At 57.1% G+C, this 57511-nt stretch carries 50 protein-coding genes (2 of these 50 only partly in view); 22 read left to right on the top strand and 28 right to left on the bottom strand.

Annotated elements, in window-relative coordinates:
- A protein-coding gene (locus ACSIPU_RS19350) for a DUF2955 domain-containing protein (protein WP_004098265.1) crosses the window boundary here: on the top strand, positions 1-982 show its 3' portion. Its footprint begins 83 nt before the window's first position; the window shows 982 of its 1065 coding nt (coding positions 84-1065); its start codon lies beyond the left edge, outside the window; its stop codon occupies positions 980-982.
- 2 nt (positions 983-984) lie between these two features.
- Here ACSIPU_RS19350 and ACSIPU_RS19345 read toward each other — a convergent pair whose 3' ends face one another.
- Positions 985-1899: a LysR substrate-binding domain-containing protein gene (locus tag ACSIPU_RS19345; RefSeq protein ID WP_004108616.1), complete on the bottom strand. Its 915-nt coding sequence runs from the start codon at positions 1897-1899 to the stop codon at positions 985-987.
- 310 nt (positions 1900-2209) lie between these two features.
- Between ACSIPU_RS19345 and ACSIPU_RS19340 the strand changes: the two genes are divergently transcribed.
- The 3 genes from ACSIPU_RS19340 to ACSIPU_RS19330 are packed head-to-tail and all read left to right on the top strand — an operon-like array spanning position 2210 to position 4477.
- The gene (locus tag ACSIPU_RS19340) at positions 2210-2893 is read left to right on the top strand and encodes a nucleoside recognition domain-containing protein (protein ID WP_004108614.1); all 684 of its coding nucleotides are present in this window, start codon (positions 2210-2212) and stop codon (positions 2891-2893) included.
- Positions 2886-3353 carry a YjiG family protein gene (locus ACSIPU_RS19335; protein WP_004108612.1) on the top strand — a complete coding sequence of 156 codons (468 nt, stop codon included), beginning with the start codon at positions 2886-2888 and terminating at the stop codon, positions 3351-3353. The genes ACSIPU_RS19340 and ACSIPU_RS19335 overlap by 8 nt, the downstream gene beginning before the upstream one ends.
- A 20-nt stretch (positions 3354-3373) precedes the next feature.
- Complete coding sequence (locus ACSIPU_RS19330) at positions 3374-4477, top strand: M20 peptidase aminoacylase family protein (RefSeq protein ID WP_004108610.1); 1104 nt, start codon at positions 3374-3376, stop codon at positions 4475-4477.
- 104 nt (positions 4478-4581) lie between these two features.
- Here the strand turns inward: ACSIPU_RS19330 and ACSIPU_RS19325 are convergent, their stop codons facing one another.
- The 4 genes from ACSIPU_RS19325 to ACSIPU_RS19310 form a co-directional block, all read right to left on the bottom strand.
- Positions 4582-4836, bottom strand: a complete 255-nt coding sequence (locus ACSIPU_RS19325; protein WP_004108608.1) for a DUF3343 domain-containing protein — start codon at positions 4834-4836, stop codon at positions 4582-4584.
- Positions 4833-5600 (bottom strand): putative 2-hydroxyacyl-CoA dehydratase activator YjiL, encoded by a 768-nt coding sequence (yjiL, locus tag ACSIPU_RS19320; RefSeq protein ID WP_004110300.1) that lies wholly within the window; start codon positions 5598-5600, stop codon positions 4833-4835. Before yjiL ends, ACSIPU_RS19325 begins: the two co-directional genes overlap by 4 nt.
- Before the next feature lie 8 nt (positions 5601-5608).
- The gene (locus ACSIPU_RS19315) at positions 5609-6760 is read right to left on the bottom strand and encodes a double-cubane-cluster-containing anaerobic reductase (protein ID WP_196558142.1); all 1152 of its coding nucleotides are present in this window, start codon (positions 6758-6760) and stop codon (positions 5609-5611) included.
- A gap of 82 nt (positions 6761-6842) precedes the next feature.
- A complete protein-coding gene (locus ACSIPU_RS19310; RefSeq protein ID WP_004108602.1) occupies positions 6843-7082 on the bottom strand; it encodes a DUF2164 domain-containing protein in 240 nt (79 codons plus the stop codon).
- A 372-nt stretch (positions 7083-7454) separates the two neighbouring features.
- Between ACSIPU_RS19310 and ACSIPU_RS19305 the strand changes: the two genes are divergently transcribed.
- Together ACSIPU_RS19305 and ACSIPU_RS19300 are read left to right on the top strand one after the other, a co-directional pair.
- Positions 7455-8666, top strand: a complete 1212-nt coding sequence (locus ACSIPU_RS19305; protein WP_032728853.1) for a phosphoadenosine phosphosulfate reductase — start codon at positions 7455-7457, stop codon at positions 8664-8666.
- Positions 8666-9292 carry an IbrB-like domain-containing protein gene (locus ACSIPU_RS19300; protein ID WP_004108598.1) on the top strand — a complete coding sequence of 209 codons (627 nt, stop codon included), beginning with the start codon at positions 8666-8668 and terminating at the stop codon, positions 9290-9292. Before ACSIPU_RS19305 ends, ACSIPU_RS19300 begins: the two co-directional genes overlap by 1 nt.
- 9 nt (positions 9293-9301) lie before the next feature.
- On the opposite strand, the gene mdtM is transcribed toward ACSIPU_RS19300, so the two are convergent.
- Together mdtM and ACSIPU_RS19290 are read right to left on the bottom strand one after the other, a co-directional pair.
- Positions 9302-10546: a multidrug efflux MFS transporter MdtM gene (mdtM, locus tag ACSIPU_RS19295; protein ID WP_004108596.1), complete on the bottom strand. Its 1245-nt coding sequence runs from the start codon at positions 10544-10546 to the stop codon at positions 9302-9304.
- Positions 10547-10760: 214 nt separating this feature from the next.
- Complete coding sequence (locus tag ACSIPU_RS19290) at positions 10761-12050, bottom strand: DUF445 domain-containing protein (RefSeq protein ID WP_004108595.1); 1290 nt, start codon at positions 12048-12050, stop codon at positions 10761-10763.
- Between the two features lie 299 nt (positions 12051-12349).
- Here ACSIPU_RS19290 and ACSIPU_RS19285 point away from each other — a divergent pair, with 299 nt between their 5' ends.
- Positions 12350-12784: an RICIN domain-containing protein gene (locus ACSIPU_RS19285; RefSeq protein ID WP_196558143.1), complete on the top strand. Its 435-nt coding sequence runs from the start codon at positions 12350-12352 to the stop codon at positions 12782-12784.
- 89 nt (positions 12785-12873) lie between these two features.
- On the opposite strand, the gene ACSIPU_RS19280 is transcribed toward ACSIPU_RS19285, so the two are convergent.
- Positions 12874-13515: a LysE family translocator gene (locus ACSIPU_RS19280; RefSeq protein ID WP_049095818.1), complete on the bottom strand. Its 642-nt coding sequence runs from the start codon at positions 13513-13515 to the stop codon at positions 12874-12876.
- Positions 13516-13561: 46 nt separating this feature from the next.
- Positions 13562-14377 (bottom strand): AraC family transcriptional regulator, encoded by an 816-nt coding sequence (locus ACSIPU_RS19275; protein ID WP_004108585.1) that lies wholly within the window; start codon positions 14375-14377, stop codon positions 13562-13564.
- Between the two features lie 207 nt (positions 14378-14584).
- On the opposite strand from ACSIPU_RS19275, the gene ACSIPU_RS19270 reads away from it, so the two are divergent.
- On the top strand, positions 14585-15523 hold the full coding sequence (locus tag ACSIPU_RS19270) for an Rpn family recombination-promoting nuclease/putative transposase (RefSeq protein WP_004108583.1): 939 nt from the start codon (positions 14585-14587) through the stop codon (positions 15521-15523).
- A 179-nt stretch (positions 15524-15702) separates the two neighbouring features.
- Complete coding sequence (locus ACSIPU_RS19265) at positions 15703-17073, top strand: NAD-dependent succinate-semialdehyde dehydrogenase (RefSeq protein WP_196558144.1); 1371 nt, start codon at positions 15703-15705, stop codon at positions 17071-17073.
- A gap of 170 nt (positions 17074-17243) precedes the next feature.
- Here ACSIPU_RS19265 and yjiA read toward each other — a convergent pair whose 3' ends face one another.
- The 3 genes from yjiA to btsT all read right to left on the bottom strand — a co-directional run bounded on the left by yjiA (position 17244) and on the right by btsT (position 20675).
- Positions 17244-18200 carry a GTPase gene (yjiA, locus tag ACSIPU_RS19260; protein WP_004108579.1) on the bottom strand — a complete coding sequence of 319 codons (957 nt, stop codon included), beginning with the start codon at positions 18198-18200 and terminating at the stop codon, positions 17244-17246.
- 11 nt (positions 18201-18211) lie between these two features.
- Positions 18212-18415: a YbdD/YjiX family protein gene (locus ACSIPU_RS19255; protein WP_004108577.1), complete on the bottom strand. Its 204-nt coding sequence runs from the start codon at positions 18413-18415 to the stop codon at positions 18212-18214.
- Between the two features lie 109 nt (positions 18416-18524).
- Positions 18525-20675 (bottom strand): pyruvate/proton symporter BtsT, encoded by a 2151-nt coding sequence (gene btsT, locus ACSIPU_RS19250; RefSeq protein WP_004108575.1) that lies wholly within the window; start codon positions 20673-20675, stop codon positions 18525-18527.
- 502 nt (positions 20676-21177) lie between these two features.
- On the opposite strand from btsT, the gene ACSIPU_RS19245 reads away from it, so the two are divergent.
- The 4 genes from ACSIPU_RS19245 to ACSIPU_RS19230 all read left to right on the top strand — a co-directional run bounded on the left by ACSIPU_RS19245 (position 21178) and on the right by ACSIPU_RS19230 (position 32399).
- Complete coding sequence (locus ACSIPU_RS19245) at positions 21178-22860, top strand: ShlB/FhaC/HecB family hemolysin secretion/activation protein (RefSeq protein ID WP_194308200.1); 1683 nt, start codon at positions 21178-21180, stop codon at positions 22858-22860.
- 88 nt (positions 22861-22948) lie between these two features.
- Entirely contained in the window at positions 22949-30934 is a 7986-nt protein-coding gene (locus ACSIPU_RS19240; protein WP_196551483.1) for a two-partner secretion domain-containing protein, read from the top strand.
- Between the two features lie 4 nt (positions 30935-30938).
- Positions 30939-31313, top strand: a complete 375-nt coding sequence (locus ACSIPU_RS19235; protein ID WP_004108566.1) for a CDI toxin immunity protein — start codon at positions 30939-30941, stop codon at positions 31311-31313.
- Positions 31314-32084: 771 nt separating this feature from the next.
- Complete coding sequence (locus ACSIPU_RS19230; RefSeq protein WP_224258571.1) at positions 32085-32399, top strand: hypothetical protein; 315 nt, start codon at positions 32085-32087, stop codon at positions 32397-32399.
- Positions 32400-32451: 52 nt separating this feature from the next.
- On the opposite strand, the gene ACSIPU_RS19225 is transcribed toward ACSIPU_RS19230, so the two are convergent.
- The 11 genes from ACSIPU_RS19225 to ACSIPU_RS19175 form a co-directional block, all read right to left on the bottom strand.
- Entirely contained in the window at positions 32452-32964 is a 513-nt protein-coding gene (locus ACSIPU_RS19225) for a 4-hydroxyphenylacetate 3-monooxygenase reductase subunit (protein WP_004110317.1), read from the bottom strand.
- A 19-nt stretch (positions 32965-32983) separates the two neighbouring features.
- A complete protein-coding gene (gene hpaB / locus ACSIPU_RS19220) occupies positions 32984-34546 on the bottom strand; it encodes a 4-hydroxyphenylacetate 3-monooxygenase, oxygenase component (protein WP_196558145.1) in 1563 nt (520 codons plus the stop codon).
- 362 nt (positions 34547-34908) lie between these two features.
- Positions 34909-35799: a 4-hydroxyphenylacetate catabolism regulatory protein HpaA gene (gene hpaA / locus ACSIPU_RS19215; RefSeq protein ID WP_004108556.1), complete on the bottom strand. Its 891-nt coding sequence runs from the start codon at positions 35797-35799 to the stop codon at positions 34909-34911.
- 9 nt (positions 35800-35808) lie between these two features.
- Positions 35809-37185, bottom strand: a complete 1377-nt coding sequence (gene hpaX / locus ACSIPU_RS19210) for a 4-hydroxyphenylacetate permease (RefSeq protein WP_004108554.1) — start codon at positions 37183-37185, stop codon at positions 35809-35811.
- 69 nt (positions 37186-37254) lie between these two features.
- Positions 37255-38046, bottom strand: coding sequence for a 4-hydroxy-2-oxoheptanedioate aldolase (hpaI, locus tag ACSIPU_RS19205; protein WP_016809283.1), 792 nt, complete (start codon positions 38044-38046; stop codon positions 37255-37257).
- Positions 38047-38056: 10 nt separating this feature from the next.
- A complete protein-coding gene (hpaH, locus tag ACSIPU_RS19200; protein WP_004108551.1) occupies positions 38057-38860 on the bottom strand; it encodes a 2-oxo-hept-4-ene-1,7-dioate hydratase in 804 nt (267 codons plus the stop codon).
- A 127-nt stretch (positions 38861-38987) separates the two neighbouring features.
- The gene (locus ACSIPU_RS19195; protein ID WP_004108550.1) at positions 38988-39368 is read right to left on the bottom strand and encodes a 5-carboxymethyl-2-hydroxymuconate Delta-isomerase; all 381 of its coding nucleotides are present in this window, start codon (positions 39366-39368) and stop codon (positions 38988-38990) included.
- Between the two features lie 12 nt (positions 39369-39380).
- On the bottom strand, positions 39381-40238 hold the full coding sequence (gene hpaD / locus ACSIPU_RS19190; protein WP_004108548.1) for a 3,4-dihydroxyphenylacetate 2,3-dioxygenase: 858 nt from the start codon (positions 40236-40238) through the stop codon (positions 39381-39383).
- 1 nt (position 40239) lies between these two features.
- Positions 40240-41706, bottom strand: coding sequence for a 5-carboxymethyl-2-hydroxymuconate semialdehyde dehydrogenase (hpaE, locus tag ACSIPU_RS19185; RefSeq protein WP_004108546.1), 1467 nt, complete (start codon positions 41704-41706; stop codon positions 40240-40242).
- The gene (locus tag ACSIPU_RS19180; protein ID WP_004108544.1) at positions 41703-42467 is read right to left on the bottom strand and encodes a fumarylacetoacetate hydrolase family protein; all 765 of its coding nucleotides are present in this window, start codon (positions 42465-42467) and stop codon (positions 41703-41705) included. The genes hpaE and ACSIPU_RS19180 overlap by 4 nt, the downstream gene beginning before the upstream one ends.
- Positions 42464-43096: a fumarylacetoacetate hydrolase family protein gene (locus ACSIPU_RS19175; protein WP_004108542.1), complete on the bottom strand. Its 633-nt coding sequence runs from the start codon at positions 43094-43096 to the stop codon at positions 42464-42466. Before ACSIPU_RS19175 ends, ACSIPU_RS19180 begins: the two co-directional genes overlap by 4 nt.
- Before the next feature lie 285 nt (positions 43097-43381).
- Between ACSIPU_RS19175 and hpaR the strand changes: the two genes are divergently transcribed.
- Positions 43382-43813 (top strand): homoprotocatechuate degradation operon regulator HpaR, encoded by a 432-nt coding sequence (gene hpaR, locus ACSIPU_RS19170; RefSeq protein ID WP_004108539.1) that lies wholly within the window; start codon positions 43382-43384, stop codon positions 43811-43813.
- Between the two features lie 118 nt (positions 43814-43931).
- Here hpaR and ACSIPU_RS19165 read toward each other — a convergent pair whose 3' ends face one another.
- Positions 43932-45146 (bottom strand): amino acid deaminase, encoded by a 1215-nt coding sequence (locus ACSIPU_RS19165; protein WP_196558146.1) that lies wholly within the window; start codon positions 45144-45146, stop codon positions 43932-43934.
- Positions 45147-45347: 201 nt separating this feature from the next.
- Between ACSIPU_RS19165 and ACSIPU_RS19160 the strand changes: the two genes are divergently transcribed.
- From ACSIPU_RS19160 to ACSIPU_RS19140, 5 genes are all read left to right on the top strand, one after another.
- Positions 45348-46787, top strand: a complete 1440-nt coding sequence (locus tag ACSIPU_RS19160; protein ID WP_004108536.1) for an N-acyl-D-amino-acid deacylase family protein — start codon at positions 45348-45350, stop codon at positions 46785-46787.
- Positions 46788-46797: 10 nt separating this feature from the next.
- Positions 46798-47190 (top strand): RidA family protein, encoded by a 393-nt coding sequence (locus ACSIPU_RS19155; protein ID WP_004108533.1) that lies wholly within the window; start codon positions 46798-46800, stop codon positions 47188-47190.
- 103 nt (positions 47191-47293) lie between these two features.
- Positions 47294-48778: a sodium:solute symporter family protein gene (locus ACSIPU_RS19150; RefSeq protein WP_004108532.1), complete on the top strand. Its 1485-nt coding sequence runs from the start codon at positions 47294-47296 to the stop codon at positions 48776-48778.
- The gene (locus tag ACSIPU_RS19145) at positions 48775-49647 is read left to right on the top strand and encodes a 2-dehydro-3-deoxygalactonokinase (RefSeq protein WP_004108530.1); all 873 of its coding nucleotides are present in this window, start codon (positions 48775-48777) and stop codon (positions 49645-49647) included. The genes ACSIPU_RS19150 and ACSIPU_RS19145 overlap by 4 nt, the downstream gene beginning before the upstream one ends.
- On the top strand, positions 49634-50236 hold the full coding sequence (locus ACSIPU_RS19140; RefSeq protein WP_004108528.1) for a 2-dehydro-3-deoxy-6-phosphogalactonate aldolase: 603 nt from the start codon (positions 49634-49636) through the stop codon (positions 50234-50236). The genes ACSIPU_RS19145 and ACSIPU_RS19140 overlap by 14 nt, the downstream gene beginning before the upstream one ends.
- Here ACSIPU_RS19140 and ACSIPU_RS19135 read toward each other — a convergent pair.
- Both ACSIPU_RS19135 and ACSIPU_RS19130 read right to left on the bottom strand, forming a co-directional pair.
- Positions 50233-51096 carry a MurR/RpiR family transcriptional regulator gene (locus tag ACSIPU_RS19135; protein WP_026055990.1) on the bottom strand — a complete coding sequence of 288 codons (864 nt, stop codon included), beginning with the start codon at positions 51094-51096 and terminating at the stop codon, positions 50233-50235. The two genes, ACSIPU_RS19140 and ACSIPU_RS19135, sit on opposite strands and share 4 nt — an antisense overlap.
- 70 nt (positions 51097-51166) lie before the next feature.
- Positions 51167-51700 carry a GNAT family N-acetyltransferase gene (locus ACSIPU_RS19130; RefSeq protein ID WP_004108524.1) on the bottom strand — a complete coding sequence of 178 codons (534 nt, stop codon included), beginning with the start codon at positions 51698-51700 and terminating at the stop codon, positions 51167-51169.
- 32 nt (positions 51701-51732) lie between these two features.
- Here ACSIPU_RS19130 and ACSIPU_RS19125 point away from each other — a divergent pair, with 32 nt between their 5' ends.
- Positions 51733-52569, top strand: a complete 837-nt coding sequence (locus tag ACSIPU_RS19125) for a GNAT family N-acetyltransferase (protein WP_004108522.1) — start codon at positions 51733-51735, stop codon at positions 52567-52569.
- A 3-nt stretch (positions 52570-52572) separates the two neighbouring features.
- Here the strand turns inward: ACSIPU_RS19125 and ACSIPU_RS19120 are convergent, their stop codons facing one another.
- Both ACSIPU_RS19120 and ACSIPU_RS19115 read right to left on the bottom strand, forming a co-directional pair.
- Entirely contained in the window at positions 52573-53934 is a 1362-nt protein-coding gene (locus ACSIPU_RS19120; RefSeq protein WP_049095281.1) for an MFS transporter, read from the bottom strand.
- 178 nt (positions 53935-54112) lie between these two features.
- Positions 54113-55027, bottom strand: a complete 915-nt coding sequence (locus ACSIPU_RS19115; RefSeq protein ID WP_004108518.1) for a GntR family transcriptional regulator — start codon at positions 55025-55027, stop codon at positions 54113-54115.
- A 139-nt stretch (positions 55028-55166) separates the two neighbouring features.
- Between ACSIPU_RS19115 and ACSIPU_RS19110 the strand changes: the two genes are divergently transcribed.
- Positions 55167-56189, top strand: coding sequence for a zinc-binding alcohol dehydrogenase family protein (locus ACSIPU_RS19110; protein ID WP_004110354.1), 1023 nt, complete (start codon positions 55167-55169; stop codon positions 56187-56189).
- A gap of 11 nt (positions 56190-56200) precedes the next feature.
- A protein-coding gene (locus ACSIPU_RS19105; protein ID WP_196551482.1) for a tagaturonate reductase crosses the window boundary here: on the top strand, positions 56201-57511 show its 5' portion. Its footprint extends 135 nt past the window's final position; only the first 1311 of its 1446 coding nucleotides appear in the window; its start codon is at positions 56201-56203; its stop codon lies off the right edge, out of view.

Below are 57511 nucleotides of genomic sequence, written 5' to 3'. Positions count from 1 at the left end.
TATCGCCGTGGCCGGTACTATCGCGCTGAGCATATCAACTTTCTATGACGTGCAGTACGGCGTCTTCTTCGTGGTTTATCCGCTGATGCTGCTGTCGCTGGTGCCGGTGTTTAACCGCCACGTGGCGCGGCAGTTTGTGTTCAGTGCGGCGGTGAACTGCGTCGAAATGGTGTTAATCGTCGGCTATTTATCGCAGTGGCCGGTCATCATGACGCTGGTGGTGTTTGGCCTGTACGTGATGCGCTTTCGCTTTATGAGCCAGGGGCCGCTGTTTCTGCTGGGGTCGATGGGCGTGGTGTGTCAAAGCACGATGCTCAACTTTATGAGCTATCCCACCAGCAACTGGCACACGCTGATGTTCTCCAATATGGAGGCCTGCGTGATGGCGGTGGCGCTCAGCGCGCTGCTGAACTACTTCATCCCGGACGTTGAACCGCGCAAGCCGCCGCCGCGCATTGAAAAAGATGCCGCGCGTATCCGCCACGAATCGCTGCTTTCCGGCAGCGTGGCGACGATGATCTTTGTGATTTTTCAGGTCTGCGATCTGAGCGACTCGCTGTCGGCGCTGATGGCGGGCATCTTAATTCTGTTCCCGATGCACTATCGCGGCGCGGTGATCAGCTCGATCTGGCGCGTGGTGGGGGTGGTGCTGGCCTGCCTTTATATCCTGGTGGTGCAGCTGATTATCTACGACTTCAGCAACCATATGGTGCTGATGATGCCGTTGATTGGGCTGGGGCTGGCGTTTAGCGCCCGGCTGCACGTGATGGAGAAGGTGGGGGCAGGCGTTGGCTTCGCCAGCATCACCACTATTGGCATCATGTTCGGCCAGAACCTGCATCCGGACCAGGACCTGGTGTTCAGCGATCTGTACCGCATTACCTCCGTGACCGTGGCGCTGATCGTTACGCTGACCATGGTCTTTCTTATGCATCGGCTGCTGAACTGCTTTGCGCCAACCCGGTTCGTGGTGACCGAATAAGCTCAGGCCGCCAGCGCCCGCTGCGCATCGCGAAAAGCGTTATGCAACAGCCGCCACATATGATGCGCCGCCGGGGAAAAGCGGCGATCGGAGTTGCGTAGCAGATGGCACTGGGCGCTGCTGGCAATAGGATGGTCGATAGGAACCGCCCGCAGAATACCGTGGGCGATCGCCTCCCGGGCGGCGTATGCGGTCATAAAAGAGACGCCTAATCCCGCCTGGCTCAGGCTCATGGCGGTCGAAAAGAGGTTGCAGCGATAGGCCGGGTGAAACTGCCGTCCTGCAGTTTTAAACATGGCGTTCATATGGCGCTGCAGGCCAAAGCTGTCGGTGAGCGCGATCAGGCGATAGTGTGTGAGCTCATCGATAGTGACGGCGGGCAGGGCAGCGATGGGATGCTCAGGAGAGACCACCGCGCAGATGGGGCCCCACTGAAAGCTGTGGCGTTTAAGCTCAGGGTTGCCGATGGGGCCGAAGGCGACCGCCATATCCGCTTCGCCGCTGGCGATATCGTTGAGCATCTCCTGCATGCTGCCGACAATAATATCCACGAACACGTTAGGCCAGGACTGAGAAAAGGTGCTCATCACTGATTCAATAAAGGTGGTGACCAGCCCGCCGCCAATCCTCACCGAGATAGTCCCGCCGCGCATATGGCGTAAATCCTTCAGGTGACTTTCCAGCTTTTCCCGGCGCTGACGGCTTTCGTAGTAGTCCTCCGCCAGCAGACGCCCTGCTTCGGTGAGCACCACGTTTCGTCCCTGCCGCTCCAGCAGAGGTAGCTCCAGCGCCCGTTCCAGCTGCGCTATCTGGCGGCTGATGACTGACGGATTAATCCCCAGCATATCGGCGGCCCGGCGAATGCCTCCCTGAATCCCGACTTCATACAGATAGCTCATAGGCCTCTCATGCAACATCGTTTCTCACTCCTTTGTTGACCTCAGGTCAACAATAACACCCTTTCACAGGTATTTATCATCCCGACGAGTTATAGATAATCGTAATTCGGACAAAAACTGGCAGGGAGGAAAAATCTCATCGCTTATTCCCGGCTTGCTATTAAGTTTGCAAGGCTCAGGAAGTCGAAGAATAAGAAATCGTGATGGTACTGACTGAGGGAATATGGAAAAGCTTATCAGCCGAAATAATAAATTTGAATAACAATAAATTGACATAATTTCAAATTGCAAACAATCGCACTAACATTTCATTATGTGAGGACAGGGTATGAGTGAAAATAAAACGTTGGAATGTTCCTCCGACGAAACGACAAATGAGTGGAAAGTCGGGCCCGGGGCCTGGATTTCACTGGTCATCGTATTATTAGTTTTCTCCGGGCTGCTGTTTAAAGTGGAGGGGATGGCCTGGCTGGGGGCATTTGACTTTACCACTCTCGGCGGTGCGTTCGGCACCATGAAAACGCCGGAAACCAACACCTTTATCGGCAGCGGCGGCATCAGCGCCAAGGCCGGTTTTCTGTTTGCGCTATCGCTGGTGCCCACGGTGATGCTGGCGCTGGGGCTGCTGGAGATATTTACCCATTACGGCGCGATTCGCGCCGCGCACAAACTGCTGACGCCGCTGCTGCGCCCGCTGCTCGGGATCCCGGGTTATACCGGACTGGCGCTGATTACCGATTTACAGAGTACCGATGCTGGTGCTGCGCTAACCAAAGAGCTGTATGACAGCAAGAAAATAAACCGTAAGGATCTGGTCATTATGGGGGCCTGGCAATATTCCGGCGCCGGTCTGATAAATAACTATTTCTCGATTGGTTCAGCGCTTTTCGCTTCGTTAACCATTCCTATCATTATTCCGCTGCTATTAATGTTTGTGCTGAAATTCGTCGGCGCGGCAATCACCCGTCTGGTACTGAATACTGCTTATAAAGGCGATTTTGAAAATGAATAATTCGGCAAAAGTCTCCAGTAACCCGTTCGATATTTTCGTTATCGGCGCGCGTAAAGGATTTAATATCGCCATCAACAATCTGATGCCGAATGTATTAATGGCTTACGTGATCGCCGAGATGCTGAATTTGCTCGGCGTGATGCAGATAATCGGCCACGTCTGCGCGCCGCTGATGGGCCTGTTCGGCCTGCCGGGCGAAGCGATTACCGTGCTGCTGACCTCCTGGCTTTCCGCCTCGGCGGGAACCGGCGTGGCGGTGAGCCTGTTGAGCAAAGGCACCCTCAACGTGGCGGATATCACGATTCTGATCCCGGCGATTTTCCTTATGGGGTCGCAGCTTCAGTACATGGGGCGCCTGCTCGGCGTGGCGGATGTCCCGAAAAAATATTGGCCGCTGCTGATGGCGGTGAGCATTATCAATGCCGTCATCGCCATGCTGGTCATGCGCGTGATTGCATAATAGAAGGCAAGGAGTCAAACGTGTCGCGAACTTTAGAGCATTTCAATTATCTGCACCAAATTCCTGAACTGGGCTTTGAGGAGTACAAAACGTCGGCATACATCGGCGATGCATTAGAAGCCGCGGGGTTTCAGGTGCAGCGCAACGTCGGCGGTACCACCGGCATTGTTGCGCTGCTGGATAGCGGTAAGCCGGGGCCGGTCGTGGCGCTGCGGGCGGATATGGATGCGCTGGGCCATATGATTGATGGCCGCCTGGAGGCTCGCCATACCTGTGGCCATGACGGGCACTCTTCGGTGGTGTTGACCGCCGCGGAAGAGATCCTCGCCGAGGGGCTGGTAAAACGCGGGAAGCTGAAAATACTCTTTCAGCCTGCCGAAGAGCTGGGTACAGGGGCGATCGCGCTGACGGAAGCGGGCGTGCTGGACGACGTGGAGATGCTGTTCGGCTTCCACCTCAGGCCGCTGGAGGAGTGTCCGAAGGGCAAGGCGGCGCCGGCGATGTACTACTCCGCCTCGGCGACGGTGATGGCCGACTTTCACGGCAAAGCCGCACATGCCGCCCGGCCTCATCTGGGCGTTAACGCGCTGGATGCCGCGTCGCACGCGGTGCAAGCGGTAAACGGCATTCATCTGGCGCCTTCGCTGACCTGGAGCGCAAAAGCGACTCGCTTCCTGTGCGATGCGGGGGTAACCAATTCGGTGCCGGCGAAAGCGCACGTGTGCTGGGATTTGCGCAGCGCGGAAAATGACGGTATGGCGATGCTGAAAGAGCGGGTGGTACGGGCGATAGAGAGTAGCGCGGCCGCTTACGGCGCCACCGTCGATATCCAGATCGTCAAGGAGATGCCTGCCGCGATTATCGATGAACAGGCCACGGCTATCGTCAGCCAGGCGATTCGGGAAACGTTTGGCGAAGCCGGCTTAACGGCAGCGAAGAGTACGCCGGGCAGCGAGGACTTTTTCCACTACCTGCGCCTGCGTCCACAGGTGAAGGGCGGGTTCTGGGGGCTGGGCTGCGACCTGCTGCCGGGGCTGCATCATCCCGAGATGCACTTCGATCGCGCCGCGCTGGCGGATGGCGTGCGGGTGTTTAAATCCTGCATTCGCCAGCTGCTGGGATGAGAGGATAAATCCCGACCTTGCGCTCGTTTCACGCCGGGCGGTACCCGGCATACAAACGGTGATTGCGCTCGCTGTACGCCGCCGGGCGATGATTCACGCCCTGGTTACGCCTGCTGCGGAAACTGAGCCAGCAGCTGATAATCATCCCCGGCCACGCGAAACAGAGCTTCCGTCTGGCCGGGGAGAATCCACCTCTGCTCTTCGCCCGGCTCACAGCTCAGATAGATGCAAAGCCCGCAGCCGCCGCGCAGCTGGCGCGGAATATCCTTCACCCGGAAGGTCATGCCCGCCGCCTGCAGGGCTTTACGCATTCGCACCACCCCCACCGTTGAGTGAAATAAAAACAGATATTCCGTCACCGGCGGCTCCTCTGACGTAAACCGATCAGCGCCGCGCCGATCGCCCCGGCAAACTGTGCGTCGGGATGCGTCTGTACCTCCATACCCACGTGCCCCTCCAGCCTCCGCGCGAAGGCCGCGCAGTGGCTGACGCCGCCGGTAAACAGTAGCGGGCCCTGCGCCGACAGACGGCCGATAAAATTGGCGCTGCGTCGGGCCATGGCGTTGATCACCCCGGCGAGGATCGCCTCCGGCGGCACCCCGGCCGAACGCAGGCTAATGACCTCCGATTCGGCAAATACCGTACACATGCTGGTAATCGCATGGGGCTCAATACCATCGGTGATGCTGTCGAGCTGCTCGACGCTGGCCCCCAGCGTACGCGAAATCACCTCCAGGAAGCGCCCGGTGCCCGCCGCGCATTTATCATTCATCAGGAAATCAGTCAGATTACCCGCCTCGTCCAGCTGGATAACCTTACTGTCCTGGCCGCCGATATCGATGACCGTGCGAGTCTGCGGGGCCAGCAGGCGTGCGCCGAGTCCGTGGCACGAGATCTCGGTGACCTGCTTATCGGCGAAATCCACCAGTTGGCGTCCGTAGCCGGTTAAGGTTAAAAAGGGGGGCTCGCTTAGCCCAGCGCGGAGCGTTTCCCACGCCTCAACGATGGCGTCGGCGGGGCGAAACGGCGTCGGGCAGAGAAAGCGGCGCTGAATCACGCCGTCGTCGAGCAGGATGCCTTTGGTGGCGGTCGATCCGGAATCAATCCCTACGGTAACTGTCACGCGCGCTCCTAAAGCATCTCAATGAAGGCCGCCACGCGGGTGCTGAGCTGACCGATATCCGCCGTCGAATAGTCGGTCTCAATGGCGATGTAGGGGATGTTGTGCTGCTGGCGCACGTGGCGTTTTATCGCCAGCGATTCCACCGCATAGGTATGGCAGGCCTGCAAAATAACATCCACCACGCCGTCTGCCTGATACTCGTCCACCATCTGGCTGAGCAGATCCAGGCGCTGGTCGTTCGGCGAGATGCAGGAGCAGCCGATAGCGAGATACTTATCGGTCAGGGCGTCGTAAACGTCGCCAGTCTCCTCCACGCAGCGCTCGGTGGCTTTCGCGCCGGTGCAGTTTTCAAAACCGACCACCCAGCCGCCGTTGTCTTCAATGGCCTTCACCACTTTTTCCGCCGCCCCGCCGATCGGGCAGCCGGTGATCAGAATACGCGGCCGCGCCTCCAGCCCTTTCCCCTCTTGCCACTGCAGACGCACCCGATCGGCCATGCCGTTGAGTTCATCGATTAGCGCCGCTTTATCGAAGCGAAAGGTCGCACCGTAGACCACTTTTAAAATATCGCTACCGCTGAGCGCGGGCGGATTGAACTGGCCGACGCGATAAAAGTTCGCCAGCGCCCGCCTTTCGCGGTTCTTGAGGATAATCGCGTCGCGCAGGGAGGCTTCGGTGATCGGCGTACCAAAGCGATCTTCCACCGCCTTTTGCAGGCGCAGGATTTCCGCTTTCCACAGCGCTCGCGAGGCATCATCGCTGGCGCTGTTCGGCAGCTGCATCACATGTACGGCTTTGAATTCAGCCATGTATTCATACATTTTCTTTTTGCCATCGCAGGTGGTTTCGCCCACCACGAGGTCGGAAAAGTAGAAGTAGGGGCATTTGTCGGTCTTGCCAAAACCGTAGCTGCTTTTTATCAGCGGACAGAGGTTGCGCGGCAGATCCTTTTCGGCCTCTTCAATCGTCTCGTCGGAGGTGGAACACAGCGACACCACCACCGCGCCCGCGGCCAACGGGATCTCCTGCGGCATAAAGGTGCAGTAGGTGCCAACCAGAGGAATATTTTGCTCTTTAAGCTCCATGACCGTGAGGAAACCCTGCTGGCGGGCTGAAGAGAAGTGGTCAAAAATGGCGGGTAGATCGGTGATAAGCGACATGGTTTTCCTTCCCCGTACACGGGAGATGATGAAAGAGGTCGCATTATAGCCACATTTTGTATGGGTATTTATTGATCTTCCGCTAATAGACTTTTTTCAGATCCATCTCTTCCTGAATTCGATCGCTCCATGCAAGGTGGGTGGCGATGGCCGCATCAATCCCGGCGTTATAAAACATTGGACCCAGCTCTTTCGCGATAAAGTCGACAAAAAATTCCGCGTCAAATTGCTCCAGTTCCAGTTCAAAATTCTCCTGGCAGTATTTATACAGCTTTTCGCGTAGCAGATCGCGTTGCGGCGGGCTGAGATCTATATCGCTCATAGCGTTCCTTAATCAATATTGTTACGGTTAAACAGGGCTGCTGATTATATCCGATCGCGGGGAGTCAGTTGTGATATGGCGTGATGTTTTTGGCCACAACGAAGGAGGTTGATTAAATCGCTCAGGAGCTAATTGTGACTGAGATCACAGTATTCTCGTTAAAATGAAGACAATAAGAGCGATTCTCATAACTTCATGAATTTAAATGAGATAACATGTTTTTCATGGCGTGAATAACATTTAGTTGCGCTCGCCTTTTTTCAGCATGCGGTATCTGGATGAATAATCTATAGACCTGTTTTCAGGTTATCTGGCTTACGGATTTTTTCTATAAGTACATTCTGACGGCGATTCATTTATCAGGGGTGAAGGATGAAACGCGTAAAACTGGATATGAATGTTTTTGACGCTGCTCTGATGCGCCTGGATTGGGTATTTGATACCTTCGAGCAGGTCTGTTTATCTTTTTCCGGCGGTAAAGATTCAACGGTATTATTTCATCTGGCGGCAGCCGTTGCGCGTAAAAAAGGGAAAAAATTTGCGGTGCTGTTCGTGGACTGGGAGGCGCAGTATTTATTAACCATCCAGCACGTGCAAAATATGAAAGAGCGCTATCAGGATGTGGTGAGCCGCTTCTATTGGGTGGCGCTGCCGATGACGACGGTGAGCGGCGTATCGCAGCATGAGCCGGAATGGGTCGCCTGGCGGGACGGGGTTGAATGGGTCAGGCAGCCGCCCGAGGATGCCATCACCGATGCCGGTTTTTTTCCTTTTTATCAGCCGGAAATGACCTTTGAAGCGTTTATTCCGGCCTTTTCCCACTGGCTGGCCGCGGGGAGAAGTCTTGCTTCGCTTATCGGCATCCGCACCGACGAGTCGCTGCATCGCTACATGGCGCTTACCTCGCAGACCAAACTGCGCTTTGAGGAAGATAAGCCGTGGACGACCGCCTCGCCGGAGGGATTCAGCTATACCTGCTATCCCCTTTATGACTGGCGGACCCGCGACATCTGGATCTTTAATCATAAGTCACGACTCCCCTACAACCCGCTTTATGACCTGATGCATCGCGCCGGGGTGCCGCTAAAAAATATGCGCGTCTGCGAACCCTTCGGCCCCGAGCAGCGGCGCGGGCTGTGGCTGTATCACATTCTTGAGCCGGAGACCTGGGAGCGGATGTGCCGACGCGTATGCGGCGCGCACAGCGGTGCGATTTATGCCAACGCCAGCGGCGACTACTTTGCGCTGAAGACCAAAATCCGCAAACCGGCGCATTTTAGCTGGCGCGAGTATGCGCTCTTTCTGCTCGACAGCATGCCGGAAAAAACCGCCGAGCATTACCGTAATAAAATCGCTATTTATCTGCACTGGTACCAGACCCGCGGGTTTCCCGACGATATCCCCGATGAGCAGGAAAAAGATCTCGGCTATCGCGATATCCCTTCATGGCGCCGCATCTGTAAGACGCTGCTGAAAAACGATTTCTGGTGCCGGATGCTGTCGTTCAGCCCGACGCAGCCTAAGCACTATGAGCGCTACTGTCGACTGATGAGTAACAAACGTAAAGAGTGGAGGACGCTCTGATGTCACCGGATGTGGCTAAGACAGTGATTGAATATCTCGAGTCGTTTGACGATGTTGACCTGAAAATCAAAGCGATTAACGAGCTGAAGAGCCTGATCCACCAGCACAGCCCGTTCTGCCGCGAGCCGGTGGACTGCGTGCTGTGGGTTGAAGCTAAAACGGTTGAGGCGAATGACTACAATCCTAACGTGATGGCGACGGTGGAAAAAAAGCTTCTGGAACGATCTATCGAACTGGATGGTTTTACCCAACCGGTAGTGGTGGCTCGCCAGCAGCGACGGCACCTGGTGGTGGATGGTTTTCATCGCCACCTGATTGGGAAGAGCCGCCCGGAGCTGAGCCGGCGTCTGCATGGTTATCTTCCGGTGACGCTTATCAATGCCGAGCGCGAGGGGCAGAAAGAGCGTATCGCCGCCACTATTCGCCATAATCGCGCCAGGGGTAAACATCAGATCGCGGCGATGTCCGATATCGTCCGCGATTTACATCGTCAGGGCTGGGACGATCGGCGCATCGGCGAAGAGCTCGGTATGGATGCTGATGAGGTGCTGCGTCTGAAACAGATCAGCGGCCTGACGGAGCTGTTCGCCGACGAGAGCTTCAGCGAAGCCTGGACCGTGGAGTAGCGCCTTTCGCTACTCCTGCTGTGCCAGCATGGCTTCGGGACGCTGGCGTATCCGGCTTAACAGCCCCGCCAGACAGCACGCGGCCGCGATCCCTGCCGTTACCCCCAGCAGATGGAACGGCAGCCTGCCGCCGTTAAACCACAGCCAGCGCGCCGCTTCGATAGAAAGTGCGCTGACGCTGAGGATCACGATATTCAGCGACGCAGAAACGGTGCCCTTTGGCAGATCGTTGGAAAACAGGGTAAAGCGGAACAGCGTCGGGAAGATCAGGCCAATGCCGAAAGCGTAAAAGCAGGTGCCGATCACCGACCACAGCCAGACGTGCGGCCACAGCAGGTTGCCGAGGATCAGGATCGCCAGCCCGGTCATCTGGATGGGCACCGCGCGCCAGATAAAGCGTGGGCGGGTGGGGTCTTTGACCCAGCGCGCTACCGACAGGTTGGCAATAATCACTGCGCTGAAGACCGGTACCTGGGTCCAGGCAAACTCGGCGGTGGTCAGTCCGCCGTCGTCAATCAGGATAACCGGCGAGACCGCAACCCAGCTCATCAGCGGAATATAGCTGAGCGAGAGCGTGGCGGCGCCGAACAGGAAAATGCGGTTGCGGAAGACATCGCGAAAATCGCGCAGTACGCCGCTGGCGCTGAAGGGAACGTCGCCGCGGCGGACGGTTTCCGGCATGTTCAGCAGCAGACCCAGCCAGGCAATAAACCCCATCGCCGCAATGATCCCGAACAGCACCTTCCAGTGCACGAAATGCATCAACGCGGCGCCGGAAAGCGGACCAATGATCGGCGCGATCAGCACGATCGAGGTAATAATCGCCATCAGCTTAATGGCTTTTGTCTGGCCGAATGCCTCCTGCACGGTGACGTAGCCGACCGTGGCGATAAAGCAGATGCTGGTGCCCTGAACAAAGCGCGCCGCGAGGAACTGCTCCATTGAGGTGGTGAACAGGGTCGCTACGCAGGCCAGGGTAAAGATCAGCGCGCCGGTGAGCAGCACCGGACGGCGGCCGATACGATCGGAGAGCGGCCCGAGCAGCCACTGTAGCGCCATGCCACCGGCCATATACAGACTGACCGAGGCGGGAGCCAGCGCCACGTCGGCGTCAAAATCGCGCACAACGTGGATAATCCCCGGTTGAATAAGGTCGGTGGTCAGATAGGCGGCAAAGTCATACAGGATCAGCGCCGCCGGAAAGAACAGCGTGGCGGAATGGCGGGCGAAAAAACGGGTCATCCATTGCAACATCGGTGGGCTCCTTGTTGAGTCTCTACGCAACGACGATCGGAAAGGGGCGAATCTATCCTGAGCTTGCGTGTTAAAACAGCGGTACGCGCTTAGCCGGTGCCCGCTGTTTCAGCACTTCACACTGCAATAAATTTAGGATCAACTTAAAAATCCCTGCTTTTTTAGTGGTTAATATATATTTATGGAAGAAATACTTTTAAAACAAAAAGTTGAATTAAATATGTAAATGCAGCAGCGACGGAATTTGTGAAAACAGCCACAGCAGCAGACCGATGGTGCCGCCAACCAGCGTGCCGTTAATACGGATAAACTGCAGATCCTTCCCGATATTCAGTTCGATTTGCCGCGACATATCGCGGGAATCCCAGCTTTTGACCGTATCGCTGATATGGCGCGTCAGGAAAGTGGCAAACTCCGGTGCCACCCGGTGCGCCGCCTGCTCGAGATGTTCGTTCAGCGATTCGCGCAGCGCCTCATCGTGGAGCAGCGTTTCGCCAAACCACTGCCCGGCTTCGGCAATGCGCTGTTTAATGCGTGAATCCTCGCTATTGACGTCGTTTTTGACCCAACCGCGCAGGTCGGCCCACACTTCGCCCAGATAGCGGTTAAACGTCTCATCATTTTTCAGATACGCTTTGATACTGTCCGCTTTTTCCGCCATCTGCGGATCGGACTTCAGGTTATCGATCAGCTTGAGCGCCGCGCGATCGAAGGCCTGGCGGATCTGATGAGCGCGATCCTGACTGACTTCGTCGAGCAGCGTGTTAACCGCATCGGTAACCATTTCAGCGCTGTGCTCGCCCAGCCATTCGGTAGGCAGTAGCCTGGCTTTAAGCGGATGCTCGGTCTCCAGCCAGTGCACGATACCGCGGGCAATAAACGCCCGCGAGCTGTCGCGCTGGAGCAGGGCGATCAGCTGGCTAATCAGCGAATCCAGCAGTTTCTGATGGCGGTTATCGCGCGTCAATCCTTCCAGCATCATGGCGCTGGTTTGGGTTAAATCGACCTTATCAATCGCTTTATGCACCGCACGACGCAGCAGGCGCTGAATGCGCGCGTCGTCGGTAAGCTCGAGAAAGCCGCTCATCACCTGCAGCAGATGCTGACCGACCCGACGCGCGTTTTCCGGCTGGCTGAACCAGTTGCCGAGCATCAGCGCCGGTTCGTAGCGGCGGATCAGCGCGACCAGCGAGGGCGTATCGAGAAATTTTTCCTGCACGAAATAGCCGAGATTGTCGGCAATTCGGTCTTTATTACGCGGGATAATTGCCGTATGTCGCGACACGAACGGCAGCGGAATGCGGCGAAACAGCGCAACCACCGCGAACCAGTCCGCCAGCGCGCCCACCATCGCCGCTTCGGAAATAGCCTTTAGCGCACCGACCCATGGCGTCGGCGGCAGCACGAGGGTAGTGATAAAAATGGCGACTGCAATCAGCAGCAGCGAGAGCGCCAGCAGCTTGGCGCGTTTCAGTTCCGCGAGTTTTTCCATAGGTCTAAGCATATAGCCTGACGGCTAATGCGTAAAATCTTCGCTATTTGACTTCCTGGGCATGCGGATTCTTTTTTCACGACGATAGCGATGATGAGGGTTAATTTAATTTTCGTAGCTTAAATTCTATTTTTAAATATTTGAAGTTAAATGCATTCACAATATATATGTTATATAAGGTTTTTCTTAAATTAATTATTAATAAGTGACCATTATCACATTATGGTTAAGGATAAATAAGGCATTGTTTATTTCAAGGAGAACGGTAATCACTTTCTCTTACTACTAATCTTTTATAAAAGGAGTTGAGCATGATTGGTATATTTAAATATGCAGCAAAAAAAGACATGGTATTAGGTATTAGCGATCAGCAAACCGGGGCTCGGGCCGTTATATTACCGATGTCCTCACCGCTAAATAAAATTCTGTGGACGGTTGATGACAGGACCGGCGAGATCGCTCTGGCCGCCAGCGAGGAGCTGCTGCTGGGTATCCACGGGGATCAAATGGGTTCAGGCGCAGCGATTGAACTCCAGGCGCGGGGGAGTAAAGCGACACAGCGGTGGGATTTAGTCAGCTCACGTCGCTTTATTAAAAGCAAACAAAACCCGAGCTTTGTTATTGACAGCGTCAACCGCGGCACGCACCAGGGGAATCCGATTATACTTTACGAATTTAATGGTTCGGAAGCGCAGCAGTGGGTATTTGTGCTGATGGATATGTTAACGGCAAATAGCCCGGAATAAATATTGCTTAAAAGAGAAATAGAATCGAGCCTCGCTTATTCTGGTACAGAGAATAACGAGGCTATGTCCTTATTGTGGCGTCGACAATATTAATTAAAAATAAATTGCCAGACAATCCAGCCGCCAAAAGCCATCAGTATGGCGCCGGCCGTGCGCTCGACTCGCCAGACGACGGCGGAAAGGCGGCGCTGCACCGACGGTAGCGCAATCAGCGTAACCAGCAACAGATCCCATATCAACACCACGCTGGTCATCCATGCCCCGCTGACGGCCTGCTGCACCAGCGTGACGTTCGGTCCCAACAGGGAGGTCATCAGCGCGAGGTAGAACAGGGCGTTTTTCGGATTGAGCAGCGAAGAACCCAGCCCGAGAAAAAGCTGTTTCACCAGCGACGGGCGCGAAGCCGAGGCGCCATCCAGCGCCAGCGTGGTCGGACGGCTTCTTAGCAGCAGGCTGCCAATCCACAGTAAATACGCCGCGCCCAGCAGCTCAATCACCGTAAACAGTAGCGGCGCGTGGCGCAGGATCCCCCAGCCGATTACCGCCAGAATAATATACAGACCGTTTCCGGCGGCAATGCCGATACACAGGCCGACGCTGCCGCGCAGGCGATAGCGGATGGCGTAGCCCACCAGCAGAAAAAAATCCGGCCCGGGGCTTAGCAGGGCGACAAAATGAGAAAGCGCCAGCGCGGGGAAGGCGGAAGGAAAGAGCGTAGCGAGTATGTCCATAGCAACCTCAGTAGTAACCTGAGGTCACCCTACGCCAGCGTGAACGCTAATTATTGTCTGTTATTGATCGGGACTGCGCATACTGGCGCGGCGTGGCGGCGGTATAGCTGACAAAGGTTTTATGAAAGTGACTCTGATCGGCAAACCCGGCCTGGTAGCCCACATCGGCAATATTATCCCCTGCGCGCAGGCGCGTTTTAGCGAATTCAATACGCGCGATATTGATAAAACTGGCGGGCGTCAGGCCGGTCTCCTGCTTGAAGGTGCGGATCAGCGTCTCTTTACGTAGAGCAAACTCGTCGGCGAGGCTATCCAGCGTCGGCGGAGCCTGCAGATCGGTTGCCAGGCGGGTGAAAAGACGGGCGCTGGTCTCGCTTAGCGCCTGAGGCGCATGCGGGCGCAGCGGTAGAGTATGAACCAGACGAGCGACGCTTGCAGGGAGCTGCATGGTCTGCTGCTGCCTCATCTGCTCCACGATCTGCAGATACTGCGCAAAGAGCCCGGCATCGCGAATGACGGGCGATGATGTGATCAACCTTGCCTGATGCACACCGTCTGTCAGCTGTTGCCAGCACCAGCTTAGCTCGAGATAGAGCATATGGTAGCTGCGCGGCTGGCCGTCGCGCGGATTACAGCTGTGGGGTGCCTGCGCGGGGATAATAATCAGGTCGCCAGGGCGCAGCAGATACTCCTGCCCGCTGCAGATACAGCGCGTTTCCCCCTCGATAATCGCCCCAATGGAGAGCTGCGGATGACGATGCCGTTTATAGGCCTGGCGGCTAAGCCATGTGCTGCGCAGCTCCAGCCAGGGAAGCTGTTCGTCACGCCAGAAAGTTTGCTGAATGTCGCGCGTATGGCTCACGGCTGGCTCCTGAGCTGAAGGGAATAGCTGTTTATAACATGCCATCAGCCGGTGGGAAAACTGCGAGTCGCGTTGGACAAAAATGTTTTGCTTGCAGCCGAAGAAAAATAGCTTTCGTCGCGGCTCGTAAAGACCAACAGCAGGGCGTGTGGTAAGAAACAGGGCGCAGTAGAGTGGCGGCAGGATTTCTTACGCAGGCGGATAGCCATGGAAAAGGGTACTACGTCCACGCCGCACGATGCGGTATTCAAACAGTTTCTACGTCATGCTGACACCGCGCGGGACTTCCTTGATATCCATCTGCCGCCAGCGCTACGAAAAATGTGCGACCTGGATACGTTAACGCTTGCGTCCGGTAGCTTTATTGAAGAGAACCTGCGGGCATACTACTCCGATGTTCTGTGGGCGCTGAAAACTGCCGCGGGAGAAGGCTATATCTATGTGGTCATCGAACATCAAAGCTCCCCGGATGCGTTTATGGCCTTCAGACTCATGCGTTATGCTATTGCCGCGATGCAGCGCCATCTGGATAACGGGCATAAAACGCTGCCGCTGGTGATCCCGATACTGTTTTATCATGGCGTCGCCACGCCATACCCCTGGTCGTTATCCTGGCTCGACATGTTCGCCGACCCAGCCCTGGCAAAACAGCTTTATACCGGACCATTTCCGCTGGTGGATATTACCGTCGTACCTGATGACGAAATTGTGCAGCATCGAAGAGTCGCCCTGCTGGAGCTGATGCAAAAACATATTCGTCAGCGCGATCTGCTGGGTATTGTGGAGCATCTGACGGCCATTTTGCTTAATGGATACGCTAATGACAGGCAGCTGAAAACGCTGTTTAATTATCTGATTCACTCGGGCAAAGCGCTTCGGTTAGGTAAGTTCATCCGCGAAGTGGCCCAGCGGGTACCGCAGCACAAGGAGAAGCTAATGACTATCGCCGAAAGGTTACGTGAAGTAGGGCGCAGGCAGGGGAAGCGGGAAGGCCTTGAGAAAGGTCGTCTGGAGGGGGTTGAAGAGGGGCAGCGCGCCGAAGCGCTGCGTATCGCCCAAACGATGCTCGCCGAAGGTATGGCGTTGGAGACGGTGCTAAGAATTACCGGTTTGCCGGAGGCGGCGCTTGCGGTCAGGCATCATTAGGCCCCTGATGCGCCGGGGGGCAGCTGGAGCCGTTTAGCCCTCCAGGCGTTCACCATTTCATTCCTGGAAAATTCCGTATCTACCTGATCCGGAGCGCATCCTCAGCTATCTCGACTACCCTTAATAACCTGTGCGGTATTTATGACTGCGTTAACAGCGATAACAAGGAGACATGCGATATGGCTTATCAGACGGTGAATCCTGCCAATAATCAGCTTATCAAAGCGTATCCGGCACACAGCGATGCTGACGTGGAAGCGGCGCTGCAAAAGGCGGATGCGCTTTATCATTCGCAGTGGGCCAAGGGAAATATTGACCAACGGCTACCGATCCTGCACAAGCTGGCGGACCTGATCGACAGCCGGGTTGAAGAGCTGGCCAAAATCGCCAGCCAGGAGATGGGTAAGCTTATCGAGCAAAGCCGCGGTGAGGTCAAACTGTGCGCGCAAATTGCCCGCTACTACGCCGATAACGCAAAACAGTTTCTGGCGCCGGTAAAATATCCGTCAGAACTGGGTGAAGCCTGGGTCGAACACCATCCCATCGGCGTACTGATGGCGGTAGAGCCGTGGAACTTCCCTTATTATCAGCTGATGCGCGTGCTGGCGCCGAACCTGGCGGCAGGGAACCCGGTGATCGCCAAACATGCCAGCATCGTCCCGCACTGTGCGGAAACCTTCGCTCAGCTGGTTCGTGAGGCCGGCGCGCCAGAGGGCGCATGGACTAATCTGTTCATTTCTCAGGATCAGGTAGCGAAGATCATCGCCGACGATCGCGTACAGGGTGCGGCCCTGACCGGCTCGGAAAAAGCCGGTGGCGTGGTAGCGGCGCAGGCGGCTAAACACATTAAGAAAGCGACGCTTGAACTAGGCGGCAACGATGTATTTGTCGTTCTCGACGATGCCGATCTGGAGAAAGCGGTGAAGACCGGCGTGCAGGCGCGGCTCAATAATGCCGGGCAGGTGTGCACCGCGGCGAAACGTTTTATCCTGCATGAAAAAATTGCCGACGCTTTCCTCAGCCAGTTTACGCAAGCCTTCCGCGAGGTGAAAATTGGCGATCCGCTGGACGAAAGTACCACGCTGGGCCCGCTCTCCTCAAAAGACGCGCTGGAAACGTTGACCAAACAGGTGGACGAGGCGGTGAAAAATGGCGCGAAACTGCATCTGGGCGGCAAACCTGCGCATCGAGAAGGCAGCTTTTTCGAGCCCACCATACTGACCGGCATTACCCGCGATAATCCGGCTTATTTTGAAGAGTTCTTCGGTCCGGTCGCGCAAATCTACGTGGTGAAAGATGACGATGAGGCGGTGAAGCTGGCCAACGATTCGCATTACGGCCTCGGCGGAGCCGTGTTCAGCCAGGATATCGACAGGGCGAAACGCATGGCTTCGCGGATTGAAACCGGGATGGTCTATATCAACTGGTTAACCGATACCGCGCCGGAGCTGCCGTTTGGCGGCGTTAAGCGCTCCGGGTTCGGCCGCGAGCTGTCCGATCTTGGGATTAAAGAGTTTGTGAATCAGAAGCTGGTGGTGGTTCGCCGCTAAGCAACCGAGCGCGCAGATGCTCTGACTCCCCCACCGGACTAATGGCCCTCCCGGAAGACATCGATTGGCGAGGGTTTCTTCCTCAGAAAGAGGGAGGGGAAGGGTAATTTTGCGCCTCCTTCGCTCATCCTGACCCTCTCCCCCAAGGGGAGAGGGAACCGTCCATGCGGCTATTTGCGCAAGCTGGCAAACGCCGCGCGAATTTCTTTTTCCGGTAGATTGATGCCGATAAAGACAAGGGTACTGTGCGGCCGCTCATCGCCCCATGGTCGGTCCCAGTCGGCGCTGTAGAGGCGCTGAACGCCCTGAAACAGCAGGCGATTCGGTTCGCCGTCGATCCACAGCATCCCTTTATAGCGCATCAGCTGTTCGGCAAAAGTGAGCAGCAGATTTTCCATCACCCTGGAGACTTCGCTGATATCTACCGGATAATCCAGTTCCACTACGATTGACGATACGTCGTTCTGCTTGTCGGCCATAAAGTGGAAGCGCGGTTTGCTGCTAACCACGTTCTCCTCCAGCATAAAACCGCTGGTGTTAAACAGCAGATTCAGGTCGATATCGCCGTGGATGACGCGGTAAATGGGCGCGCGGACGTTGATGCGCGTCAGCCGCTCGCGGAGCTTGTCGCTGTCGCCCGCCACGTCGGTTTTGGTGAGCAGGATACGATCGGCGTACCCCACCTGCGACTGGGCAATGGTGAACTGGTTCATCTGCTGGTCAGCATGTGCCGCATCAACCAGCGCAATCACCCCATCCAGCAGGTAACGTTCGCACAGTACATCATGAGAGAAGAAGGTCTGAATAATCGGGCCGGGATCGGCCATGCCGGTACACTCAATGACCAGTCGGTCAAAATCAATTTCTCCGCGATCGCGGCTGTCGAGAAGATCGAGCAGAGCGTCTTCCAGTTCGTTGGAGCGGGTACAGCAGATACAGCCGTTGGTCAGGGTTTTAATCTGCGTCGCGCGGTCGCCGATAAGCTGGTCATCGACGGCGACTTCGCCAAATTCGTTTTCGATAACGGCAATTTTAAAGCCGTGCCGTTCGTTCAGGATATGGCGCAGTAGAGTGGTTTTACCGGCGCCAAGAAAACCGGTTAATAGGGTAACTGCAATCGGTGCCATATTTGCCTCCATTAGCAGCAGCGCACGCCGCCTTTGCCGTCGCCGCCGTAGCGGGCCTGCTGGCGTTCGCGAAAGAATTCATCATAGGTCATGTACGGCTGGTCCGGATGATTGGTCTGCATATGCTCGACGTAATTATCGTAATCCGGAATGCCAATCAGCATTTTCGCTGCCTGACCGAGATATTTTTTTGCCTGACCTAAGTTACCAAACATTATGCTTTCCAGAGAACGAATAAAGCCGGATGGCGGCTAGCGCCTTATCCGGCCTACAAACATTCGCTTGTGTAGGCCGGGTAAGCGTAGCGCCATCCGGCATTAGGGGTTAGTGATGTGAAGAGGTCTTCACGCCGCCTTCCGGTACCGGTACGTACGGTGTCTCTTTGTCGGTACGCACTTTATTGTTGCGTACGTTGAGCCAGGTTTTGATGCCGTAGAAAATGATGCTGTAGACCACGACAAGGAACAGAATGCTCAGACCGGCGTTGGTGTAGTTATTCACCACGATATGGTTCATATTGGCAATCTGCTGTGCGGTCAGTTCTCCGCCGGAAGCGATCTTCTCTTTGTACTGCTGAGCCATGAAGAAGAAGCCTTCCATCTGCGGGTTGGTGCTAAACAGTTTCAGACCCAACGCCCAGGTGGTGCACAGCAGCAGCCATGCAGCCGGGATCACGGTGACCCAGATATATTTGGTGCGCTGCATTTTGACCAGCACCACGGTACCGAGCACCAGCGCCACGGCGGCCAGCATCTGGTTAGAGATGCCGAACAGCGGCCACAGGCTCTTCACGCCGCCCAGCGGGTCGACCACGCCCTGATACAGCAGGTAGCCCCACAGACCAACGCAGCCCGCAGTACCGATAATGCCTGCTACCAGCGAGTCGGTTTTCTTGAGGAACGGTACAAAGTTGCCCAGCAGGTCCTGCAGCATAAAGCGGCCTGCGCGGGTACCGGCATCCAGTGCGGTGAGGATAAACAGCGCTTCAAACAGAATACCGAAGTGGTACCAGAAGCCCATATCCGCCATCGGGATGATTTTGTGGAACACGTGAGCGATACCCACGGCCAGCGTCGGCGCGCCGCCTGCGCGGTTCAGGACCGACGGTTCGCCGATATCTTTCGCGGTTTGCAGGATTTGTTCAGGAGAGATCACGAAGCCCCAGGAGCTGACGGTCGCTGCCGCGTGAGCGGTGACATCCCTCAGCTGGGCGGCAATCAGCGCGGCGTTTTCACCGCCCATTTCGTGCAGGTTCGGCATGGTGATGCCCAGACCCGCCGGCGGAGTGTTCATCGCGAAGTAGAGACCCGGTTCGATAATTGATGCCGCCACCAGCGCCATCACCGCCACGAAGGACTCCATCAGCATCGCGCCGTAGCCGATAAAACGGGCGTCGGTTTCGTTAGCCAGCAGCTTCGGCGTGGTGCCGGAAGCGATCAGGGCGTGGAAGCCGGAGACCGCGCCGCAGGCAATAGTGATAAACAGGAACGGGAACAGCGCGCCTTTCCACAGCGGACCGGTACCATCAATGTACTGGGTCACCGCCGGCATTTTCAGGTCCGGGTTAAGGATCACGATACCCAGCGCCAGGCCAACGATTACGCCGATTTTCAGGAAGGTCGCCAGGTAGTCGCGCGGCGCCAGAATCAACCATACCGGCAGCAGAGCCGAGATAAACGCGTAGCCAATCAGGGTAAAGGTAATAGTGGTGTCTTTAAAGGTCAGCGCCGGGCCCCAGTAAGGGTCGTGGGCAATCACGCCGCCGAAGTAAATAGACGCCACCAGCAGAACGATGCCGATAACCGACACTTCGCCTACCCGACCCGGGCGCAGGAAGCGCATGTAGATCCCCATAAACAGAGCAATTGGCACGGTCGAGCAGACGGTGAACACGCCCCATGGGCTTTCCGCCAGCGCTTTAACCACGATTAACGCCAGCACCGCGAGGATGATGATCATTATCAGGAAGCAGCCGAACAGCGCGATGGAGCCCGGTACTGGACCCATCTCCTGCTTGATCATCTCACCCAGCGAGGCGCCGTTACGACGCGAGGAGATAAACAGCACCATAAAGTCCTGTACCGCTCCTGCCAGCACGACGCCCGCCAGCAGCCACAGGGTACCCGGCAGGTAGCCCATCTGCGCGGCGAGCACCGGGCCCACCAGCGGACCGGCGCCGGCAATCGCGGCAAAGTGGTGGCCAAACAGCACGTAGCGGTTGGTCGGAACGTAGTTCAGGCCATCGTTGTTAATTACCGCCGGCGTCGAACGCGTAGGATCGAGCTTCATCACCTTTTGCGCAATGTACAGGCTGTAATAACGGTAGGCAACGAGGTAGACGGAAACCGACGCCACCACGATCCACAGCGCACTGACGTGCTCACCGCGGCGCAGAGCGACGACCGAGAGGCAAAATGCCCCGATGATTCCAAGAATCACCCAGGGTATGTGCTTGAATAACTTTTTAGTATCCATAGTAAAACCTGGCGTTAATGAGATGAATAATGGGCCGAAGCCGTTTAGTTTTGAGTCAGGGTTGGTGGAGGTATTGATTAGCTATGCTGGAGACGATCTTGCCAGAACTTCGCGCGCGTAAAGTTGGGTAAATCTGTGAGTGGTTATATTCGGGATTAAGCGGTCACTTGCCGGGGTAAGCGGTTGGGAGGGAAGTTAACAGGGGATAATTATGTGATTGAGATCACAGGGAGTTGTGGTGTGGCACGAGTCATACCAGCGGCAGATTATATCAATTCAAATTCATTATTCTCATTTCATAATGACTTCACATTTTACCTTTATTGCTGAAATATATTCAGCAGTCCGATAAAAATAGCCCCTCATTGATGAATTCGTCGTTAAGCTATTATTACGATGATTGTCTTATGAATATGAGTTGATATTTATGCACGTTTGAATGTATTTAATCGCCATTAAAGAGTGTTTGTCATCGACATGGATAGCCCTGGCTTAAAAAATAATGAATAAACGGAGTTTAATTCATAAGGCTTTTATTATCTCTGCGCTGCCAGTGTGGGGGTACGCCGCGCCTGCGGATACCGTACGTGAGCAGCAGTTCATCAACCAGCAGCAGCGCCAGCAAGCCCTGGAAAGTCAGCTCGCGCCGCCGTCACCGGATATTCATTTATCCGCGGAAGGAGTAAATATCGATGATGGGCTATTTCCCGTTGAACAACCTTGCTTTGCTATTTCTCAGGTTATTTTGCAGGGCGCCGAAGCCTTACCGCATTGGCTTCCGCTCCAGCGCCAGACAAATAAAGTGAATGGGCGTTGTCTGGGAGGAAAGGGAATAAATCTACTGATGGCCCAATTGCAGAATATATTAATCGACCGCGGTTATATCACCAGCCGGATCCTTGCTCCGCAGCAGGACTTAAAAAGCGGTGTTTTACGCCTGGTGGTGATGCCGGGTTATATCCGTGAAGCCAGGCTTACGGCGCAGAGCGATGATTATCTGTGGCTGGCGAGCGCATTTCCGGCGACTGACGGGAAACTGTTGGATTTGCGCGATATTGAACAGGGGCTGGAAAATCTGCAGCGCCTGCCGACGGTTCAGGCCAGCATGGAAATTGTTCCGGGCGAGACGCCGGGGCAAAGCGATATTGTCATTAACCGCCAACAGGAGCGCTTCTGGCGCATCGACGCCTCGCTCGATGATTCCGGCTCTAATGCCACCGGCCGTTACCAGGGGAACCTGACGCTGTCACTGGATAACCCACTATCCTTAAGCGATCTTTTTTACCTTTCCGGTTCACATAACCTCGATGGCAACGGCGGTAAATCCTCAAAGAACCTGACCGGCCACTATTCGGTCCCGCTGGGCTACTGGCAGTTCGTATTAACCGCCAGCCAGTACGATTACGTGCAAACCGTGGCGGGGGCTAACGGCGATTACCAGTACAGCGGTAAAAGCAAGAACGTTGATTTCCAGCTTAGCCGCGTACTGCACCGTAGCGGTAGTCAGAAGACCACTCTTAGCGCCGATGTGTTAGCCCGCGAGCAGCGTAACTTCATTAACGACACCGAGATTGCCGTCCAGCGGCGGCAAACGGCGGCCTGGAAGCTTGGTCTGCAGCATCGCCATTACCTTGGCAACGCCACTCTCGATAGCGGAGTGAGCTACCAGCGCGGTACCCGCTGGTTCGGCGCTCAACCTTCGCCAGAAGAGCAGTGGGGGGAAGCAACCGCCCTCAGCAAGATCCTGCAATTTAATGCTCAGCTCAATTTGCCTTTTGCCTTGGGCGGGCAACGTTTTCGCTTTACCAGTCGCTATCAGCGGCAGATGAGCAGCACGCCGCTGACTTCGCCGGATATGTTTTCCATCGGCAGCCGCTGGACGGTTCGCGGCTTTGACGGCGAGCGCACCCTGACCGCCAGCCACGGCTGGTACGTCCGTAACGATATCGCCTGGTCGACCCCGTTGCCGGGGCAGGAGTTTTATCTGGGAGCAGATTACGGCGAAGTCGGCGGCGCTGGCAGTGAAACGCTGGTGGGCAAACACCTCGCCGGAGGCGTGGCAGGGCTGCACGGCCAGTACCTACGCGCCAGCTACGACCTGTTCGCCGGTATCCCTTTAGACAAACCCGATGATTTTAAAACCGAGCCAGCAACTTTTGGTTTCAGCGTCAGCTGGAGCTACTGACTTTTACTCACGCGCCGTCCGGCGGCGCGTGCTGCGCACAGGGATGATTTTCCGCGCCGCGGTGAACAACGGATGACGAGTAACGGCAATGAATAAACGCTTTTATCGAATCGTATTTAATAAGGCTCGCGGGATGCTGATAGTGGTGGCGGAAACGACCCGCTCTCATCGGGCGGGCGTGTCGCCGCAATCTGGCGCCGACGCGCGAACCGGGTCGACGCTGACGTCCATCCTGGCGCCGCTGGCCTTTGGGTTTCTGCTCGCGTTTTCCTGTCTCACCCCGGCTAAGGCAGCGATTGTCGCCGATAACCATGCGCCCGGCGGCCAGCAACCGCAGATCGCCAATAGCGCCAATGGCACTCCGCAGGTCAATATTCAGACACCGAGTGGCGCAGGCGTTTCGCGCAACGTTTACAGCCAGTTTGACGTCGATGGGCGCGGCGTGGTGCTGAATAACAGCCACGCCAGCACTTCAACCCAACTGGCCGGGATGGTCGCCGGTAACCCGAATCTGGCGAAAGGGGAAGCCAGAGTGATCCTCAACGAGGTGAATACCCGTGATCCGAGCCGGCTGAATGGCTATATCGAGGTTGCCGGGCAGAAAGCGCAGGTGGTGATAGCTAACCCTGGCGGAATTAGCTGCGACGGCTGCGGGTTTATCAATGCCAACCGCGCGACGCTGACGACAGGTCAGGTGCAGTACAGCAACGGGCAGATTAGCGGTTACGATGTCAATCGCGGCGAAATTATCGTACAGGGAGGCGGGCTTGATGCGAGCTCGGTAGACAGCACCGACCTGCTCGCCCGCGCGGTGAAAATCAACGCCGGGGTTTGGGCGCAGGAGCTAAAGGTTACTGCAGGGCGTAATCAGATCGATGCGGCGCACAGTCTGACGACGGCGAAATCATCCGACGGCAGTGCGGCGCCAGCGGTGGCGATAGACGTCAGCGCGCTGGGTGGGATGTACGCCCATAAAATTCGTCTTGTCGGTACCGAGCGAGGCGTAGGCGTTCACAATGCCGGCAATATCGGCGCGGCGGCGGGGGACGTAGCAATCAGCGCTGATGGCGCGCTCAGCAACAGCAGCGTGATTCAGTCCGCACAGAATCTGCAACTGTCCGTTAAGGGCGATCTTCACAATCAGGGCCAGTTGTACGCCGGAAAAGATAGCCTGGTGACGGCCAGCGCGACGCTAACCAATGACGGCATTATCGCCGCGCAAGGTGATACGCGGATTGCCGCCAGCACTTTGCGTAGCGCGCAAAATAGCACGCTCGCAGCCGGATTAAATAGCGATGGTTCTTCCGCCAGCAGCGGCGCGCTGACGCTGAATAGCCAGACTTCGCTGGCGTTGAATGGCCGCAATATGGCGGCAGGGACGCTGACGGCGCAGGGCAGGGCAGTGGATCTTGATAACAGTCGAACCTCGGGGGCGCGGATTGTGGTCAGCGCCGCGTCCGGCGATATCACAACCCGAGATGCGGTGGTGGCGGCCAGCGAAAAACTCCAGTTGGCCGCCAGCGGCAAACTCAAAAACCACAGTGGCCTGTTGACGGCCAGCCAGCTTGAGCTGAAAGCAATGGCGCTGGATAACCAGCAGGGCGTAATCCAGCAGACGGGCGAGGACGATCTACGCCTTGATTTTTGCGCGGGATTGGATAACCACGGCGGTGAGATCGCCAGCAACAGCCATGCATTGACGCTCAGCACCAGCCAGTTGCTCAATCAAAACGGAACGCTGTTGCATACCGGCAGCGGCGGCATGTCGATTACCAGCGATGGCGTGCTGGACAACGGCGAAGGCACTATTGCCGCTAACGGCAATATCGTTTTGTACTCTGATAACATTAATAATCGCAGCGGTAAGATCAGCACGACGCAAGGCAATGCTCAGCTCACTACGCGTCATGAGCTGGAAAATTCACAAGGGAATATCGTTGCTGGCGGTAGCCTTTCTCTACAAGTAGCAAGCCTTCGGAACCAGCATGGGCAATTGATTGCGGCGCAGGGCGACCTGGCCATGAGCTCTGAAGGAGGGCTGGATAACCGCGAAGGCGTTCTTGCCGCAAATGGCAATATCAAGCTTGACGCCGACAATCTGATCAACCATGGCGGAAAAATCAGCGCGGCGCAGGGCGACGTTCAGCTCACTGCGCGCCATGGGGTGGATAACTCGCAGGGGAATATCATCGCCAGCGGCGACATCCGGCTACGGGCTCAAAATCTAAACAATCGTCACGGGCAGGTTGGCTCGGCGCAGCGGGGCAGCGTCAACCTGACGACGAGCGGTTTGCTGGATAATCAGCAGGGCACAATTACCGCCGTTGATGCCCTGCGTATTCAGAGCGCCGCTGTTGATAACCGTCAGGGAGAACTGCAGTCCGGCGGTAACCTGAACATCACCATCCACAATCGGGGGCTGGATAACCGGCAGGGGCAGATCGTCTCCGCCGCCGCTCTGGATATAGCAGGCGTCAACCTGGTGCTGGCTAATACGGGCGGGACGCTACTTGCCGCGAGCAAACTTATTCTCGATGCCGATTCCCTCAGCGGCGATGGCGAGGTGCTCTCTCAGGGCGATATGTCACTAACGTTGCGTCAGGCGTTTCATCACGCCGGGAGGATCATCGCCAACGGCAACCTGCAGTGGAATCTCTCCGGTTTGGGACTGATTAATCAGGGTGTTATCAGCGTTGGCCAGGTGCTCAATCTCTATGTGGCGAAGCTGGATAACCGTCAGGAAGGTGAAATCAGCTCTGGCGAGAACCATTTTACGGTCAACGGCGAGTTGGTCAATCGGGGACTGATTGACGGTGGTTTAACCCATATTGTCGCCACGACGTTAACCAATATCGGTAGCGGGCGCCTGTACGGCGACGCCGTCGCGCTGCAGGTGGCAACGCTGACTAACGCCGCGGAGAACGGCGTGGCGGCGACGATTGCTGCACGAGCATTGCTGGCAATGGGCGTCGGCACGCTCAATAACCAGGATCACGCGCTGATCTACAGCGACGGTACGCTTACCATTGGCGGCCAACTTGCCGAAGACGGTTCGCTCAGCGGCCGGGCGGGAGTCTTTAATAACCACAGCGCAACGCTTGAGTCCGCCGGTGATATGGCGATCGATATCCAACAAATCAATAACTACAACGACCATCTGGTGACGAAAGATGTGATGGTCGAGCAGTCATGGCGCCATGAAGCGGCGCTGAAAGGATCGGTACAGCGCTTCGACTGGTCGCTGGTCGATACCAGCTATAAAAACAAATACGGCGTTCACGACGCCATTATGCCGGACGGTAGCCGTGGCGATGAGTTCTATGAATATCAGTACCAGCGTACCGTTGTGGAAACGCAGGTGGTGGAAAGCGATCCCGGCAAAATCCTCTCCGGCGGCCGGCTCATCATCAACAGCGATAAGCTGAATAACTACGACAGCCAGATTATCGCCGGGGGAGCGCTCGGTGGCGTGATTAGCGAACTAAACAACGTCGCCACGACCGGTAAACGGGTGACCACCGACGTCGGTACCCAGACTCGTTGGTATGAGAAAAAGACCAGCCGCCCGTTTGGCGGCACCAAAACCAGCCAGGGGAAAAAAAGTAGCGAATATGAACCGACGCCCACGGTTCAGACTATCGATCTGCAAACCATAAAGTGGCAGGGCAATACCCAAATTGATGGCCATAGCAGTGTGATTACCCCGCGCGATCGCGCCGATGAGCCAGGTGAACTACCTGCCGGACGACTGGTGGAAGTGACGCCGGTTAACGCTGACGGAACGGTTATTCGCCTCGTCACGCCGGATACCCGTCTTCCTGTCAGCAGTCTGTATCAGATCGATCCACAGGCTAAAGCAGGCTATCTGGTGGAAACCGAACCGCGTTTTACCAACGGTAAAGCGTGGCTCGCCAGCGACTACATGCAAAATCAGCTGGGCGTTGATCAGGCGATGAAGCGGCTTGGCGACGGCTATTACGAACAGCGGCTGGTGCGTGAGCAGATCGTTAAACTGAGCGGCGAGCGCTACCTCCAGGGCTACAGTAACGATGAAGAGCAGTACCGGGCGCTGATGGACGCGGGCGTCGCCTTCGCCAAACAGTACAACCTGACGGTCGGGGTGGCGCTGACGCCAGCGCAGATGGCGCTGCTGACCAGCGATATGGTCTGGCTGGTCGCCAGAGAGGTCACGCTAGCGGATGGCTCTGTGCGGCATGTGCTGGTGCCGCAGGTTTATGCGCGGGTTAAAGCGGGCGATCTTGATGGCAGCGGCGCGTTGCTCGGCGGTGAAAACGTGGCGCTCAGTGTGAGCCGTGATGTGACCAACAGCGGGCACATCCACAGCCGCGGCGTGACGCAACTAACCGCGGAAAACATTCATAACAGCGGCTATATCGGCGGCAACCAGCTCACGCTAAACGCGCGTACTGATATCAACAATATTGGCGGAACGCTGCAGGGCGGCGATAGCCTGATCGCGCAAGCCGGGCGTGATCTCAACAGCGCCAGCACCCTCGGCGGCGGCCCAGGTAACATCAGCCTCGATCGGCCTGCGGGGATTTATGTCCAGAATGAAAACGGCCAGCTGGGGCTGCAGGCGTTACATAACATTAATCTGACGGCAAGCATGGTGAGTAACAGCGCGGCGGGCAGCCAGACGAAGATTATCGCCGGCAACGATCTCAACCTGCGGACGCTCGCCACTACCCACAGCGAAAGCGGAAATTGGGGGAAAGGCAACGATCGTTCTTTGACCCAGCGTGGCGATATCGGCACGCAAATTAATGGCGGCGCGGTTGCGCTGTCCGCCGTCCACGATATTCATGCCCGCGCCGCCAGCGTGACGGCAACCAGCAGCCTGACGGTTGCCGCCGGCAATGACATTAACCTCAGCAGCGGCGAGTCCTCATGGCATCTGACGGAAAACAACCATCAAAGCAGCAGCGGCCTGCTGGCTCACCGCTCGCTCACCACTCACGATGAAGTGTGGGCGCAGAACGCCATCGGCAGCAATTTTAGCGGTGACAGTATTGTGATGCAGGCCGGGCGCGACCTGCTGGTGTCCGGCAGCAGTGTTGCCGGCACCCAGGACGTCAACCTTGTGGCGGGGCGTAACCTGACCATCGCCACCGCCGAGGAGAGTCGCCAGGAAAACCATCTACGTAAAGAGAAACATAGCGGCTTTTCCGGCACTGGCGGTGTTGGCTTCAGCGTCGGCAGTTCGTCGCTGAAAGCCACCGACGTGACGACAACGCTGAGTAGCGCCGCCAGTACCGTCGGAAGCTCACAGGGCAACCTTAGCCTGAGCGCCGGTAATGTGTTGACGGTTCAGGGATCTGACATGGTGGCCGGCAACAATATGGCGTTGACCGGTAAAACCGTGAATATTCTGGCAGCGGAAAACCAGAGCACCCAGACCCATACCGTGGAACAGAAAACCAGCGGCCTGACGCTGGCGTTATCCGGGATGGTGGGCAGCGCCATTAATACCGCGGTTTCCAGCGCTAAACAGGCCAGCACCGAGAGCAATGGCCGTCTCGCCGCGCTGAGCGGGCTGCAGTCGGCATTATCGGGCGTACAGGCGTATCAGGCATCGCAGATGCAGACTGCGGATTCCAGTCCGGAGAGCATGATAGGGGTCAACCTTTCCTGGGGTAGCCAGTCATCGAAATCCACTCAGCGACAAACGCAGAACACCAGCCGCGGCAGTAGCCTGATGGCCGGCACCAATCTCAGCATTATCGCCACTGAGGCGGATATCAACGTTGAGGGCAGCCAGCTGCAAGCCGGCGGCAGCGCGTTACTCAATGCCGCGCGCGATGTGAATTTATTCTCTGCGGAGAACGTCAGCACCCTGAGCGGTAAAAACGAGAGCCATGGGAGTTCGTTTGGCGTCGGTATTAACTTCGGTCAGGGCGCGAACGGGTTGACGGTCAGCGCCAGCGCCAATGCCGCGAAGGGCCACGAGAAGGGCAACAGCCTGATGCATAACGAAACGACCCTCAGCGCCGGGGAACGGGTGACTATCGTCAGCGGTCGCGATACGACGCTGACCGGGGCGCAGGTGAGCGGCCATCAGGTGACAATGGACGTCGGGCGTAACCTGACGCTGAGTAGCGAACAGGACAGCGATAACTACGATTCGAAGCAGCGTAGCGGCAGCGTGGGGGCGAGCGGCAGCATGGGCGGCGGTTCGGGCTCTCTCAACCTGAGCCAGAGCAAAATGCACAGCACCTGGGCATCGGTGGAGGCGCAAACGGGGATTTTTGCCGGCGAGGGCGGTTTTGATGTGAAGGTGGGCGGGCATACGCAACTGAATGGCAGCGTGCTGGCGAGCACGGCGGCGGAGCTGAACCGCTTGGATACCGGGACGCTGGGTTTCCGGGATATTAAAAACTCTGCCGAGTACAGCGTGGAGCAGCAGAGCGTGGGGACGAGCACGAGCGGTAGCGTGGCGGGGCAGTTCCTGGGGAATGCGGCCAGCGGTCTGCTGATGGGGGCGAACGGCAGCGGCAGCGACAGTTCGCTGACGCGGGCGGCGGTGAGCGAGGGCAGTATCGTTATCCGCGACGGCACGAGTCAGCAGCAAGACGTGACGAGGTTAAGCCGGGATGCAGCGCATGCGAACCAAACGTTGAGTCCGATATTTGATAAGGAGAAAGAGCAGAACCGGCTGGCGGTGGCGCAGAAGATAGGTGAAACAGGTCGCCAGGTGAGTGATGTGCTCGTGACGCAGGGCAAGCTGAACGCGCAGGCGGCGCAGAGCGACCCGGCTGCGCGGGCAGCGGCACGGGAGATGCTGGTAGCGGGAGGGAATGCCCATCCGAGCGAGGAACAAATCAGCGCGCAGGTGAGCCGGACGGCGACGGCGGACTACGATACGGGCGGAAAGTACCAGAAGGTGGCGCAGGCGGTAACGGCGGCGATGCAGGGTCTGGCGGGCGGCAACCTGGCGCAGGCGGCGAGCGGCGCAGTGAGTCCGTATGTGGCGGAAATCATTCACAGCCAGACGACGGACAGCGCGACAGGCAAGGTGAATGTGGAAGCCAATGCGATGGCGCACGCGGTGTGGGGAGCGATAGCGGCGGCATCGGGAAATAACAGCGCGCTGGCGGGGGCGGCAGGCGCGGTGAGCGGCGAACTGCTGGGGCGCTGGATAGCGGCAGAATATTATCCGGATGTTAAGACAGAAGAGCTGTCGGATGAGCAGAAGTCGACGATAAGCGCGCTGAGTACGCTGGCGGCGGGACTGATGGGGGGGCTTAGCGGAGGCAGCATCGGGGATGCGGTCGCGGGGGCGCAGGCCGGGAAGAACGCGGTTGAGAATAACTCGCTGAGCGGTGATAAGGCCCGAGAAGCGGCGAAACAGGCTGCTGAATCCCTGAAAAATCAGGTCAGGGAAAAGCTGGGTGAAGGCACCACTTCTGCCATCGCGAACGCCATTATCAATGGCCTTGCTGATACCGGCGATGCGGCATTAGGTTCTGTTGACTATGCTGCTGATGCGGCCATGGTGCTGGCTTCCTGTGCTGTGGGTGACAGTTACTGCAGTAAAGCGATGAGCGACCTGGCCGGGAAGAATCAGGCGCTGGCGGATACTGTTACCACGCTGATGCAGGGTGAAACCTGGTCTGCGGTTGCGGATACGGTTAAACAGGCGGCTGGCGGGAATCAAGCTGCACTGGAAGCAACGGGCGGGCTGCTGGCAGGCATTATGTTGCCAGGGAGGAAAGTACCAAGTCCAGCGACTCGAATTGAAACAATATTAAAATCTGAAAAAAACTGGGAAAATGCTCGAAATAAGGCGCTAAATATTGTGGGTAATTTGGGTGCTGACTCTAAGCCTGTAATTGGGCGACTAGAAGTGAGTGCTGGGAATGGAAAAATAATTGGACGGCAATCTAATGATGGTAAGGTTGGTTGGCGTGTTGATTATGATCCTGAAAAGGGAACGCACATCAACGTATGGGATTACTCTCAAGGGAAAGGGCCGGGCAAAGCAGTCAAGCAGGTTATACCATTTGAAGGTAATGAAAAAGCGTTTGAAACCATATTGAAACAGTTGAATAGGTAGAAAAATGAATTTATTTGATGAGTGTAAAGAGGCCCTTGGTGCTGATTTCGAAGTGCTTGAAGGACAGAGAGAGAAGGATGCGCTTAATATTTTGTATAAGTTCCCATTTATTAATGGGAACTTATTGTGGGATGATTTTAACTATTCAGATTATGAAGATATAAATCATCTCATATCCGATTGTTATAATAAAAAACATGATGTGTTTGTTTTTGTGGATAACATTAACATTCCTGTTTTTAGAACTAACCTAGTATTGGTTGCTGAAAATATTTATGACGTTACAGCTTTATCTCCTAAGCTGTTCATTTTTAACAATGAATTGATATTACAACCTCTATTTCCAACAGACATAATTCGTCTGGGTATAAAAAATTAGAGATATATAAAATTCCGGCGTTAAAGCCGAGATTTTTTACTCGTCAGCCCTTGACTGGTTCTGTCACCAGTCGTCCCTGGTCCACGCTGACCGTGACCGGCGTGTCGGTACTGAATCCCGCCTCAGCCAGTTTCCCTTCAGGCGTAGGTTCAGGCGCAATTACAAATGGTATTGGTGCTGGGTTTGGTTATGGTATAGGCAAAGGCATTTCTTGGGGTACAAATGCATGGGCAAACTAGGTGGAAAGCAGGTTGGGATCCGAAGTTTAATCCTATTATGCTAAAGTATACTGAGATTAAAGGTGACTTTGGTATCTCAAAAGAAGTTACACCGAGTAACATTCCAGGCAGTTTTGGCGACATAGGAGCATCTTTCTCTTCAGAATATGGCGGGAAAAACTCGAACCAATCATTGAGAAGAAATTGAAATGAAATCCTTCAATGAGAAAATATTAAACCTGCTGATTCTATTTATCGCCTGTATTCTTGGGGGTATTGTTAGTTTCCTGTGTATAACTTTGTCTATAGACGTTTTAGTTTGAATGCTAACAGGAACTTTTGATTTGAAAAAAGCCGATATACTTAAAACCATTAAAATTGGTTGTGTGATTGGAATCTTCACTGGTGCGGTTTTTATTATTGCCAGACTATTCAAACTAAAAGGATTTTAGAGCAAAGATAGGATAAAAATTCATCCACAGAGTTGGGATTAGTGTGGAGAATAACCTGATGGGTAGGAACGAATGGAGCCAGGGTGAGAAAGCCAGAGAGCATGGTGCAGTTAACCCCTCTGGTGAAGCCTGGCAGCGAGGAATTGCTGAGAATAAAGCTTATGCAGGTACGTTGGCTTCAGCGGGGGCTAATCTACCTGCCGGGTGGAATGCAGGTTACTGGCGCGATGGGCGGAACAGCAAATGCTGGTATTCAGTATCTTATTAATGGAGAAGTTAATCCAACGGATGTGCTCATTGCGACGTATGTTGGAGCTTTTACCAGAAATACAGGATTAAAGGGAAGAAGGGTGAAAAGAACAGAAGGTGGCGCAGGCGGTGCAGCGCTGACACAGTTTACACAGCAGGAACGCTAACGCGAATCTGTGTTGCCTCTCCCCGTTATCCGGGGAGAGGCTGGCGAGGCCATTACGCCACGACCTCCATCTCCATCATCACCGGATGGAAGCGGCGCTTAAAGTAGATCAGTCCGTGGCCCTGCTGGCTCAGGGTTATATTCCTGATTTCTACCAGATAGACCAGGTGGCTGCCGATGGTCTGTACCTGGCTAATCTCGCCTTCGAGACTCGCCAGTGAGCCTTTTAGCACCGGCTGGCCGAGCTCGCCTTTTTGCCAGCAGCTGAGGCCGAAACGGTCGTCCATCGTCATCCCGGTCATGCCGGCGAAGTGGCGCGCCATCTCCTCTTGCTCGTGGTTCAGCACGTTGATGCATAGCTTGCCGTTGCCCTGAAACACCGGATTCATCGCGCTGTTAGCGTTGATGCAGACCATCACCGACGGCGGCGTATCAGTCACCGAACAGACCGCGGTGGCGGTGATACCGCAGCGGCCCGCCTCGCCTTCGGTGGTGATGACGTTAACGGCGGCCGACAGGCTGGCCATGGCATCGCGAAAACGCAGACGTTGTTCATCTAATTGCATTGTGACCTCCCGCTGCCGCTTACTTCAGCAGATTATCCAGCATGTTGATATCGGTATTGTTGTGCAGATGCGGCACCGTCCAGCCGTTCTGGTCGTACTCGGACAGGCAGCGATCCACCATCGCCATCATTTTGTCCATGTTGCCGGAGCTCTGCGCCTGACGCAGGCACTGCAGGCGAATTTCATCCTGGCTACCTGAGTAGTTGATTTCGTACAGTTCGTGACGACCACCAAACTCGCTGCCGATGGCGTCCCACATCAGTTTGAGGATCTTGATACGCTCGACGTGATCCATGCCGTTCGATCCGCGCACGTATTTCGCCAGATATTCGTTGATCTGCGGATTGTTGAGATCGCGGGCGCTGGACGGCAGATAGATCAGGCCGCTGGTGACGTTGCGTTCAATAATGTTTTTGATTTTGGCGTAGGCCATCGGCGCCATCACGCGATAGGTTTGCAGCGCGGCGTGATCCGGCAGATACGCGCCGTTAACCCACGGCGTGGCTTCGGCGCACATCGAGTCGCTCAGCGCCCAGAACATATTGCGCCAGGCTACCACTTCGCCGAGATCCGCCTGTACGCCGCGGAACTCCAGGGTGCCGGTGCACTCCAGCGAGCGCTTGAGCAGGGCGGTGATAAAGTCGAGCTTCACGGCCAGACGCACGCAGGCCTGCAGCGGATACATGCGGGCGAAACCGCCTTCCATCGTCCAGCGGCGGCAGCGATCGAAGTCGCGGTAGATCAGCACGTTTTCCCATGGGATCAGCACATTATCCATCACCAGGATCGCATCATTTTCGTCGAAGCGGCTGGAGAGCGGATAGTCGTACGGCGATCCGGTTGCTCCGGCGACCAGTTCATAGGAGGCGCGGGAGATAAGCTTAACGCCTTCGGCATCCATCGGCGCGACAAACATCAGCGCGAAGTCCGGGTTTTCGCCCATCACCTGCGCCGAGCCGAAGCCAATCATATTGTAGTGGGTCAGCGCCGAGTTGGTGGCCACCACTTTCGCGCCGCTGACGATGATCCCGGCATCGGTCTCTTTCTCCAGCTTGATATAGACGTCTTTCACTTCGTCGGCTGGCTTATGGCGGTCGATCGGCGGGTTGACGATGGCGTGGTTAAAGTAGAGGCCGGTTTCCTGGATGCGGGTGTACCAGTTACGGGCGTTCTGTTCAAACTGACCATAAAACGCCGGGTTTGCGCCGAGCGCGCAGCCGAATGCGGCTTTGTAGTCCGGGGTACGGCCCATCCAGCCGTAGCTCAGACGCGACCATTCAGCGATGGCGTCGCGCTGCTGGCGCAGATCGTCGGCGCTTTTCGCGACGCGGAAGAACTTGTGGGTATAGCCGCCGCTGCCGGTATCGGTGCCCCAGCACAGGGTATCCTGCAGCTCGGGTTTATGCAGCGCATCGTACATCTGGGCGACGGAGGCGGCGGCGTTGCGGAACGCCGGGTGGGTGGTCACGTCCTTAACGCGTTCGCCGTAGATATAGATTTCGCGGCCGTCCTGCAGGCTCTTCAGGTACTCTTCGCCAGTTAACGGGCGTTTAGCGTCTGCACGGAAATTTTCAGGTTTCATAGGTGACCTCTTCAGTATTAATCGGAATGCGATGTTAAATTTATGTTTTGTTTTTGTTGTTCAATTGAAGCGGTTAACGCGGCTTTCGTGAAGAGACTTTTAGGTCAATGGTCGGTACTTTTCAGGCGGGGTTGGGTTATGTGATCGGGGGTTGGTTTTTCTATTTTCCGGCCTGGCTCTCCGGTGAACCGACGACAAGCCACGGCGGGTTTTGAATTTGTAGCCCGGACAGATGCGCAGCATCGCCTCCGGGAAATTCAGCGACTCTACGCTCTGCTCCCGGGGGCGGCGCTTGACGCGCCTTGCCCGGGCTACCGCCTCTCAGACGGCTGCGAACTCGCCGCGCCGTCGCCGGAAAGATCTTACGACACCGGTACTTTCTGCGCCCGATAGGCACTCGGCGAGCAGCCGACTAAGCGGTTAAAAAAGCGGGCAAAATAGGCCGGATCTTTAAAGCCCAGCTGCCAGGCTATTTCGCTTACCGCGTTGTCGGAAAATAGCAGCAGCCGTTTGGCCTCGCGCAGCTGCCTGTCGAAAATCAGCCGCTTGGGCGGCCGGTTGGCGAAGCGGCGGCAGATATCGGTTAGCCTTGATTCGGTCAGATGCAGCTCGCTGGCGTAATCCGGCACCGTCCAGTGCTGGTGGTAGTGGCTATCGATCAACTGGTTAAACCGCTGGAACAGCTTGAGCTCGCCGCGTATTCCGCTGGCCGCATGATCGTCAAGTTTCGCGTTGCGCAGCAGCAGGGTGAACACCGCCTGCGCCAGCAGCGTCAGGGTATGTTCCCGCCCCGGCAGCTGCGACGTCGATTCCCGTTCAATCAGCCGCCAGTAATGCGCCAGCGCCGCCAACTCCTCGGGCTTATCGGCCAGCGACAGGCAGATGCCCGGCAGACCGAAAGCCTCCCGCGTGCCGGGATAGAGCACCTCCAGCAGCGGCCAGACCAGATCCTCGCGCACCGTCAGCACATGACCGTCGCTATCGGACTCGGTGATAAAAGCGTGCGGCACCGAGGGCGGCGTCAGGACAAACAGCGGCGCCTGCACCGAATAGCGATGATCGTCGAGCTGCAGCTCAATCTGCCCGGTATCGAGAAAGTGCATCTGAAAATACTGGTCGTGACGGTGCGCCTGCATATCGCGGCCAAAAAACTCCGCCATCCGGGCAAAGGATTGGTAATGTACCTCCTCCGTTCCCAGACTCTCATCGTACTCTTTATTAATATCGATATTGGCAACAGGACTCTGGCACATAGCGGCTCCTTACGGCGTCGCGCGCGGACGCGATCCTTTCATCGGAATCGCCCAGATAATGACTGCGCCAATGATCAGCAGGGCGGCGACGAACCACAAGCCGCTGCTGAAGCTGCCGGTAATATCCTTCAGCCAGCCGATCATAAAGGGGCTGAGCGCCGATCCGATATTGCCGGTCGCGTTGATCACCGCGATACCGATCGCTCTGGCGCGCAGACTGATCGACTGATCCGGCGTGGTCCAGAAAATGGCCATCGCGCTAAACGATCCGGTCGAAGCCATCACGATCCCGAGCAGCTGGATCAGGTTATGATCGGTCGCCGACGCCAGCAGCCAGCCTGCGGCGGCGAACAGGAACGGCAGGGCGGTGTGGTGCTTACGCTCCTGGTGCTTATCGGAGTGCCGGCTCCAGTAGATCATTCCCAGAATGGTACAAATCTGCGGGATCGCCGCCAGCAGGCCGATGGTGATATTGCTGCTGCTTTCGTTAAAGCTTTTGAGGATCTGCGGCGTCCAGATGCTGATCGCGCTGAGCGTATTGGTCAGGCAGAAGTAGGCCAGGGTGTACATCAGCACGATCGGCGTGAATACTTCCCGCCACAGGCTGCGCTGCTGCATGGCGTGATGGCTGATCGCCCCTTCCGGCTGGACCAGCGTCAGGCGGTCGTTGTCCATCATCTCCTGCAGGCATTTTTTATCTTCTGCGGTCAGCCATTTGGCCTTCGACGGCGAATCATCCAGCCAGAACCAGACCATAATACCGAGAAGCACCGACGGGAAGCCTTCCAGCAGGAACAGCCACTGCCAGCCGTGCAGGTTCAACAGGCCGTCCATCGACAAGATATAGCCTGAAACGATCGACCCCAGCGCGGTGGTTACCGGCATCGCGATCATAAACAGCGCGTTGGCACGGGCGCGGAAAAAGGCCGGGAACCAGTAGGTCAGATAGAGCAGAATGCCGGGCAGAAAACCGGCCTCGGTGATCCCCACCAGCATGCGCAGGATATAGAGACTATTCGGCCCGGTCGCGAACATGGTGGCGGTGGAGGCGATGCCCCACAGCACCATGATGGTGGCGATCCAGCGGCGGGCGCCGACGATGCTGAGCATCACGTTGCTCGGAATGCCGAAAATGACGTAGGTCGCGTAAAACAGGGTGGTGGCAAGGCCGAACATGGTGGCGTTAAGGCCCAGATCCTGCCCCATGGTCAGCCCGGCAAAGCCGATATTGATGCGATCTAAAAACGAAAAGATAAACAGCACGAACAAAAACACGATCAGGCGACGAAAGAGCTTGTTGATAACCGACTGCTGCTGCGCCGTCAGCTGCTTGTGCTGATTAGCCGGATCGAACTTTTCCGGGATGGCAGATGATGTATCGCTCATTATCATTTTCCTCTAATGGGAATTTTGTAGGGTACTGCGGGTTGCCGGGTGGCGCTGCGCCACCTGGCGTTAATAGACGCCTGACGAACCCTCGGCGGTTTTTTCTGCGCCAAACCGTGCCGCCAGCGCTTCCGCACCGCGGGCCAGCAGGGTGGTATCGACCCCGACGGCGACAAACAGCGCGCCGAGCTGCAGGTAACGCTTCGCCAGCTGTTCGTTGGCCATCAGGATCCCCGGCGCTTTGCCCGCTGCGCGAATTTGCCCGATGGCGTGCTCAATGGCGGCCTGTACTTCCGGGTGCTGCGGGTTGCCGCTGAAGCCCATGTCGGCGCTCAGATCCGCCGGGCCGATAAACACGCCGTCCACGCCCTCGACATCGAGGATCTGCGGCAGATTGTTGAGCGCTTCGCGAGTTTCGATTTGCACCAGCACGCACATCGCGTCGTTAGCCTGATGGAGATAATCCGGGACGCGGTTCCAGCGCGAGGCCCGGGCGAGGGCGCTGCCGACGCCGCGAATACCCGCGGGCGGATAGCGGGTGGCTTTCACCGCCAGCCGCGCTTCGTCGGCGTTCTGCACCATGGGTACCAGCAGGGTTTGCGCGCCGATATCCAGCAGCTGTTTAATCTGCACCGGGTCGTTCCACGAGGGGCGCACCACCGGCTGGCTGGGATAAGGGGCGATCGCCTGCAGCTGGGTCAGTATCGTCTGCACGCTGTTTGGCGCGTGCTCGCCGTCGATCAGCAGCCAGTCGAACCCGGCCCCGGCCAGCAGCTCAGCGCTGTAGCTGCTGGTCAGTCCCAGCCACAGGCCAATCTGCGGTCGACCCGCTTTTATGGCGTCTTTAAAGGCGTTATTCATCATATTCCTCCTAGACGAACCGGCAGCTAATCGCGCCCATGGTGCCGTAATCAACGTGGAAGGTGTCGCCTTTGCGCGCCGGTACCGGACGCGTAAAGGAGCCGCCGAGAATAATCTGCCCGGCTTCCAGCTGGACGTCGTAAGGCGCCAGCTTGTTCGCCAGCCAGGCCACGCCGTTGGCCGGGTGATTCAGCACCCCTGCGGCGACGCCGGTCTCTTCAATCACGCCGTTGCGATAGAGCAGGGCGGAGATCCAGCGCAGATCCAGCTCGTCGGGTTTAATCGGACGGCCGCCGAGGATCACCCCGGCGTTGGCGGCGTTATCGGAGATGGTGTCGAAGACTTTGCGCGGGCGCTGGGTTTCCGGGTCGATGTTGTGGCAGCGGGCGTCAATCAGCTCCAGCGCCGGGATCACGTAGTCGGTGGCGTTGTAGACGTCGAACAGGGTGCAGTTGGGGCCGCGCAGCGGTTTGGCCAGCACGAAAGCCAGCTCGACTTCGATACGCGGGACGATAAAGCGGTCGGTAGGAATATCGCCGCCGTCGTGGAAAAACATATCGTCCAGCAGCGCGCCGTAGTCCGGTTCGCTGATTTGCGAACTGGCCTGCATCGCTTTCGAGGTCAGGCCGATTTTATGCCCTTTCAGCACGCGGCCTTCGGCGATCTTCATATTTACCCATTCGCGCTGTACCGCGTAGGCGTCTTCGATGGTGATCGTCGGGTGATCCAGCGAAATAGCGCGGATCTGTTCACGCTGTTTTTCCGCCTGGTTCAGCCGCTGGGCGATCAGGGTATGGGTATGTTTATCGAGCATAGTTGCTTCCTGTTACGTCATTCGGTGCTGCTGCGCCGGGTGGCGACGCGGAGGCGTCTTAGCCGGCCTGGGGTTTGTGGCAGTATTTGTTTACACCCTCTCCCACCGGGAGAGGGGCGGGTCGCACCTATTTAAACAACGCGTGTACGTTGTTCTGCTTGTAGTTCAGCGTCGGGTGCAGTTCATCGAGCTCAAACGACAGCGCCAGATAGCGGCTCTCCATCAGCGCGGCAAAATGGGCTTTGATCAGCCTGAACAGCATATCGCCCACGTCCTGACGGCTCTCCAGGCTGCGTCCGGTACCAATCTTTAGCGTCATATGCACGAAGGCGTAGTCATGCTGGCCATCGGCCATCTGCCAGGTATCCAGCCAGATGGCGCGACTGCGAATGCCGCCGATAGGAAAGATGCCGGTTGCCGCCAGCGCGGCGTTCACTTTGCTGAACAGACCCGGTAAATCAGCCTGCTCACGGATGTTGTTGGTACATTCAGCGATAAAATGCGGCATTCTGCGTACTCCTTACGCCGTTTCCGGCAGCGGGAAGACGGCGTTGACCTGACCGGTGCCGGAGCTGGCAAAGAGTTCGGTAATAAACTCTACTTTGCCGTCGTATTTGTCCCAGCCCAGCAGGCCCAGCAGCATCACCGTGTCGTGCATATTGCCTTCACCGAAGCAGTAGTCGGCGTACTCCGGCAGCATGGTGCAGAACTCTTTGAATTTGCCTTCGCGCCAGAGCTTCACGACCCGTTCGTCCATCTGGTGATCGAACTCGCGGGTATAGCTGTTCATTCCCTCTTCGGCGCGCTGGTCGTCGATAAAACGGTGCGACAGCGAGCCGCTGGCAAAGACCGCCACGGTGCCGTTATATTTCTCAATCGCTTTAAGAATGGCTTCGCCCAGCTTGCGGCTATCGGCAAAATCATGGACGGTACAGAACGCCGAGATAGAGACCACTTTGAAATGCTTATCGCTGTTCATGTAGCGCATCGGCACCAGGGTGCCGTACTCCAGCTTCAGGCTTGGAATGTTGTGCGCTTTGGCACGGACCCCGAGTTTGACCGCTTCGTCGGCAATCAGGTGGCCGAGCTCCGGATTACCGTCATAGTCATAGGTCATGTCGCGAATAAAATGCGGCAGCTCGTTGCTGGTGTAGACGCCCTGGAAATGGTCGGCACAGTTGATGTGGTAGGCGCTGTTGACCAGCCAGTGGGTATCAAAGACGATGATGGTATCCACACCCAGCTCGCGACACCGCTTGCCGATTTCTTTATGCCCATCGATGGCTCCCTGGCGGCAGCCGTGGTTTTTACCCGGCAGTTCAGAGAGATACATCGACGGTACGTGAGTAATTTTTGCTGCTAACGCTAACTTTCCCATATCAGACTCCCCATTTTGGGATCGGATGGTCGCCCATCGAGATGCAGACGTTTTTCATTTCAGCGAACACTTCAAAGCTGTATTCGCCGCCTTCGCGGCCGGTACCGGAGGCCTTCACGCCGCCGAACGGCTGACGCAGGTCGCGGACGTTCTGGGTGTTGACGAACACCATTCCGGCTTCGATGCCGCGCGCCAGGCGCAGCACTTTGCTGACGTCCTGGGTCCAGATATAAGAGGCGAGGCCGTACTCCACATCGTTGGCCAGGCGCAGACCTTCCGCCTCGTCTTTAAACGGCAGCAGACAGGCTACCGGGCCAAAAATCTCTTCCTGCGCCACGCGCATGCGGTTATCGACGTCCGCCAGCACCGTTGGCCGCAGGAAGTTGCCGTTTCTCAGATGGGCAGGCAGATCGGCGGGCTTATCCGCGCCGCCGGCCAGCAGGGTCGCTCCTTCTTCAATGCCGAGGCGGATATAGCCGGAGACTTTCTCCCAGTGCTGCTGGCTAATCAGCGCGCCCACCTGAGTGTTCGGGTCGGTAGGGTCGCCGACGCGCAGGCGATTCGCGCGTTCGGCAAAGCGTTTAACGAACTCGGGGTAGATGCTCTGCTGAATGAAGATGCGCGAGCCGGCGGTGCAGCGTTCGCCGTTGATCGAGAAAATGGTGAACAGCGCGGCGTCGAGAGCGCGCTCAATATCGGCGTCTTCGAAAATCAACACCGGCGATTTGCCGCCCAGCTCCATGGAGTACTTTTTCAGCCCGGCGTTTTTCATGATGTTGCGCCCGGTGGCGGTACCGCCGGTAAACGATACCGCGCGTACGTCATGGTGGCGTACCAGCGCATCGCCCGCCGTCGCGCCATAGCCCTGAACCACGTTCAGCACCCCCGCTGGAATGCCCGCTTCCAGCGCCAGTTCGCCAAGACGGTCAGCGGTTAGCGGCGACAGTTCGGACATTTTCAGCACCGCGGTATTCCCCAAGGCCAGGCACGGCGCCACCTTCCAGGTCGCGGTCATAAACGGCACGTTCCACGGCGACACCAGCGCGCAGACGCCGACCGGCTGCACGAGGGTGTAGTTGAGCATCTTGTCATCAACCGGATAGGTCTTACCGTTCATTTGCTGGCACACCTCGGCAAAGAACTCGAAGTTGTGCGAAGCGCGCGGGATCAGCACGTTTTTGGTCTGGTGGATCGGCAGGCCGGTGTCGGCGGTCTCCATGGCGGCGATCTCCGGGACGTTCTGGTCGATCAGATCGCCCAGCCGGCGCATCAGACGCGCGCGCTCTTTCATCGGCAGATTGGCCCATTTCGGAAACGCCTCTTTTGCCGCCGCCACCGCCTGATTCACCTCGTCAGCCCCGCCGGAGGCGACCTCCGCCAGCACTTCGCCGGTGGCCGGGTTAGTGGTATGGAAATACTCCGCGGCGGCGACGTTTTTGCCGTTGATCCAGTGGTTAATTTTTTTCATGACAGCTTCTCCTCATATGCCTGCTGGCTAATGATGTGGTTGACCAGACGGCCGACGCCTTCCACTTCGACGATCACTTCATCGCCCGGCACCACGTCCGACAGCCCCTTCGGCGTGCCGGTGGCGATCATGTCGCCCGGCTGCAGGGTCATAAATTCGCTGAGGTAAGCGATCAGGAACGGAATGCTGAAGATCAGATCGGCGGTAGTGCCCTGCTGGCGCAGCTCGCCGTTGACCCAGGTGCACAGCGCCAGGTTGTGCGGATCGGGGATCGCCTCTTTGCTGACGATCCACGGGCCTATCGGCGTCAGGGTGTCGCGGCTTTTGACCCGCAGGTTGGGGCGATAGTAGTTTTCCAGGTAGTCGCGGATGGCGTAGTCGTTGCAGACGGTGTACCCGGCTACGTACTCCATGGCGTCGGCTTCGGCGACCTTACGCGCGGTTTTGCCGATCACCACCACCAGTTCAGCCTCGTAGTGCATGTACTCGACGTTATCCGGGCGCACCGACTCTTGCCTATGGCCGATAAAGGTGTTGGGCGCTTTGATAAACACCAGCGGTTCGGTTGGCGGCGTAAACGCCAGCTCGCTGGCGTGATCGGCGTAGTTCAGGCCCAGCGCGAACAGGGTGCCGTCGGCGGGCGGCAGCCAACGAAACTCGCCTTCCTTAAGCAGACTGCCGTTGGCGAGCTGGACCTGACCACGTTCATTCACCTGGACATCGTGCCGCTGTCCCTGCCACTCAATACGTGCTTGCCTCATGCCAGCTCTCCTTCATCAATCACCGGGTTTTCCAGCGCCGGGAAGCCCTCGGCGAGAATACGTACGCGATCGCCGGGGCGCAGCGTAACGCGGGAGTGGGGCGTACCGATCAGAATCGCATCGCCGGGATTGAGGGTGGCGAATTCGCTCAGGGCGCTCAGCAGCTCGGCGGCGGAGCGCTGGAGATCGGCGGTAGTCCAGCTGTCCGCCTCGCGACCGTTGATTTCGGTGATGATGGTCAGGTTATCGACATCGCTGAGCGGCGCGAGTGCGCCAAGCGGACAGAAGCCGTCGCGGCATTTGGCTTTGATGGCCGGACGATAGAAGCTCTCTTCCGGCAGGCTGACGTCGTTCGCCAGCGCGTACCCGGCGATATAAGCCGCGGCGTCTTCTGCAGCGACTTTGCGCGCGGTTTTACCGACGATCAGCGCCACGGTGGCGCCACTCTGCACGGTTTCGCCTTGCGGGTAGGGAATGCTCTCGCCATCGCCGATAACGGTGTTGCGCGGTTTGATAAACCAGACCGCGGTCTTCGGCGGCGTTTTATAGGGGGCCTGTTGAAACGCTTCGCGCCAGGCGTCGAGCTGGCTGCGGTGGTTAAGCGCCACGGCGAAGATGGTACCTTTCATTTACCACTCCTCTGCTACGGATTTGGGAAGTCAGTTAATTCATTAATATGTTAATGATCATCTTTTATGCTTTGCGGGAATGTTTGGCAAACAGAAGTGAATGTTTTGTGATCGGATTAACAATAAATTTACAGATTTGTATTTTAATTATTATTAATCAATTAGATAACAAAAGCAGTTGTACCATCTGGTACTTTTCAGAGGCAGAAACCGGTTGCCTTCGGAGGGAATTAGCGCTAATTATTAACTTATTAACAGATTGGGGATTTACTTCAGAGGTATGTGATGCATGATTCGTTAACTATCGCGCTGCTGCAGGCGCGGGAAGCGGCGATGGCCCACTTTCGGCCCATCGTTAAACGCCACAATCTGACCGAGCAGCAGTGGCGTATCGTGCGTATCCTCGCCGAACATCCGTCGATGGATTTTCACGATCTGGCCTTTCGCGCCTGTATTTTACGTCCGAGCCTGACCGGCATCCTGACCCGTATGGAACGCGACGGCCTGGTGCTGCGTTTAAAACCGGTAAATGACCAGCGCAAGCTCTACGTTTCGCTGACGCCGGCGGGTTCGACGCTTTATGAAAGCGCCCAGGCCCAGGTGGAAGAGGCCTATCGTCAGATCGAAGCCCAATTTACCGTCGAAAAAATGCGTCAGCTTACCGCGCTGCTGGAGGAGTTTATCGCCCTGGGGAATGGAGCGCAGGGAGAGGAATAATACATTGTCCGCGCGAAAAACATCCCGGAGGCGGTGCTGGCGCACCTGTCCGGGCTACGGGTTCACAGCACGGTAGCCCGGACAGGCGCAGCGCGCCGCCTCCGGGAGAAAGCGTCCTTCAGAACAAGGTATCGAGCTCTTCCAGCACGTTATACTGCTCGTCCACCAGCAGCAGGGTTTTCCATTTATCAAACGTCAGGCACGGATGCGAGGTACCGAACACCAGAATATCGCCGACCTGCACGTCGCTGCCGGGCGCGAGGCGCAGCATACAGTGCTGGTCCATAATCCCCACGCTCTCGATCCCCTCCGCGGATAGCTGCGCGCCGTTGCGATAGCGGGCCACAGGCTGCGGCAGGCCGGCGTCAAAGGCGCAGTCGCGCTTGCCGAAGTTCACCACCGCGCGATCGGCTTCTGGCACCGACTGGACCATCGCCATCAGCTCCAGCGCTGAGGTTAAATCACCGCCCAGATCGCAGGCGATCGGATCGCGGGCCACCAGTGCTTTCTGCGCGATATCGTAGATCCCGCGGTCGTGGGTGATATAGCACCCGGGGCGGATAACGATTCGGCAGCGCGCCGGTTTCTTCGCCGCCAGCCAGATATTGCACACCACGTCGTACCAGACGGTACCGGCTCCGGTCAGCACAAACTCCCCCTCAACCAGATGTTCCATCCGGCAGGCCAAACCGGCGGCCTGGCGCAGCAGAGCCTCCACCTGCGGCTGCGGATCGTCGCCGTGTAACACCCCTTCATACAGTTCGAGACCGCGCAGCCTGAGGCCCGGAAGTTCCGCCGCAGCCTGCGCCAGCGCCAGCGCATCCTCAACGCTGCGGCAGCCGCAGCGCCCACCGGCCACGCCCAGTTCAATCAGCACGTCCAGCGTTTGCCGCCGTTCGTCGAAGAAAGTCGACAGCGCGCGGGCGTTGGCAAGGCTATCGATGCAGCAGATAAACTCCGCCGTACGGTAATGCGCTTTCAGGCGCGATACCGCCTGCATATTCGCCCTGCCGACCAGCTGATTGACCATCAGGACGCGCTCAACGCCGCTGGCCATCGCCGCGCTGGCCTGCCAGGCGCTGCCGACGCCGATTCCCCATGCGCCCGCCCGCTGCTGCGCCTGAAAAATCCACGGCGTCATCGTTGTTTTACCGTGCGGGGCCAGCGAGACGCCGCGCGCGTCGGCGTAACGCTGCATCCAGGCGATGTTATTTTCCAGCGCCGTTTTTTTCAGCAGCGCGGCCGGAAGGCAAACCTCCTCCGCCAGCAGATTGGCCGGTGCGGACATTATGGCGGCTTTGTGCGGAATAAGCGTATCGAAATGGTATTTCATAACACTATCCTTTTAGGGTTTAAGATCGGATTAAAGCTAAGTATCAAATTTAATTAATTGAAATATATAGAATATATAATTTGTTTATGTCGTTTGTGAATAAAAGTATCACAATTTGATCTGGTTTTTGCGTAGTTTTCCACTGTTTTTCCGCCTTGTAAATGGTTTACTTGTCGGCAGAGTTGAAAGGGAGTAATTGCGATGAAAGTTAACTGGCTTTTCAAAAACGTCACGGTCATTGACGGCAGCGGCGGACCACAGTTTCGCGGCGACGTGGCGGTGAAGGGCGATCGAATTGTGGATATGGCCCCGGCGCTGAACCTGGCGGCGGAGCAGGTGATTGACGGGCAGGGGCGCGTGCTGGCTCCCGGATTTATCGATGTGCATACCCATGATGATATCAACGTCATCCGTATGCCGGAGTATTTACCGAAGCTGAGCCAGGGGGTGACGACGGTGATTGTCGGCAACTGCGGGATCAGCGCGGCGACGGCGACCATGCGCGACGGCGTACCGGACCCGATGAATCTTCTGGGTGAGGCGGAGCACTTTGTTTATCCCACTGTTGACGCTTATGCCCACGCGGTGGCGGCGGCGAAGCCGTCATTAAACGTCGGCACGCTGATTGGCCATACCGCGCTGCGTAATAACCATATGGACGATCTGTTCCGCCCGGCGACGGAGATCGAGATTGCCGGAATGCGGGTGCAGCTGCGCGACGCGCTGCGTCAGGGCGCGCTGGGGCTGAGTAGCGGGCTGGCCTACGCCAGCGCGTTTCAGTCCACCACTGAAGAAGTGATGGCGCTGGCCGAGGAGCTGGCGGCAGAAGGGGGAATTTATACCACCCACCTGCGTTCGGAGTTCGAACCGATTCTGGAGGCGCTCGACGAGGCGTTCCGCATTGGCCGCCACGGTAACGTACCGGTGGTGGTATCGCACCATAAGTGCGCCGGCGCGAAAAACTGGGGTCGCACGAAGGAGACGCTGGCTTTCTTCGATGAGATGCGCCAGCGCCAGGAGATCGCCTGTGACTGCTACCCCTATTCTGCCAGCTCGTCGACGCTGGATATGAAGCAGGTCACCGATGAGTTCGATATCGTCATTACCTGGTCGGAGGCGCAGCCCGAGCAGGCCGGAAAAACCCTGCAGCAGATTGCTGACGGCTGGCAGGTTAGCCTGCACGAGGCGGCGGCGCGGCTGATGCCTGCAGGCGCCATCTACTACAACATGGACGAGCAGGACGTGCGGCGGGTACTGCGTTATCCGGTGACCATGATCGGCTCAGACGGTCTGCCGAACGACCCGATGCCGCACCCGCGGCTATGGGGCGCGTTTCCGCGGGTCCTGGGCCACTACTGCCGAGATGAACGGCTGTTTCCGCTGACCACCGCTATCCACAAAATGACCGGTCTGTCGGCGGCGCGTTTCCAGCTGGCAGAGCGTGGGCTGGTGAAAGTGGGCTATTTTGCCGATCTGGTGCTGTTTGATCCGCAGACGGTGCGCGATGTCGCCAGCTTCTCCGACCCGAAACAACCGGCGGACGGTATCGAGGCGGTGATGGTTAACGGCGTGATGAGCTACGGCAGCGATAAAAAGATTACCGGGCGCGCAGGGCGTTTCCTGCGCCGCCGAATGAACTAAGGAGAGAAAAATGAGCATTAAACGTTATGGCGTTGAGGGCGGTACCGGGACCGGTGGGCAGCATCTGCCGTTCGCGCGCGCGGTGGAGGCGGGGGGCTGGCTGTACGTTTCCGGCCAGACGCCGATGAAGGAGGGTGAAGTGGTGGAAGGGGGCATCGTTGACCAGGCGCGTCTGGCGATTCAGAACTGTGTGGATATCATGACCGAAGCGGGCTACACCCTGGCCGACGTGGTGCACGTCAAGGTGATCCTCACCGATGCGCGCTATTTTCAGTCTTTCAATAAAGTATTCCGCGAGTTCTTTGGCGACAATCCGCCTGCCCGTATCTGCTGCGTAGCGGACCTGGTAGTGGATTGTAAAGTTGAAGTGGATGTGACCTGTTATAACGCGGCTCGCGTATAAAAATTTATTAACCAGAAATATAAACAGGATTTTTGAGCGCTGAATTCATTCAGCGCTTCGTAGCCTTTTACCTTTTACCTACTCAACTGGCAGGATGTGAATTATGAATAGTCATATCTTTTTAGTCGGCTTTATTATTTACGCGCTGGCCATGATTTGGCTTGGCTGGTACGTGTCGCGTAATCAAAAAAGCGGAGAAGATTTTTTACTCGGTGGCCGTTCCTTACCGCTGTTTCTGACCCTGGGCTCTACCGTGGCGACCATGGTGGGCACCGGTTCAAGCATGGGCGCTGTTGGCTTCGGCTACAGCAACGGCTGGGCCGGGATGCTGTACGGCGTGGGCGGGGCCATCGGTATTTTGCTGGTGGCCTGGCTGTTCGCCCCGGTGCGCAAGCTGCGCTTTATGACCATGAGCGAAGAGCTCTCTTATTATACCGGCGGTAGTCATTTAATTAAAAATATCGTCGGCATAATGATATTTGTGGCCTCTATTGGCTGGCTGGGGGCGCATATTCTTGGCGGCAGCATGTATTTATCCTGGGCGACGGGAATAAATCTGACGCTAGCGAAAATTATTATCGCTCTGGCCTTTGCGATTTACGTCATCATCGGCGGTTATTCTGCGGTGGTGTGGACGGATACCATTCAGGCATTAATTCTGTTTTTCGGTTTTATCCTGATGGCGATTCTGGCGGTGGTTCACGTCGGGGGATGGGATGCCATCGTCCAGGCGATGGATCCCAAGGCGATGAGCCTGTTTGCGGTCGATAAACTGGGGGTCATTCCGGCGCTATCGCTGGCGATGGTCATCGGCGTCGGCGTGCTGGCGACCCCTTCCTATCGCCAGCGTATTTACTCGGGGAAAGATGTCTCTTCGGTGCGCCGCTCGTTTGTCTATACCGGCGTGCTGTATCTGTTTTTCTCGGTGCTGCCGGCGATTATCGGCATGGCGGCATGGACCATGAACCCCAATCTCGAGAACAGTAATTACGCCTTCCTGTTCGCCACCAGCTTCTTACCGGCCATCCTCGGGCTGGTGGTGCTGATTGCCGGGCTTTCGGCCACCATGTCCTCGGCCAGTTCTGACGCGATAGCCGCCGTGGCCATCATGATGCGTGATGTTTATACCCTCATCACCGGGAAAATGCCCCCGGCGGATAAAGCGATAACGCTCTCCCGCTGGATGCTGGCGTTCGTTATCGGCCTGGCGATGATCTTCGCCCTGACCTCGAACGATATCATCAGCTATATCACCAAAATGATCTCCATGCTGATGTCCGGTCTGTTCGTCTGTTCGATTCTCGGCCGCTTCTGGCTGCGCTTCAACTGGCAGGGCGCGTTTACCGCGCTGCTGAGCGGCATGCTGGTTTCTCTTGTGGTTCTGATGAAAGCCGACTGGCTGGCTTACTGGGGGAACCCGTGCATTCCGTCGGTCGTCGGCAGCTTTGTTTTCGCGATTTTTGTCACCCTCTTGACGCCAGCCAGCAAAGTTAGCCGTGAGCAGGCGCTGGAAATGATCACGCAGGAGCGTGAAGGGCAGGCGATGCCGGCGAAGACGACGGTGCAGGTCTCAGGAGAAGCACAATGAAGGACTATATTGCCGTCGACTGGGGCTCTACCCAGCTGCGCGGCTGGCTGATTCGTAATGGCCAGTGCGTCGAAACAAAGCAGCTGCCGCTGGGTATCACCCGCCTGAACGGACGAGCGCCTGCCGACGTATTCGCGGAGCATTTGGCCCCCTGGCGCGGCGCGGAGGCGCTGCCGGTGCTGATGGCCGGGATGATCGGCAGCGATGCGGGCTGGCAAGCGGTGCCGTATCTGGACTGTCCGGCAGCGATCGACGCGCCAGGGCAGCAGCTATGCGCCGTTGCTGAAGGCGTGTGGATTATTCCCGGCCTCAAGATTGAACAGGACGGGGATTTCAACGTGATGCGCGGCGAAGAGACGCAGCTGCTGGGGGCCTGGCAGCTGGCGCCGGCGGAGTGTTACGTGCTGCCGGGCACCCACTGCAAATGGGTACAGGTGGCGAACGGCGCGGTGCGTCATTTTGCCACGGCGATGACCGGTGAACTGCATCATCTGCTGATGACGCAATCGCTGATCGGCAAAGGGCTGCCGGTCCAGCAGCCGGACGAGACGGCGTTTGAACGGGGGCTGGAAAAAGGACTGGCGCAGCCGTCGCTGATTAGCGAACTGTTTGTCGCCAGGGCCGCCCGGGTGCTGGGAGGCCTGGCCGCGACCTCGGTCAGCGACTATCTCTCCGGGCTGCTGATTGGCGCGGAAGTGGCGACCCTGGGGCAGCGTTACCGTACCTCTGGCGTCACGCTGGTTGGCGACCCGGCGCTGAATGCCCGCTACAGTCGGGCGATGAAGGCGCGCGGAATGACGGTTAACAGCTGCAGCGGCGATGAGGCGCTGCTGAGCGGCATGGCGAGGATAATGCATGGACAAGATTAAACTGGTGGCGATTTTACGCGGTATTCGCCCCGCTGAGGCAGCGGAGCATATTGAGACGCTGATAGAGGCAGGATTTCGCTATATCGAAATTCCGCTCAATTCGCCGGACTGGCAGCAGAGTATTCCGCAGATGGTCGCGCGCTTTGGCGAGCAGGCGGTGATTGGCGCGGGAACGGTACTTAAGGTGGAACAGGTCGATTTTCTGGCCGATGCCGGAGCGAAGCTTATCGTGACGCCGAATACTGAGCCGACGACGATCCGCCGGGCGGTGGCGCGCGGAATGCGGGTTTGCGCCGGGTGCGCCACCGCGACCGAGGCGTTTAACGCGCTGGATGCCGGGGCGCAGTGGTTGAAAATTTTCCCGTCTTCCACTTTTGGCCCGGACTACATTCGGGCGCTGAAAGCGGTGCTGCCGTCGGAGGTGCCGGTGCTGGCGGTCGGCGGCGTGACGCCGGAGAATCTGGCAAGCTGGGTTGAGGCCGGGTGCGCCGGCGCTGGCCTGGGAAGCGATCTGTATCGCGCCGGGCAGGCCGTGGAACGTACCCGTCAGCAGGCGGAGAGGTTTATCGCCGCCGCCCGCTGCGGTTAATCGCCCAGCGGCTGGCGATCGACGCCGCCGCGGTGGCTGTCGAGCGCCAGCTTAATCCGGCGCAGTCTGCCTTTTGCCTGAGTTTTATTGGCCATCGCCAGTTCGGTGGCCAGCACGTCAACCATCGCCAGCATCGCATAGCGTGAAGTGCTGGGCTTGAAAATGTAGTCGTTTTCGCGCACCAGCAGCGGCAGCACCAGATCCGCCTGCTCCGCCAGCGGCGTTCCGGCGGGGGTGATGGCAATGACCTTTGCGCCGTACTGCCTGGCAATCGCCGCGCTCTCGATGATTTCCTGGGTATAGCCGCCCAACGACAGCACGATAACCACATCCTTTGGCGTCACCGCCGAGCTCATCATGCGCACCAGCAGACCGTCGTTCTGGCTGACAACCGGGAGGCCGAGGCGAAACAGGCGATACTGGATCTCCTGAGCGCAGATGGTAGAGCCGCCGCCCATCCCGAGCGCCAGGATCTGCCGCGCGTCGCTCAGCCAGCTCACCGCACGCTTCAGCGCTTCAATGTCCAGCGCCCGGCGGTTGGTTTCCAGCACGCCGATGATCGACTCGTAGATCCCCTGTACGCCCTCAAGGTCCGGGACATCGAGGATAAATCGCTGTCCGACCGCCAGAGATTGCGCGAGCCTCATCTTCAGCTCGCGGACGTCTTTACAGCCGAGCGCCCGGGCAAAGCGGGTAACGGAGGCCTGGCTGGTGTGGGTCAGACGCGCCATCTCCGCGATGGGCAGCTCCGCCGCCGCCGCGACATCATCGAGAATGAACTGCGCGATGCGCTTTTCGGTCGCCGTGAGTTCCACAAAGCGATCGGTTATGCAGGAAATGATATCGATTGACCAGGACATACGGGTATCAACAGGTAAGTTATCAATGATACTTTGTACCATATTCCGCCGCTGAAATCAGCGCCGGAGGCTACAGCGTTAGGCGCATGGCGCAGCGCGTCTCCGGCGGCAGACCGTGTTCCGTTTCCAGCTCCCTTTTTGCCGCCAGTCCCTCCGGTAGTCTTCGCTCACTTAACATTGAAAACCCCAGTCGCGTGTAAAACGGTGCGTTCCAGGGCACATCGCGGAAGGTGGTGAGCGTGACCGCCGGATAAGCCGCCTGGCGGGCTGTCTCAATGACCTGCTCCAGCATCATGCGGCCAATGCCTCGCCCCTGCCATGCCTGATGAACGGCGATCTCGACGATAAACAGCGCATCATCCAGCGGTTCGCTCAGCAGGAAGCCTATCGGTTGGTCATCGGCCACGGCCAGCAGGCTGTGGTCAGTTTCAAGGAACAGCCGGTGGCGCTCGGGGCTTATCACTTCGCTTTCCGCCAGCCAGGCCAGCGCCGGAATCTGGCGAAAAGCCTGGGCCGCCGAGCGCTCAATGGCGGGCAGAAGAGGGATGTCTCTCTCCTCAGTCAGGCGTAACGTCGCGGCGGCGGTTATAGTGTTAGTTTTCATCACCTCAGCATAGCAGCCTCCGGGAGAAATGTATGGAGCTTACCGCCGTTTCCGCCACTCAGTTTAGCGTCGCGCAGCTGACGACGATCCTTTGCGACTGTTTCGAAGATTACCTGGTTCCCGTCACGCTGTCGGTAGAGGTTTTTGTCCAGCGTTTTAGCGCCGAAGGGCTGAGCCTGCTGGATTCCTGCGTCTGGCTGGATGGTGATGTCCCTGCGGCGATGGCCGTTGTCGCCCGGCGCGGCGATGAAGCCAGGCTGGCGGCATTTGCGATGCGACCCGCGTATCGCGGAAAGGGCGTCGGACGCCGGCTGATGGGGTCGCTGCTGGATGCATTGCGCGAGCAGGGCGTACGGCGGATGTGGCTGGAGGTTATTCGCGATAACCACGCGGCGGTAGCGCTGTATCACTCGCTGGGCTTCGAGGTGCGGCACGGGCTGTGCGGCTATCTGAGCGCGCAGACCGCGAGCGAGGAGTCATCCGTATTGCAGGAGTATGACGTGCTGGCGCTGACGCGCAGGGCCGGCGCCGAGCTTAATGGCCAGCTGCCGTGGCTGATGGACCCGCTCACCTTCAGCACCCTGCCGTGCCGGGCGCTGAGCCTCCATCAGCAGGCTTTCGCCGTGCTGGCGACCTTATCCAGCAGGCCGCAGCTGCAGTTTTTATGGGTCGAGCCCGCCGCACGCGGGCGCGGGCTAGGGCGGGAAATGCTGATGGCGCTTGCCCGACAGTTTCCAGGGCTCGGGACCTCGGTGACCATCCCGGAACGCTTTACGCCCCTGTTCCAGACCGCCGGCTATACGCCTGGGGTATTAAAACAGTATGAAATGAGCGCAACGCTGAGCGCCCTGCCATCAGCAGGGCGTTAAGATTCAGCCGTTACGCGGGTCGCTAATCGGCTGACGGACCAGGAAGATATAGGCCAGCGCGCCGAGGGCGGTGACGCAGCCGCAGATCACCAGCGCCAGCTGGAATGAGTGGGTGGTATCGACAATAAACCCGGTCACTACCGGCGCGAAGGAGGCGCAGATAAAGCTGGCGAAGTTCTGGATGCTGCCGACGGACGCGGTCATTCTTGATGCCACCGCGACGTGAATCAATCCCCAGCAGGAAGTACCGGCAAAGTGGATGCAGAACAGCGCCATGCCAATTAACAGCACTGCAGCGATAGAGGTGGTGGCATGCGGCACGATCAGCGTAAACGCGGCGGAGCAGAACATCCCGGCAATAATACAAATTTTACGGCTTTTGATCGGCGCCATGCCGCCTTTAACCAGCCAGTCGGTAACGTAACCGTTGATGAGCATACCGGCGGCGCCGAACAGAAAAGGAATGGCGGCCATAAACCCGGTACTTTTCAGATCGAGGTTATACGCCGTTTGCAGGTAGCCCGGCAGCCAGGCCAGATACAGCCAGGCGGTATAGTTGATGCCGCTGAAGCCCAGCATCATTCCCCACATGGTTTTGTTTTTAAACAGGCTGCGCCATTCGGCAAAGCTCAGCGGGTCGCGGCGAACGTTGACGCTTCCGGCATTAAGGTAGGCCTGCTCATCGGCGGTGAGGGGGATGTCCTCCCGGTTGCGATAGAGCATATACCAGCCGATAGCGACGAAGATCCCCAGCACGCCGATGGTAATGAACATCCAGCGCCAGCCCATCATCAGCATCATGGCGGCAAGGATCGGCGGGCTGATCGCGACGCCAATCGTCGAGGCGGCGTTAAAGAAGCCCATCGGGCGGCCGCGCTCTTTAATATTAAACCAGTCGTTGATCACCTTGACGCCGCACGGGTTCATCGGCGCTTCGCCGATCCCCATGCCGATACGCACCAGCACGAACTGGGTAAAGCTATGTACCATCCCGGAGACCGCCTGGAACAGCGACCAGAAAAACATGCCCAGCCCCAGCATGATGCGCGGGCCTTTACGGTCCAGCAGCGGCCCGCAGGGGAGCTGGGCGATGCCGTAGGCCAACGAGAAAACGGACAGCAATGCGCCGATTTCGGTGGCGCTGAGCCCCAGCTCTTCGCGAATCGTTAAGTTCGCGACGGACAATGAACTTCTGTCGAGGTAGTTAATCATCGCCGCCAGAAATAACAGGATCATTGCCGTTGTCTGAATTTTTTTAATGCGCGCGCTGCGCGTTAACGTATTATTTAACGGAACGCTGACAGTCTCCGCCTTTCCTTTATCAAAGGTTGTCTGCGGGTCGATAGTTATATTTCGTGATTCCACGCCTGACTCCTGGTTATTCTATTTGAACGACAAGTGACATCGAATGGTTTAAACCCACCCACCTATTTCACAGTAAAGTAAGTCGACTTGTTTTCAGCATAAATAACCTTTTTTCTGGCACTGGATTATGTTTTGAGAACTGTGCTGCTGATAATCATTTTCTGTTTTTAATCGGTACTTAATGAGCCAGGGATTCGCTCTGCCTGAGCGAGTTAATCATCGATTGCTTCGCCGAGTTCAGGTGGTTACGCAGCGCCAGATTGGCGTCCAGATCGCTGCGGCAGATAAGCGCGCTCAGGATGGTCATATGTTCATCAATGGCGATGATATTACGCTGTTTAAGGTCACTCTCATCCCACTGATAGTGAAAGTGGAAAATCACGGAAATAATCTCAAGCGATTGATTGAAAAATATATTCTCAGCCGCGGACAGGAGCAGCGAGTGAAAGTCGCGATCGAGCTGGGAAAACATACGAAAGCTGTCGCCGATGCTGTCACGCAGTGCGCGATGGCGCTCAAGCAGGGTTTTCGCCTGCAGCCAGCGGGCGTCGTTGTCCGGGAGATTGAGAAAATGCTGAAGCGCGTGGGTTTCCAGCATTTCCCGCAGCTCGAACAGCTGCTCAGCCCAGGATTGCTCAAATTTCTTCATGTTCCACTGGCCGCGCTTTTCGCTTTCAATCAGGTTGTAGCGGCTGAATTTCAACAGAAATTCCCTCACTACGACCGGACTGACGCCGGCAGCACGCGCCAGCTGCAGCTCGGAAAACATCTCTCCGGCGCGCAGCTGGCGCTGGTTAATCATGGTGAAAAACGCCTGCTCAAAGAGACGGTTCTGCTCGGCCAGCGAGGCGCTGGAGCCATCGAAGCCGTCCTGCATCTCCGGCTGGCGAAGGATCTGATAATCCCGAGCGTTCTGACGCAATACGCCCCGCTCGCACAGATGGCTGAGGATATGGCGCACGGTGGTGCGGCTGATGTTGTACATCTCCGCCAGCGCGCTTTGTGAGGGCAGCGGCGACGGAAGAAAGCCGCGCGCCATATCGTTAATGACCTGGTTAATGACGTTGTGACGAAGGTTTTGCGAGCGGCTCATTATACATCTCCATTTTTTTAGCTATTAAAGCCGGATTTAAAACAGTTTTGTGCGTGAGATTTCACAATTTTTGCAATGAATTTATTCTCACCTCTGTTTTTCATCGATATCTAAGCCAACAAATACGGAGGCAATTATTATGACGTCGATGAATACATTAGTTTGTCAGGAACCTAAAATATTGCGCTGGGAAAAACGCCAGATTCCCATTCCCGGTGATGATGAAGTGCTCATTAAAATAAAAACGGTGGGGATTTGTGGTACGGATATTCACGCCTGGGGAGGGAATCAACCTTTTTTTAGTTATCCACGCGTGCTCGGACATGAAATATGCGGCGAGATTATCGGTCTCGGTAAAAATATTCTTAACTTGAAAAGCGGACAGCAGGTAGTCGTCATACCTTACGTTGCCTGCCGTCAGTGTCCGGCCTGTTTGAGCGGCAGGACTAATTGCTGCGAGAAAATTTCGGTGATCGGCGTGCATCGGGACGGCGGGTTTAGCGAGTACCTCTGCGTGCCGGTAAAAAATCTGCTGGTGGTGGATGACGTCGAGCCGGAAGCCGCAGCGCTGATTGAGCCTTTCGCCATCAGCGCCCACGCGGTGCGTCGCGCCGCTATCCAGCCGGGAGAGCAGGTGCTGGTGGTCGGCGCGGGACCCATTGGTCTCGGGGCGGCGGCTATCGCTAAAGCCGACGGGGCGCAGGTGGTAGTGGCGGATACCAGCCCGGCGCGGCGCGACCATGTGGCGCAGCACCTTGGTCTGGCCACGCTCGACCCTTCTGACCCGCAATTCACCGAACAGCTGTGTGACATGTTTGGTGGTTCGCTGGCGCAGAAGGTGATCGACGCCACGGGGAATCAGCAGGCGATGAACAACACGGTAAATTTAATCCGCCACGGCGGCAGCATCATTTTTGTTGGCCTGTTTAAAGGTGAACTGCAGTTCCCGGACCCGGAGTTTCATAAGAAAGAGACCACCATGATGGGCAGCCGTAATGCGACGGAAGAGGATTTCGCCAAAGTCGGACGTCTAATGGCTGAGGGGAAAGTGACCGCCAGAATGATGCTGACCCACCGTTACGATTTCAGGTCGCTGGCCGAGATTTACGAAAGCGAAGTGATTAACAATCGCCAGCTTATTAAAGGCGTCATTCATTTTTAGCAGGAAAGGCTATGAAATCGTTAAACAGACAAGATTTTCCCGGGCCGCACTACCCGACGCGCGTGATTCAGTTCGGCGAGGGCAACTTCCTGCGGGCGTTTATCGACTGGCAGCTGGATCGGCTGAATGAGCAAACCGATCTGGCGGCAGGGGTGACCATTATTCGCCCGATCAACACCGAGTTTCCGCCGTCGCTCAATACCCAGGATGGACTTTACACCACGGTGATCCGCGGGCTGGACGAACGTGGCGAGGCGGTGAGCGAAGCGCGGATTATTCGCTCCGTTAATAACGAGATCAACCCCTGGCAGGATTTTGCTGGCTATCTGGCGCTGGCTCGTAATCCGGCGATTGAGTTCGTATTTTCAAATACCACTGAAGCGGGTATTAGCTATCATGCCGGGGACGGGCCTGACGATAAGCCGCCGGTCAGCTTTCCGGCGAAGCTGACCCAGCTGCTGCTCGAACGTTTCCGCCATTTCAACGGCGCAGCGGATAAGGGGTGGACGATTATCCCCTGTGAGCTGATCGACTACAACGGCGAAGCGCTGAAGGCGCTGGTGCTACGCTACGCCGATGAGTGGCAACTGCCCGCGGCTTTTCGCGTCTGGGTTGAGACCGCCAATACATTTTGTTCAACGCTGGTTGACCGTATCGTCACCGGCTATCCGCGCGAGGAAGCGGCAAAGCTGGAGGCGGAACTGGGCTACCATGATGCTTTCCTGGATACCGCCGAATACTATTGGTTATTCGTCATCCAGGGATCGCAGGTGCTGGCGGAGACGCTGCGGCTAGATCGCTACCCGCTCAATATCCGTATCGTAGAGGATATCCGGCCCTACAAAGAGCGCAAGGTTGCCATTCTTAACGGCGCGCATACCGCGCTGGTGCCGGTGGCGTGGCTGTGCGGTGTCGATACTGTTGGCGAAGCGATGCATGATCAGGCCATACGCCATTATGTGCAGCAAACTATCGACGAGGAGATTATCCCGGCGCTGGATTTACCCGCCGATGAGCTACGGCAGTTTGCCGATGCCGTGACCGGGCGCTTTCTTAATCCCTGGATTCGCCATCAGCTGCTCTCCATCGCCCTGAACGGCATGACTAAGTTTCGTACCCGGATCCTGCCGCAGCTGCTGACGAATATTCGCCGGCACGGCGCGATCCCGCCGCGGCTAACGTTTGCCCTGGCGGCGCTCATCGCCTTCTATCGCGGCCAGCGCGAGGGACAGACCTATCCGCTGCAGGATGATGACGTCTGGCTAACCCGTTTTGCCGAAGGATGGGCGCAGGTGGCGCGCGGCCGCCCGCTGCATGAACTG

Origin of the sequence: Klebsiella sp. HN106, from assembly GCF_051209435.1 — a bacterium.
In the GTDB taxonomy this organism is placed as follows: Bacteria; Pseudomonadota; Gammaproteobacteria; order Enterobacterales; family Enterobacteriaceae; genus Klebsiella; species Klebsiella oxytoca.
Note: the sequence above shows the minus strand (reverse complement) of the source record. Positions and strands in the feature narration are given on the sequence as shown.

Excerpts from the sequence above, each read along its gene's own strand:
- ACSIPU_RS19340 (WP_004108614.1), top strand. The coding sequence starts at position 2,210 with ATGAGTGAAAATAAAACGTTGGAATGTTCCTCCGACGAAACGACAAAT.
- ACSIPU_RS19150 (WP_004108532.1), top strand. The coding sequence starts at position 47,294 with ATGAATAGTCATATCTTTTTAGTCGGCTTTATTATTTACGCGCTGGCC.
- hpaR (WP_004108539.1), top strand. The coding sequence starts at position 43,382 with ATGCATGATTCGTTAACTATCGCGCTGCTGCAGGCGCGGGAAGCGGCG.
- hpaB (WP_196558145.1), bottom strand. The coding sequence starts at position 34,546 with ATGAAACCTGAAAATTTCCGTGCAGACGCTAAACGCCCGTTAACTGGC.
- hpaX (WP_004108554.1), bottom strand. The coding sequence starts at position 37,185 with ATGAGCGATACATCATCTGCCATCCCGGAAAAGTTCGATCCGGCTAAT.
- ACSIPU_RS19255 (WP_004108577.1), bottom strand. The coding sequence starts at position 18,415 with ATGTTTGGTAACTTAGGTCAGGCAAAAAAATATCTCGGTCAGGCAGCG.
- ACSIPU_RS19290 (WP_004108595.1), bottom strand. The coding sequence starts at position 12,050 with ATGCTTAGACCTATGGAAAAACTCGCGGAACTGAAACGCGCCAAGCTG.
- yjiA (WP_004108579.1), bottom strand. The coding sequence starts at position 18,200 with ATGGCACCGATTGCAGTTACCCTATTAACCGGTTTTCTTGGCGCCGGT.
- hpaI (WP_016809283.1), bottom strand. The coding sequence starts at position 38,046 with ATGAATAACGCCTTTAAAGACGCCATAAAAGCGGGTCGACCGCAGATT.
- ACSIPU_RS19145 (WP_004108530.1), top strand. The coding sequence starts at position 48,775 with ATGAAGGACTATATTGCCGTCGACTGGGGCTCTACCCAGCTGCGCGGC.
- ACSIPU_RS19235 (WP_004108566.1), top strand. The coding sequence starts at position 30,939 with ATGAATTTATTTGATGAGTGTAAAGAGGCCCTTGGTGCTGATTTCGAA.
- ACSIPU_RS19135 (WP_026055990.1), bottom strand. The coding sequence starts at position 51,096 with ATGTCCTGGTCAATCGATATCATTTCCTGCATAACCGATCGCTTTGTG.
- ACSIPU_RS19345 (WP_004108616.1), bottom strand. The coding sequence starts at position 1,899 with ATGTTGCATGAGAGGCCTATGAGCTATCTGTATGAAGTCGGGATTCAG.
- ACSIPU_RS19165 (WP_196558146.1), bottom strand. The coding sequence starts at position 45,146 with ATGAAATACCATTTCGATACGCTTATTCCGCACAAAGCCGCCATAATG.
- ACSIPU_RS19175 (WP_004108542.1), bottom strand. The coding sequence starts at position 43,096 with ATGAAAGGTACCATCTTCGCCGTGGCGCTTAACCACCGCAGCCAGCTC.
- hpaH (WP_004108551.1), bottom strand. The coding sequence starts at position 38,860 with ATGCTCGATAAACATACCCATACCCTGATCGCCCAGCGGCTGAACCAG.
- ACSIPU_RS19240 (WP_196551483.1), top strand. The coding sequence starts at position 22,949 with ATGAATAAACGCTTTTATCGAATCGTATTTAATAAGGCTCGCGGGATG.
- ACSIPU_RS19245 (WP_194308200.1), top strand. The coding sequence starts at position 21,178 with ATGAATAAACGGAGTTTAATTCATAAGGCTTTTATTATCTCTGCGCTG.
- ACSIPU_RS19130 (WP_004108524.1), bottom strand. The coding sequence starts at position 51,700 with ATGAAAACTAACACTATAACCGCCGCCGCGACGTTACGCCTGACTGAG.
- ACSIPU_RS19305 (WP_032728853.1), top strand. The coding sequence starts at position 7,455 with ATGAAACGCGTAAAACTGGATATGAATGTTTTTGACGCTGCTCTGATG.
- ACSIPU_RS19315 (WP_196558142.1), bottom strand. The coding sequence starts at position 6,760 with ATGTCGCTTATCACCGATCTACCCGCCATTTTTGACCACTTCTCTTCA.
- btsT (WP_004108575.1), bottom strand. The coding sequence starts at position 20,675 with ATGGATACTAAAAAGTTATTCAAGCACATACCCTGGGTGATTCTTGGA.
- mdtM (WP_004108596.1), bottom strand. The coding sequence starts at position 10,546 with ATGTTGCAATGGATGACCCGTTTTTTCGCCCGCCATTCCGCCACGCTG.
- ACSIPU_RS19125 (WP_004108522.1), top strand. The coding sequence starts at position 51,733 with ATGGAGCTTACCGCCGTTTCCGCCACTCAGTTTAGCGTCGCGCAGCTG.
- ACSIPU_RS19155 (WP_004108533.1), top strand. The coding sequence starts at position 46,798 with ATGAGCATTAAACGTTATGGCGTTGAGGGCGGTACCGGGACCGGTGGG.
- ACSIPU_RS19115 (WP_004108518.1), bottom strand. The coding sequence starts at position 55,027 with ATGAGCCGCTCGCAAAACCTTCGTCACAACGTCATTAACCAGGTCATT.
- hpaA (WP_004108556.1), bottom strand. The coding sequence starts at position 35,799 with ATGTGCCAGAGTCCTGTTGCCAATATCGATATTAATAAAGAGTACGAT.
- ACSIPU_RS19310 (WP_004108602.1), bottom strand. The coding sequence starts at position 7,082 with ATGAGCGATATAGATCTCAGCCCGCCGCAACGCGATCTGCTACGCGAA.
- ACSIPU_RS19280 (WP_049095818.1), bottom strand. The coding sequence starts at position 13,515 with ATGGACATACTCGCTACGCTCTTTCCTTCCGCCTTCCCCGCGCTGGCG.
- ACSIPU_RS19160 (WP_004108536.1), top strand. The coding sequence starts at position 45,348 with ATGAAAGTTAACTGGCTTTTCAAAAACGTCACGGTCATTGACGGCAGC.
- ACSIPU_RS19270 (WP_004108583.1), top strand. The coding sequence starts at position 14,585 with ATGGAAAAGGGTACTACGTCCACGCCGCACGATGCGGTATTCAAACAG.
- ACSIPU_RS19195 (WP_004108550.1), bottom strand. The coding sequence starts at position 39,368 with ATGCCGCATTTTATCGCTGAATGTACCAACAACATCCGTGAGCAGGCT.
- hpaD (WP_004108548.1), bottom strand. The coding sequence starts at position 40,238 with ATGGGAAAGTTAGCGTTAGCAGCAAAAATTACTCACGTACCGTCGATG.
- ACSIPU_RS19140 (WP_004108528.1), top strand. The coding sequence starts at position 49,634 with ATGGACAAGATTAAACTGGTGGCGATTTTACGCGGTATTCGCCCCGCT.
- ACSIPU_RS19110 (WP_004110354.1), top strand. The coding sequence starts at position 55,167 with ATGACGTCGATGAATACATTAGTTTGTCAGGAACCTAAAATATTGCGC.
- ACSIPU_RS19230 (WP_224258571.1), top strand. The coding sequence starts at position 32,085 with ATGGTGCAGTTAACCCCTCTGGTGAAGCCTGGCAGCGAGGAATTGCTG.
- ACSIPU_RS19285 (WP_196558143.1), top strand. The coding sequence starts at position 12,350 with ATGATTGGTATATTTAAATATGCAGCAAAAAAAGACATGGTATTAGGT.
- hpaE (WP_004108546.1), bottom strand. The coding sequence starts at position 41,706 with ATGAAAAAAATTAACCACTGGATCAACGGCAAAAACGTCGCCGCCGCG.
- ACSIPU_RS19265 (WP_196558144.1), top strand. The coding sequence starts at position 15,703 with ATGGCTTATCAGACGGTGAATCCTGCCAATAATCAGCTTATCAAAGCG.
- ACSIPU_RS19300 (WP_004108598.1), top strand. The coding sequence starts at position 8,666 with ATGTCACCGGATGTGGCTAAGACAGTGATTGAATATCTCGAGTCGTTT.
- ACSIPU_RS19335 (WP_004108612.1), top strand. The coding sequence starts at position 2,886 with ATGAATAATTCGGCAAAAGTCTCCAGTAACCCGTTCGATATTTTCGTT.
- ACSIPU_RS19180 (WP_004108544.1), bottom strand. The coding sequence starts at position 42,467 with ATGAGGCAAGCACGTATTGAGTGGCAGGGACAGCGGCACGATGTCCAG.
- ACSIPU_RS19225 (WP_004110317.1), bottom strand. The coding sequence starts at position 32,964 with ATGCAATTAGATGAACAACGTCTGCGTTTTCGCGATGCCATGGCCAGC.